The organism is Nostoc sp. TCL26-01, assembly GCF_013393945.1.
Lineage (GTDB): Bacteria > Cyanobacteriota > Cyanobacteriia > Cyanobacteriales > Nostocaceae > Trichormus.
Genome location: NZ_CP040300.1, coordinates 1 through 57,671, shown reverse-complemented (window position 1 = coordinate 57,671; position 57,671 = coordinate 1). Strand labels below are relative to the sequence as shown.

At 40.9% G+C, this 57,671-nt stretch carries 59 protein-coding genes and 1 pseudogene (1 of these 60 running past the window's edge); 27 read left to right on the top strand and 33 right to left on the bottom strand.

All coding sequences use genetic code 11. The features are described 5' to 3' along the window. Together FD725_RS32905 and FD725_RS32900 are read left to right on the top strand one after the other, a co-directional pair. Positions 1-567: the end of a Calx-beta domain-containing protein gene (locus FD725_RS32905; protein ID WP_256872037.1), read on the top strand. 13,233 nt of this gene lie to the left of the window's left edge; only the last 567 of its 13,800 coding nucleotides appear in the window; its start codon lies off the left edge, out of view; the stop codon is at positions 565-567. A 60-nt stretch (positions 568-627) separates the two neighbouring features. After that, complete coding sequence (locus FD725_RS32900; RefSeq protein ID WP_256872048.1) at positions 628-3,285, top strand: putative Ig domain-containing protein; 2,658 nt, start codon at positions 628-630, stop codon at positions 3,283-3,285. 117 nt (positions 3,286-3,402) lie between these two features. Here FD725_RS32900 and FD725_RS31080 read toward each other — a convergent pair whose 3' ends face one another. The 11 genes from FD725_RS31080 to FD725_RS31030 are packed head-to-tail and all read right to left on the bottom strand — an operon-like array spanning position 3,403 to position 5,668. Further along, positions 3,403-3,558 (bottom strand): hypothetical protein, encoded by a 156-nt coding sequence (locus tag FD725_RS31080; RefSeq protein ID WP_179052042.1) that lies wholly within the window; start codon positions 3,556-3,558, stop codon positions 3,403-3,405. Positions 3,559-3,613: 55 nt separating this feature from the next. Further along, entirely contained in the window at positions 3,614-3,769 is a 156-nt protein-coding gene (locus FD725_RS31075; protein WP_179052042.1) for a hypothetical protein, read from the bottom strand. 55 nt (positions 3,770-3,824) lie between these two features. Next, on the bottom strand, positions 3,825-3,980 hold the full coding sequence (locus FD725_RS31070; RefSeq protein WP_179052042.1) for a hypothetical protein: 156 nt from the start codon (positions 3,978-3,980) through the stop codon (positions 3,825-3,827). 55 nt (positions 3,981-4,035) lie between these two features. Then, entirely contained in the window at positions 4,036-4,191 is a 156-nt protein-coding gene (locus tag FD725_RS31065) for a hypothetical protein (RefSeq protein ID WP_179052042.1), read from the bottom strand. A gap of 55 nt (positions 4,192-4,246) precedes the next feature. Then, positions 4,247-4,402, bottom strand: coding sequence for a hypothetical protein (locus FD725_RS31060; RefSeq protein ID WP_179052042.1), 156 nt, complete (start codon positions 4,400-4,402; stop codon positions 4,247-4,249). A gap of 55 nt (positions 4,403-4,457) precedes the next feature. Further along, on the bottom strand, positions 4,458-4,613 hold the full coding sequence (locus FD725_RS31055; RefSeq protein WP_179052042.1) for a hypothetical protein: 156 nt from the start codon (positions 4,611-4,613) through the stop codon (positions 4,458-4,460). 55 nt (positions 4,614-4,668) lie between these two features. Further along, a complete protein-coding gene (locus FD725_RS31050; RefSeq protein ID WP_179052042.1) occupies positions 4,669-4,824 on the bottom strand; it encodes a hypothetical protein in 156 nt (51 codons plus the stop codon). A 55-nt stretch (positions 4,825-4,879) separates the two neighbouring features. Further along, complete coding sequence (locus FD725_RS31045) at positions 4,880-5,035, bottom strand: hypothetical protein (protein ID WP_179052041.1); 156 nt, start codon at positions 5,033-5,035, stop codon at positions 4,880-4,882. Positions 5,036-5,090: 55 nt separating this feature from the next. Next, positions 5,091-5,246, bottom strand: a complete 156-nt coding sequence (locus FD725_RS31040) for a hypothetical protein (RefSeq protein WP_179052041.1) — start codon at positions 5,244-5,246, stop codon at positions 5,091-5,093. 55 nt (positions 5,247-5,301) lie between these two features. Further along, entirely contained in the window at positions 5,302-5,457 is a 156-nt protein-coding gene (locus FD725_RS31035) for a hypothetical protein (protein WP_179052041.1), read from the bottom strand. A gap of 55 nt (positions 5,458-5,512) precedes the next feature. Further along, entirely contained in the window at positions 5,513-5,668 is a 156-nt protein-coding gene (locus FD725_RS31030) for a hypothetical protein (RefSeq protein ID WP_179052041.1), read from the bottom strand. 453 nt (positions 5,669-6,121) lie between these two features. Between FD725_RS31030 and FD725_RS31025 the strand changes: the two are divergent. Further along, positions 6,122-6,559, top strand: a pseudogene (locus FD725_RS31025) (helix-turn-helix domain-containing protein); the annotation flags it as partial. Positions 6,560-6,644: 85 nt separating this feature from the next. Here FD725_RS31025 and FD725_RS31020 read toward each other — a convergent pair. The 13 genes from FD725_RS31020 to FD725_RS30960 form a co-directional block, all read right to left on the bottom strand. Then, positions 6,645-7,577 carry a ParB/RepB/Spo0J family partition protein gene (locus FD725_RS31020; protein WP_179052040.1) on the bottom strand — a complete coding sequence of 311 codons (933 nt, stop codon included), beginning with the start codon at positions 7,575-7,577 and terminating at the stop codon, positions 6,645-6,647. Then, positions 7,570-8,214, bottom strand: coding sequence for an AAA family ATPase (locus tag FD725_RS31015; protein ID WP_179052039.1), 645 nt, complete (start codon positions 8,212-8,214; stop codon positions 7,570-7,572). Before FD725_RS31015 ends, FD725_RS31020 begins: the two co-directional genes overlap by 8 nt. 207 nt (positions 8,215-8,421) lie before the next feature. Further along, positions 8,422-8,805, bottom strand: coding sequence for an aspartyl protease (locus FD725_RS31010; protein WP_179052038.1), 384 nt, complete (start codon positions 8,803-8,805; stop codon positions 8,422-8,424). After that, positions 8,796-9,119 carry a hypothetical protein gene (locus FD725_RS31005; protein ID WP_179052037.1) on the bottom strand — a complete coding sequence of 108 codons (324 nt, stop codon included), beginning with the start codon at positions 9,117-9,119 and terminating at the stop codon, positions 8,796-8,798. The genes FD725_RS31010 and FD725_RS31005 overlap by 10 nt, the downstream gene beginning before the upstream one ends. Before the next feature lie 699 nt (positions 9,120-9,818). Beyond that, on the bottom strand, positions 9,819-11,720 hold the full coding sequence (locus FD725_RS31000; protein WP_256872046.1) for a hypothetical protein: 1,902 nt from the start codon (positions 11,718-11,720) through the stop codon (positions 9,819-9,821). Then, the gene (locus FD725_RS30995) at positions 11,720-12,286 is read right to left on the bottom strand and encodes a hypothetical protein (RefSeq protein ID WP_179052036.1); all 567 of its coding nucleotides are present in this window, start codon (positions 12,284-12,286) and stop codon (positions 11,720-11,722) included. Before FD725_RS30995 ends, FD725_RS31000 begins: the two co-directional genes overlap by 1 nt. Positions 12,287-12,800: 514 nt before the next feature. Further along, positions 12,801-13,406 carry a hypothetical protein gene (locus FD725_RS30990; protein ID WP_179052035.1) on the bottom strand — a complete coding sequence of 202 codons (606 nt, stop codon included), beginning with the start codon at positions 13,404-13,406 and terminating at the stop codon, positions 12,801-12,803. Beyond that, positions 13,403-13,651, bottom strand: a complete 249-nt coding sequence (locus tag FD725_RS30985; protein WP_179052034.1) for a hypothetical protein — start codon at positions 13,649-13,651, stop codon at positions 13,403-13,405. The genes FD725_RS30990 and FD725_RS30985 overlap by 4 nt, the downstream gene beginning before the upstream one ends. Beyond that, positions 13,639-14,283 carry a hypothetical protein gene (locus tag FD725_RS32890; protein ID WP_256872045.1) on the bottom strand — a complete coding sequence of 215 codons (645 nt, stop codon included), beginning with the start codon at positions 14,281-14,283 and terminating at the stop codon, positions 13,639-13,641. Before FD725_RS32890 ends, FD725_RS30985 begins: the two co-directional genes overlap by 13 nt. 7 nt (positions 14,284-14,290) lie before the next feature. Beyond that, the gene (locus FD725_RS30975; protein WP_179052033.1) at positions 14,291-14,557 is read right to left on the bottom strand and encodes a hypothetical protein; all 267 of its coding nucleotides are present in this window, start codon (positions 14,555-14,557) and stop codon (positions 14,291-14,293) included. Further along, positions 14,557-14,718, bottom strand: a complete 162-nt coding sequence (locus FD725_RS30970) for a hypothetical protein (protein WP_179052032.1) — start codon at positions 14,716-14,718, stop codon at positions 14,557-14,559. The genes FD725_RS30975 and FD725_RS30970 overlap by 1 nt, the downstream gene beginning before the upstream one ends. Continuing rightward, on the bottom strand, positions 14,715-15,125 hold the full coding sequence (locus FD725_RS30965) for a hypothetical protein (protein ID WP_179052031.1): 411 nt from the start codon (positions 15,123-15,125) through the stop codon (positions 14,715-14,717). Before FD725_RS30965 ends, FD725_RS30970 begins: the two co-directional genes overlap by 4 nt. A 1-nt stretch (position 15,126) precedes the next feature. Further along, the gene (locus FD725_RS30960) at positions 15,127-16,059 is read right to left on the bottom strand and encodes a ParM/StbA family protein (RefSeq protein ID WP_179052030.1); all 933 of its coding nucleotides are present in this window, start codon (positions 16,057-16,059) and stop codon (positions 15,127-15,129) included. A gap of 366 nt (positions 16,060-16,425) precedes the next feature. Between FD725_RS30960 and FD725_RS30955 the strand changes: the two genes are divergently transcribed. From FD725_RS30955 to FD725_RS30925, 7 genes are all read left to right on the top strand, one after another. Further along, the gene (locus tag FD725_RS30955) at positions 16,426-16,653 is read left to right on the top strand and encodes a helix-turn-helix transcriptional regulator (protein ID WP_179052029.1); all 228 of its coding nucleotides are present in this window, start codon (positions 16,426-16,428) and stop codon (positions 16,651-16,653) included. 71 nt (positions 16,654-16,724) lie between these two features. After that, positions 16,725-16,922 (top strand): hypothetical protein, encoded by a 198-nt coding sequence (locus FD725_RS30950; protein WP_179052028.1) that lies wholly within the window; start codon positions 16,725-16,727, stop codon positions 16,920-16,922. Further along, a complete protein-coding gene (locus tag FD725_RS30945) occupies positions 16,919-17,161 on the top strand; it encodes a hypothetical protein (RefSeq protein WP_179052027.1) in 243 nt (80 codons plus the stop codon). The genes FD725_RS30950 and FD725_RS30945 overlap by 4 nt, the downstream gene beginning before the upstream one ends. A gap of 1,086 nt (positions 17,162-18,247) precedes the next feature. Beyond that, entirely contained in the window at positions 18,248-18,472 is a 225-nt protein-coding gene (locus FD725_RS30940) for a hypothetical protein (protein WP_179052026.1), read from the top strand. Then, positions 18,430-20,574: a hypothetical protein gene (locus FD725_RS30935; RefSeq protein ID WP_179052025.1), complete on the top strand. Its 2,145-nt coding sequence runs from the start codon at positions 18,430-18,432 to the stop codon at positions 20,572-20,574. The genes FD725_RS30940 and FD725_RS30935 overlap by 43 nt, the downstream gene beginning before the upstream one ends. A gap of 242 nt (positions 20,575-20,816) precedes the next feature. Continuing rightward, positions 20,817-21,059, top strand: a complete 243-nt coding sequence (locus FD725_RS30930) for a hypothetical protein (RefSeq protein WP_179052024.1) — start codon at positions 20,817-20,819, stop codon at positions 21,057-21,059. After that, on the top strand, positions 21,056-21,445 hold the full coding sequence (locus tag FD725_RS30925; protein ID WP_179052023.1) for a type II toxin-antitoxin system VapC family toxin: 390 nt from the start codon (positions 21,056-21,058) through the stop codon (positions 21,443-21,445). The genes FD725_RS30930 and FD725_RS30925 overlap by 4 nt, the downstream gene beginning before the upstream one ends. A 40-nt stretch (positions 21,446-21,485) precedes the next feature. Here the strand turns inward: FD725_RS30925 and FD725_RS30920 are convergent, their stop codons facing one another. Further along, on the bottom strand, positions 21,486-21,641 hold the full coding sequence (locus FD725_RS30920; protein WP_179052022.1) for a hypothetical protein: 156 nt from the start codon (positions 21,639-21,641) through the stop codon (positions 21,486-21,488). Positions 21,642-21,661: 20 nt separating this feature from the next. On the opposite strand from FD725_RS30920, the gene FD725_RS30915 reads away from it, so the two are divergent. The 15 genes from FD725_RS30915 to FD725_RS30845 all read left to right on the top strand — a co-directional run bounded on the left by FD725_RS30915 (position 21,662) and on the right by FD725_RS30845 (position 39,188). Then, on the top strand, positions 21,662-21,892 hold the full coding sequence (locus FD725_RS30915) for a hypothetical protein (RefSeq protein WP_179052021.1): 231 nt from the start codon (positions 21,662-21,664) through the stop codon (positions 21,890-21,892). Between the two features lie 1,375 nt (positions 21,893-23,267). After that, complete coding sequence (locus tag FD725_RS30910; protein ID WP_179052020.1) at positions 23,268-23,756, top strand: hypothetical protein; 489 nt, start codon at positions 23,268-23,270, stop codon at positions 23,754-23,756. A 618-nt stretch (positions 23,757-24,374) separates the two neighbouring features. Beyond that, a complete protein-coding gene (locus FD725_RS30905) occupies positions 24,375-27,431 on the top strand; it encodes a helicase HerA domain-containing protein (RefSeq protein WP_179052019.1) in 3,057 nt (1,018 codons plus the stop codon). Beyond that, on the top strand, positions 27,428-27,985 hold the full coding sequence (locus FD725_RS30900; RefSeq protein ID WP_179052018.1) for a hypothetical protein: 558 nt from the start codon (positions 27,428-27,430) through the stop codon (positions 27,983-27,985). Before FD725_RS30905 ends, FD725_RS30900 begins: the two co-directional genes overlap by 4 nt. After that, positions 27,927-28,703 carry a hypothetical protein gene (locus tag FD725_RS30895; RefSeq protein WP_179052017.1) on the top strand — a complete coding sequence of 259 codons (777 nt, stop codon included), beginning with the start codon at positions 27,927-27,929 and terminating at the stop codon, positions 28,701-28,703. The genes FD725_RS30900 and FD725_RS30895 overlap by 59 nt, the downstream gene beginning before the upstream one ends. After that, entirely contained in the window at positions 28,693-29,745 is a 1,053-nt protein-coding gene (locus tag FD725_RS30890; protein WP_179052016.1) for a hypothetical protein, read from the top strand. Before FD725_RS30895 ends, FD725_RS30890 begins: the two co-directional genes overlap by 11 nt. Beyond that, positions 29,742-30,458: a hypothetical protein gene (locus FD725_RS30885; protein ID WP_179052015.1), complete on the top strand. Its 717-nt coding sequence runs from the start codon at positions 29,742-29,744 to the stop codon at positions 30,456-30,458. Before FD725_RS30890 ends, FD725_RS30885 begins: the two co-directional genes overlap by 4 nt. Positions 30,459-30,462: 4 nt before the next feature. Next, entirely contained in the window at positions 30,463-31,983 is a 1,521-nt protein-coding gene (locus tag FD725_RS30880; RefSeq protein ID WP_179052014.1) for a TrbI/VirB10 family protein, read from the top strand. Between the two features lie 39 nt (positions 31,984-32,022). Further along, positions 32,023-32,226, top strand: coding sequence for a hypothetical protein (locus FD725_RS30875; protein WP_179052013.1), 204 nt, complete (start codon positions 32,023-32,025; stop codon positions 32,224-32,226). 48 nt (positions 32,227-32,274) lie between these two features. Beyond that, on the top strand, positions 32,275-33,114 hold the full coding sequence (locus tag FD725_RS30870) for a hypothetical protein (RefSeq protein WP_179052012.1): 840 nt from the start codon (positions 32,275-32,277) through the stop codon (positions 33,112-33,114). Further along, complete coding sequence (locus tag FD725_RS30865; protein WP_256872044.1) at positions 33,111-34,385, top strand: hypothetical protein; 1,275 nt, start codon at positions 33,111-33,113, stop codon at positions 34,383-34,385. The genes FD725_RS30870 and FD725_RS30865 overlap by 4 nt, the downstream gene beginning before the upstream one ends. Positions 34,386-34,390: 5 nt before the next feature. Further along, positions 34,391-36,163, top strand: a complete 1,773-nt coding sequence (locus tag FD725_RS30860; protein ID WP_179052010.1) for a type IV secretory system conjugative DNA transfer family protein — start codon at positions 34,391-34,393, stop codon at positions 36,161-36,163. A 10-nt stretch (positions 36,164-36,173) separates the two neighbouring features. Continuing rightward, on the top strand, positions 36,174-36,575 hold the full coding sequence (locus tag FD725_RS30855) for a hypothetical protein (RefSeq protein ID WP_179052009.1): 402 nt from the start codon (positions 36,174-36,176) through the stop codon (positions 36,573-36,575). Then, positions 36,568-37,941: a hypothetical protein gene (locus FD725_RS30850; RefSeq protein WP_179052008.1), complete on the top strand. Its 1,374-nt coding sequence runs from the start codon at positions 36,568-36,570 to the stop codon at positions 37,939-37,941. The genes FD725_RS30855 and FD725_RS30850 overlap by 8 nt, the downstream gene beginning before the upstream one ends. A 608-nt stretch (positions 37,942-38,549) precedes the next feature. Next, on the top strand, positions 38,550-39,188 hold the full coding sequence (locus tag FD725_RS30845) for a PEP-CTERM sorting domain-containing protein (protein WP_256872043.1): 639 nt from the start codon (positions 38,550-38,552) through the stop codon (positions 39,186-39,188). 138 nt (positions 39,189-39,326) lie between these two features. Here the strand turns inward: FD725_RS30845 and FD725_RS30840 are convergent, their stop codons facing one another. Continuing rightward, the gene (locus FD725_RS30840) at positions 39,327-39,749 is read right to left on the bottom strand and encodes a type II toxin-antitoxin system VapC family toxin (RefSeq protein WP_179052006.1); all 423 of its coding nucleotides are present in this window, start codon (positions 39,747-39,749) and stop codon (positions 39,327-39,329) included. 27 nt (positions 39,750-39,776) lie between these two features. After that, a complete protein-coding gene (locus FD725_RS30835) occupies positions 39,777-40,151 on the bottom strand; it encodes a hypothetical protein (RefSeq protein ID WP_179052005.1) in 375 nt (124 codons plus the stop codon). A gap of 251 nt (positions 40,152-40,402) precedes the next feature. On the opposite strand from FD725_RS30835, the gene FD725_RS30830 reads away from it, so the two are divergent. Further along, positions 40,403-40,978 carry a zeta toxin family protein gene (locus FD725_RS30830; RefSeq protein WP_179052004.1) on the top strand — a complete coding sequence of 192 codons (576 nt, stop codon included), beginning with the start codon at positions 40,403-40,405 and terminating at the stop codon, positions 40,976-40,978. After that, entirely contained in the window at positions 40,971-41,168 is a 198-nt protein-coding gene (locus FD725_RS30825) for a hypothetical protein (protein WP_179052003.1), read from the top strand. Before FD725_RS30830 ends, FD725_RS30825 begins: the two co-directional genes overlap by 8 nt. Positions 41,169-42,124: 956 nt before the next feature. Here the strand turns inward: FD725_RS30825 and FD725_RS30820 are convergent. The 6 genes from FD725_RS30820 to FD725_RS32205 all read right to left on the bottom strand — a co-directional run bounded on the left by FD725_RS30820 (position 42,125) and on the right by FD725_RS32205 (position 57,671). Continuing rightward, positions 42,125-42,514 (bottom strand): type II toxin-antitoxin system VapC family toxin, encoded by a 390-nt coding sequence (locus tag FD725_RS30820; RefSeq protein ID WP_179052002.1) that lies wholly within the window; start codon positions 42,512-42,514, stop codon positions 42,125-42,127. Further along, positions 42,511-42,738, bottom strand: a complete 228-nt coding sequence (locus FD725_RS30815) for a hypothetical protein (protein WP_179052001.1) — start codon at positions 42,736-42,738, stop codon at positions 42,511-42,513. Before FD725_RS30815 ends, FD725_RS30820 begins: the two co-directional genes overlap by 4 nt. A gap of 454 nt (positions 42,739-43,192) precedes the next feature. Further along, positions 43,193-43,321 (bottom strand): hypothetical protein, encoded by a 129-nt coding sequence (locus tag FD725_RS32885; protein ID WP_256872042.1) that lies wholly within the window; start codon positions 43,319-43,321, stop codon positions 43,193-43,195. 182 nt (positions 43,322-43,503) lie between these two features. Next, complete coding sequence (locus tag FD725_RS30810) at positions 43,504-50,205, bottom strand: putative Ig domain-containing protein (RefSeq protein ID WP_256872041.1); 6,702 nt, start codon at positions 50,203-50,205, stop codon at positions 43,504-43,506. Between the two features lie 15 nt (positions 50,206-50,220). Then, a protein-coding gene (locus FD725_RS30805; RefSeq protein WP_179047673.1) for an ISKra4 family transposase occupies positions 50,221-51,290 on the bottom strand; the annotation gives its coding sequence in 2 pieces (ribosomal slippage) (positions 50,221-51,134 and positions 51,134-51,290; 1,071 coding nt in all). A gap of 30 nt (positions 51,291-51,320) precedes the next feature. Continuing rightward, positions 51,321-57,671 carry a putative Ig domain-containing protein gene (locus FD725_RS32205; RefSeq protein WP_218653202.1) on the bottom strand — a complete coding sequence of 2,117 codons (6,351 nt, stop codon included), beginning with the start codon at positions 57,669-57,671 and terminating at the stop codon, positions 51,321-51,323.

The window sequence follows — 57,671 nt, the reverse complement described above, 5'->3', positions numbered from 1 at the left end:
GAAGCACCGTCAAATGTTACCGTTACGCCTCCCCTCGAAACTCCTAGTACCACGATTACTAGTGCAGGCGACTCTCAAGCAATTTCCTTGATTAACCTGAATAACTTCTGGGCAGATAGTCGCTTTGCTAACATCAAAGGTAATGGTTTCACAAGCGTCATTATTGACACTGGGATTGACTTAAATCATCCCTTCTTTGGGGCTGATGCTGATAATAACGGCATTGCTGATAAAATCGTCTATCAATACGACTTTGCTGACAACGACGCAGACGCAAGCGATCAAAATAATCACGGTTCTCACATTGCCAGCATCTTTAGTAGTGTTGCCCCTAATTCTAATATCATCGCCTTAAAAGTCTTTAAAGATAACGGTGCTGGTAGTTTTGCCGACTTGGAAAAGGCTTTGCAATGGGTAGCAACTAATAGCAATACATATAATATTGCATCTGTCAACCTTTCTATCGGAGATAGTCAAAACTGGACTACAGCTACCTCTCGTTATGGTATTGGGGATGAATTAGCAGCGATCGCCTCCCAAAATATCATCATCAACGCCGCCGCTTAGAACAGTTTCTACCAATACAGCAGCAATTCCGGACTAGCTTACCCAGCCATCGATCCCAATGTGATCGCCGTCGGTGCAGTGTGGGCGGGTAACTTTGGCGGGCCGAAAAACTTTGTCGGTGGGGCAATAGATTATACAACTACGGCTGATCAAATCGCTAGTTTCTCCCAACGCGATCCTAATCTTTTAGATATCTTTGCTCCCGGTATCTTAATTACAGGTGCAAACGCCAACGGTGGGACAACTACCTTGGGTGGAACTAGCCAAGCCACCGCTTACATTACAGGTGTGGCAACCCTAGCACAACAGATAGCCCAAGAAAAACTCGGTCGTAAATTGACCGTCTCAGAGTTCCGTAATCTCCTGGATACCAACAGTGTCATTATCAACGATGGTGATAACGAAAATGATAACGTTACCAACACAGGAGAAAATTACCCCCGCGTAGATTTGTTGAAACTGGCGGCAGGTATTCTCAGCCTCAGTGGTACAAGTCCTAATCCTGATCCCGTTAACCCAGGTAACAACAATAACAATAACGGCACGACCACATCGGATAATACCATCAATCAAGTCCACACTATCAACCTAACAGCAGGTGAAGTACGCACAGGTATTGATTTCGGCAACCAACAAATCACAGGTAATCAAGCACCCACGGTTGCTAACCCCATCGCCGATCAAAGTGTTAATGAAGATACAAACTTTACCTTTGTCATCCCAGCAAACACTTTTGTTGATGCCGATGCTGGTAATGTTTTGACTTACACTACAACTTTACCAAGTTGGCTAACCTTTGCTGCCGCAACTCGGACTATTAGCGGTACACCTACTAACAGTGATGTGGGTACTATTAATATTAAAGTCACCGCTACTGATAATGCAGGGGCAAGCATTGATGATACCTTCACCCTGACAGTGACTAATACTAATGATGCACCAACTTTGGGGAGTGCGATCGCCAATCAAACCGCTACTGAAGATACCCTCTTCACCTTCCAAATTCCTGCCAACACTTTCAGCGACATCGATGCAGGCGACACACTCACCTACTCGGCAACTGCACCAAGCTGGCTGACTTTCAATGCCACAACTCGCACATTTAGCGGGACTCCTGGAAATAGTGATGTGGGTGCTGTTAATATCACAGTCACCGCCACTGATAGTGCAGGGGCAAGTGTTGATGATACCTTCACCCTGACAGTGGCTAATACTAATGATGCACCGATATTGGGGAATGCGATCGCCAATCAAACCGCTACTGAAGATACCCCCTTCACCTTGCAAATTCCTGCCAACACTTTCAGCGACATCGATGTCGGCGACACACTCACCTACTCGGCAACTACACCAAGCTGGCTGACTTTCAATGCCAGTACACCTACTAACAGTGATGTCGGTAGTGTCAACATCACACTCACCGCTACTGATAGTTCTGGGGCAAGTGTTGATGATATCTTCACCCTGACAGTGGCTAATACTAATGATGCCCCAACTTTGGGTCAGGCGATCGCTGACCAAACAGCTACAATCAGTAACAGCTTCAACTTTACCATTCCCCAAAACACTTTCTCTGATGTAGACGCTGGCGATACCCTCACTTACAGCGCCACCCTCGAAAATGGTGATCCTTTACCAAGCTGGTTGAGTTTTAATACTAATACTCGTACCTTTAGCGGCACTCCCGTCACTAGCAATGCGGGTATTGTGAATATCAAAATCACAGCCAGTGATACTCAAGGCGCTACCGCCTCAGACATTTTTGCTCTGAGAGTGACAGCCTCTAACGTCATTCCTGGCAATGATACGAACAATTCCCTCTCTGGCACTCCAGGTGCAGATATCATCAACGGCTTTGGTGGCGATGATTATATAGAAGGTTTAGCTGGTAACGACACTATCGATGGCGGGACTGGCAGATTTGATCGGATGTTTGGTGGTGATGGCGACGATACCATAACTGATCCTGATGGAATTTTAGGGGCGCACGGTGGTTTGGGTAACGACACAATCAACGTTACCTTTGCTGCCAACTGGGATAATGATAATAATCCCAACACTGCTCCACGTTCTGATGGCAAAATTACCGGCGGTTACGGCGACGACAACATTACAGTCACGATGAACAATAGTAAATTCTTCATCAACTTGAAGGGAGATGAACCAATTAACAACCCTCAAGGTGGTAATGATGTCATCACATTGTTAGGTAGTTATCAGAATGCAACTGTTGACCTCGGTAGTGGTAACGACACTTTCATCGGTGGTAATGGTGATGATGATGTTTCTGGTGGTGCTGGGAACGATACTATTTTTGGTTTGGGTGGTAACGATAAACTGACTGGGAATAATGGTGATGATATTCTTGTTGGTGGTGTTGGTAAGGATACTCTCACTGGTGGTACTGGAAAAGATATTTTTAGCTTCTCCTCACCAATTGGTCATGGCATTGACACCATCACAGACTTTAATTCTACCGATGATAAGATTCGTGTTGATGCTGCTGGTTTTGGTGGCGGACTTGTGACTGGTACTCTGTTTGAGACTCAGTTTGTTTTAGGAACAGTAGCCAAGGATGAGAGCGATCGCTTTATTTATAATCAATCTACTGGCGCACTTTTCTTTGATGTTGACGGCACAGGTTCTAGCCTTAAAGTTCAAATCGCCACTCTGTCAACTAAACCTGTGATTGATTCTACGAATATTGTGGTCATTTAACCAAATGGACAAAGTAACCTGCAAGGCTTAACCCATAAACGGATAAATTCTTTTCGAGAATAAGAGACTGATACGATAGTTTGAAGTTGGAGGAAAACGTTTTCCTCCAAATTTTTATCACGACTTTTTACAGGATGGCACGATGTAGCACAGAAGCAAGCTCAGTGTTTTATGATGCTGCTCACTTTCTACACAAGCGATCGCCCTAGCTTTGGTAAAGTCAACTTGACCTTCTCGTAGTGCGCTTATGATCTCAGCAGGCAGATTAGGCATTGGCGTTCTGGACTAATTCGGTAGTTGGAGGAAAACGTTTTCCTCCAAATTTTTATCACGACTTTTTACAGGATGGCACGATGTAGCACAGAAGCAAGCTCAGTGTTTTATGATGCTGCTCACTTTCTACACAAGCGATCGCCCTAGCTTTGGTAAAGTCAACTTGACCTTCTCGTAGTGCGCTTATGATCTCAGCAGGCAGATTAGGCATTGGCGTTCTGGACTAATTCGGTAGTTGGAGGAAAACGTTTTCCTCCAAATTTTTATCACGACTTTTTACAGGATGGCACGATGTAGCACAGAAGCAAGCTCAGTGTTTTATGATGCTGCTCACTTTCTACACAAGCGATCGCCCTAGCTTTGGTAAAGTCAACTTGACCTTCTCGTAGTGCGCTTATGATCTCAGCAGGCAGATTAGGCATTGGCGTTCTGGACTAATTCGGTAGTTGGAGGAAAACGTTTTCCTCCAAATTTTTATCACGACTTTTTACAGGATGGCACGATGTAGCACAGAAGCAAGCTCAGTGTTTTATGATGCTGCTCACTTTCTACACAAGCGATCGCCCTAGCTTTGGTAAAGTCAACTTGACCTTCTCGTAGTGCGCTTATGATCTCAGCAGGCAGATTAGGCATTGGCGTTCTGGACTAATTCGGTAGTTGGAGGAAAACGTTTTCCTCCAAATTTTTATCACGACTTTTTACAGGATGGCACGATGTAGCACAGAAGCAAGCTCAGTGTTTTATGATGCTGCTCACTTTCTACACAAGCGATCGCCCTAGCTTTGGTAAAGTCAACTTGACCTTCTCGTAGTGCGCTTATGATCTCAGCAGGCAGATTAGGCATTGGCGTTCTGGACTAATTCGGTAGTTGGAGGAAAACGTTTTCCTCCAAATTTTTATCACGACTTTTTACAGGATGGCACGATGTAGCACAGAAGCAAGCTCAGTGTTTTATGATGCTGCTCACTTTCTACACAAGCGATCGCCCTAGCTTTGGTAAAGTCAACTTGACCTTCTCGTAGTGCGCTTATGATCTCAGCAGGCAGATTAGGCATTGGCGTTCTGGACTAATTCGGTAGTTGGAGGAAAACGTTTTCCTCCAAATTTTTATCACGACTTTTTACAGGATGGCACGATGTAGCACAGAAGCAAGCTCAGTGTTTTATGATGCTGCTCACTTTCTACACAAGCGATCGCCCTAGCTTTGGTAAAGTCAACTTGACCTTCTCGTAGTGCGCTTATGATCTCAGCAGGCAGATTAGGCATTGGCGTTCTGGACTAATTCGGTAGTTGGAGGAAAACGTTTTCCTCCAAATTTTTATCACGACTTTTGATAGGATGGCACGATGTAACACAGAAGCAAGCTCAGTGTTTTATGATGCTGCTCACTTTCTACACAAGCGATCGCCCTAGCTTTGGTAAAGTCAACTTGACCTTCTCGTAGTGCGCTTATGATCTCAGCAGGCAGATTAGGCATTGGCGTTCTGGACTAATTCGGTAGTTGGAGGAAAACGTTTTCCTCCAAATTTTTATCACGACTTTTGATAGGATGGCACGATGTAACACAGAAGCAAGCTCAGTGTTTTATGATGCTGCTCACTTTCTACACAAGCGATCGCCCTAGCTTTGGTAAAGTCAACTTGACCTTCTCGTAGTGCGCTTATGATCTCAGCAGGCAGATTAGGCATTGGCGTTCTGGACTAATTCGGTAGTTGGAGGAAAACGTTTTCCTCCAAATTTTTATCACGACTTTTGATAGGATGGCACGATGTAACACAGAAGCAAGCTCAGTGTTTTATGATGCTGCTCACTTTCTACACAAGCGATCGCCCTAGCTTTGGTAAAGTCAACTTGACCTTCTCGTAGTGCGCTTATGATCTCAGCAGGCAGATTAGGCATTGGCGTTCTGGACTAATTCGGTAGTTGGAGGAAAACGTTTTCCTCCAAATTTTTATCACGACTTTTGATAGGATGGCACGATGTAACACAGAAGCAAGCTCAGTGTTTTATGATGCTGCTCACTTTCTACACAAGCGATCGCCCTAGCTTTGGTAAAGTCAACTTGACCTTCTCGTAGTGCGCTTATGATCTCAGCAGGCAGATTAGGCATTGGCGTTCTGGACTAATTCGGTAGTTGGAGGAAAACGTTTTCCTCCACTTTTTGACCGCGATTTTTGGCAGGGTTGGCACGATACAGCAGAAAATATTTTCTCTGTTTCATCAGACATTCGGGCAAATACAAGCGATTTTACTTACTTCGAGCCTGATGCGACTTTTATCATCTCTAATCTAATATTTGTTTTTGTCAGAGGTTTAATACCTTACTCATCAATCTTTTTAACTAAAATAATGGGTCTGAAGCCCCGTCCTTCTAGGACGGCTTTTTATTGATTTTCAACTTCCGAACTAATTCTCTAAGCACGTCAGACTTTGTTCTTTTGGTTGCTTGGCAGTACTCCTCAAGGTGTGTCAACTCCTCTTGCGTTAACCGAAAAAACACGCTTTTATCCATTGTCTTGTATATCGAAATGATATATAATCATAACAGATTTCAACAAAAGCAATGAAAGCCAGATATCAATTCCGCTTCTACCCAACAGACCAACAACAACAGCTTTTAGCTCAGTTGTTTGGATGCGTGCGTGTAGCCTGGAATGACGCACTGGCTATTTGCAAACAATCCGAAAAACTTCCCAAGAATAGCGAATTACAAAAGCTTGTAATTACACAATCCAAAAAGACTGATGAACGCTCATGGTTATCTGATGTTTCAGTAACTCCATTACAGCAGTCAGTAGCCGATCTAGGAGTTGCTTATAAGAACTTTTTTGATTCGCTCAAGGGGAAACGAAAAGGCAAAAAAGTAGGAACTCCGCGATTTAAGAGGAAGACAAGCAAGCAGTCTGCAAGATTCACTCTAAACAGTTTTTCAATCAAAGGAGATGAAATATATCTAGCCAAAATTGGTAATGTTAGACCTATTTGGTCAAGACAATTACCATTGCCACGACTCTAAACGGACACGGATCGATCATAAGACTACTTCGGTAGCAAGTTGAAATGATGTGTCAAGAATCCCCACGCCTTTAGGATGGGGAGTATGTCAATAAATCTTCTATCTGAGAAAGCAGATTATCTAACTTAGCTCGTTTATCTGGGTCATTCCAAATATCAGCTTTCTTTAATTGTTGACCAATTTGAGAATATCGCTGAACATAGCTACTGGGATTTTCCTTTTCAGTGACATTCAGTTCTTGGATCTTTTTCTTAATTTCGCTCAAACTCAAATTCTGAGATATTGCCAGCTTAAGTAAAGTCTTTCGCTGCTCCTCATTTTTCACACGAGCGATCGCCCTAGCTTTCGTAAACTCAATCTGACCTTCTCTCAGTGCGTTCATTATCTCAGTAGGCAGATTCAGCAATGGTAAACGACTGGTACGAAAGGATTCCACCGAAAACCGACCAATGCCAGCTAGGACTGATTCGATAGTTTGAAGTTGGAGGAAAACGTTTTCCTCCAATTCTTTACCACGGTTTTTTGCATGGTTAGCACGATGCAAGATAGAAGTAATCTCATCATTACTTGTATTGAGGGTAATCGAAAGCAAATCAAGGATTGCTTCGGTTTCCTCTATAGGGTTTAAATCCTCACGTTGCAGGTTTTCAATTAGAGCGACTTGCAGAGCCTGCTGATCATCAAGCTCCCTAATAACTACAGGAACATCAGGTAATTTAAGTTCTTGTGCTGCTCGATAGCGCCTTTCCCCCGCAACTAATTCATAATTCCCATTTGGCAATAGCCGAACCAGTAAAGGTTCTAAAATGCCATGCTCTTGAATTGATTTGACTAACTGAGCTTGCTTAGTGGGGTCAAAGTAGCGACGCGGTTGTTTAACTGGAAGTTGAATTTGTTCAATTGGTATCGTTTGCGAAGATTGAACACTTGCTGGATCTGTAATAAATTTTTGGGCAATAGAAGCAGCAAGCCCTTGACTGAGTGGTTGCCTTGCTTTAGGCATTCAGAACCTCCAAGGCATTCTTAAATAGTTGCTCAATTTCACGTCTAGCGATTCCTGCTGTAGAGCCAGATAAATCAAAGACTGTAGCGTTTTGTCCGTAGCAGTCAGCGATAACTTGTCGCTGATGAAGCACATTTTCTAGGACACTCACATTTGGCATGAGTCGTAGCACTTCGATCGCTTCATCCTTTAATTTAGTTCCTTTCACTGCCCGATTTACAAACATCACTGCCTTTGGCTCTCCACGTCGAATCCTTTGAGCTTGCTGAATCAGCCGTACAGTATCCGAAGCACTTTCCAAATCGACACCCGTAGGTTGGCAAGGAACAATCACTAAATCCGCAGTTAAAATCAATGCTCTAGTTGTTTCGGACAACGCAGCCGGCCCATCAGCAATGACCCAATTGTACTCATCTATCAACTTAGGTAACTCATCCAACAGTACATCAGGTGCTTGAAGAATCTGGCAAGGAACATCTTTTTCTAATCGCGCTAGCCACTTAGAAGATGAGCATTGAGCATCAGCATCTACAACCAGCACAGATTCACCTTTTTTTTGCAGCCAGCGTGCAAGATGTACGGCAACTGTTGACTTACCAGCTCCTCCTTTTTGATTGATAACGGCAATGATTGGCATGAGTTAGGCTCAAAAACACATAGTACAGTTTACGGTAAATCTTCTCTTCTAAAATTTGTATTGTACAAAGCTAGTCATGTTGAACTAGCTAAAATATCCAAAAATAAACAATACTGAACACTCCGATTGGTTAAGCAAAAAAAATCAAAGTATGCCAATCATATAGCGCCAAACCTTCTGCACTAGGCTGATCAGCCCAACCTGTTTTTAGTTTGTTTCTACCATTTCTAGGGTCAATATTCCTTGAGGTTTATTAACGACCAGTTGCATAATATCCAACCACGCAGAACCCATCAAGGTATCGGGAACATCATCCCCAACATGGACAGGAATAATAAACTCGTTAGCATCAATAATTATCCTGCCTTCATACAGATTGAACTGCCCTTCTCCCCGTGCTGTTCTCATGGAAATTTGGGCAGCAATTCTTAACCACTCCAAAGCTTCCAAGTCTTGGGTGTTAATAGCTAGCCACCCCGTAGTAAAACCAGTATCGAATAGAGCTTCGACAGAAAACACATCACCATTGGTAGCAATCAGCTGGATCTCAAACCATAGCTCCCCGTTATCACCGAAAGAACCTACACCCATAGTCTGCCACAGGTTCCAGTGTCATTCAGTCGAAAGATAGTCAGCTTGACATTGGTATCGCCATAAGAATGACGAATTTGTTGGGTTAGTCCTGGCAGGGTTGGATCAATCAGATAATTTTCACTATCAGGGTCGATAGCAATAAACCAGTTATAATGCGTCTCTATCAACTGTTCCCGCAAGCGATCGAACACAGCACGACATCGGACAGCCAGTATATTACTTTGTTCCCGGCGGTGATGAAGTTCTTCCGATGTTATGGTAGACGGTGGTAGGATACGGCTGCGACGACGGGGTGGGAAAACTTGTGTCATATCAACATTTAGGTGCTGGTGTGATTTTATTATGACGTTATTTCAAAGTGTAGATGTTAGGCAAGAGTTACAGAACCAGTTACATATAAATGCTGACAATCAGTTAAAGATACTTTTTGTACCATTGATGCTACCTTCGATACGGATAGTGTTACATATAAATGCTGACAATTAGTTACAGATACTTTTTATACCATTGGCGCTATCTTTGATACGGATAGTGTTACATATAAATGCTGACAATTAGTTACAGATACTTTTTATACCATTGTTGCTATCTTTGATACGGGTAGTATTACAGTTAAATGTTGACAATCAGTTACAGATACTTTGTTATGTAACTGATTGTTCTTGAGGTGTCGATTTTAAATTTTGAGCAAGGCTTTCAATCAGAGAAAAGTTATTTTGGCGGAATTTGGTAAAACCTATCATATTTCATGCCTTTTTTAATCGAGTTATTGAAGCATTTTTAGAAGTTAAATATAGCAATAGCCACAGAGATTAAGCTGCATGAATATAAATTTTTATCTAAAACTAATTAACGCTGGATATCTGCCGTAAGTTTCCAATGTGCCGTAACTATGCCGTAGGCTAAGATGCTTTCATCATCAAACTTGCCGTGATCAAGCAGTGTGCCGTACAAAAACAATAAACCACTTGGAGGCAGTCTCTAAAATTTACGATACTACGGCAGATACTTTACCAATCAGGTAAGAAATAACTATCATTTTGACCAGAATTGAGCTTCTCAACTTGAATTAATTCCTTTAAACCAGCAATTAATTCCTGTTCTGAGTAGCTGGTGAGTCTATCAGCTTTCTTTAAATCACGTAATGTCTTTGGGACTTTATTCCTCACATTTTGAAAGTATTCTAAAACTTTGTTGGCGACTTCACTTAATTGCTGTTGCGGTTTTGATTCTTGACTGCTATCACTCAATTTAAATTCCAAATCGAAAACTCTATCCAGATAAGTCTTTTCATCAGCAATAAAATTAGACTGTTTTGATAATTTAGGCATCAGTGCCACAACAAAACCACCCAGGGAAGCAATCAATATGGGACGTAAGTTTTTATAGGATATAGGTTTTATCTCAAGATATCTAGATTTAATTTCTTCCCTTTCTTGCTTGCCAGGGATAATGTCACCCCTATTTAAAATCAACTCCAGCACCCCATAGGATTCTTGTTCTCTACCATTTTTGATGTACCTGTTACCTAATAACAGTAAATTGAGGCAGAGACGAGTTTGAGAATCCATCTTTTCAATACCCAGTGCAGCCAGATTAAAAGACTGAAGGGAAGCAAAAAACTTGGTATTAAATTCTCTGCCAATTAGTAAGACATCTAACAATTTACTTCCATAATTCCAGTCGGAATAAGCTTTACTGAGTTGGTCAGCGATAACTAACCAATCATCCAAAATCAGAATTAGCGGTGGTAATGATTCCCGCTTATGTTCAGGTAACTGCTTACGTTGCTTGTAAGAGTTATAAAAGTGATCAATTGTACGTTTAGCTGATTCTGGTTGCTCCTGATCAAAGACAATAACTCTACCTTTGTCCCGTAAACCGCAAAAGCGATCATTTTTTGCACTGATTACCCAAATATCAGCACTATTATCATCATCCAGAATCCTTTGAATCAAGTAATCAAGGGTAACGGATTTCCCTGAGCCTGGGGCAGCAACTAAGGCAGTAGAACCATCAGAACGGGCTATGGTTTGCAGAGTAGTGAGTGCTTCCGTCTCTGATGAGTGAAGATAATCACCTGTTGACACTGGTTGAGGTGCAAATGTTGACTGTTGCACTTGTTCTTGCACAGTTCCGGGTGTGCCATGTGGTAATTGTGCGGCTGGCTGTTGCTGTGGCTCAAATTTCTCAAAGCTCTGCCCCCCATCTAACAAGTGACCAAACTCGTAATAATCATCAGCCGACATAGCCATGAGTAGGGCTGTCTGCTGTTGTGGGGTAATGCTGGCGATAAATTGCTGTCTGGCTTCTGCAATTTTGATGCCACGCAAGTATTTCAGCAGTTCGTTACCAGACAGGTCTAACAGTTGCTCACCAAGTTTTACACTGTAAGATGCTCTAATACCTTCAAACTGTTTGGTAGCTCGGTAATGAGGTCTGATATCTGCTAGATAATCCTGTGCCTTACTGGTGGCCCACAAACCTATCCCCCCGAATGCGATCGCTGCAATACCCAAATGAATCTTAAATGGGTTGTCGGCTGGCAGTTCACGGAAGACATACAAACTTTCATGCTGGAGGAATGCCCAAGGGTTATAGTTTGGGTTGCTGGTGCGGTACTGATTAGCCTTCAAATATGGTTCGGGAATTTGCGATCGCTGTTCGTACTTACAATATTTTTTACCCAGCAATAGTTCTTCTGGGCTGCCCTCACCTGCGAGTATGGGTGCATCGTGGATTCTGGCTGACTTCGGGTAAAAACAAATCTCTTTCTTAGCCATGCCGTCGCCAATATGACCAGCAATGGCACAAACCAAAGCACCTGCCACAGACAGTTTAACAATCAAACCTAAACGCAGTGGCAGGCTGTAGGTGCGTTGATTAAGTTCAGTTGGTTTAACATCTTTCATTATCTCTTTTTCCGTAAAAATAAAAACAGTGCTATGGCAGCACATACGGAAAAGCCCAACAAAAAGCCAAAATGATTTTGACTGGGTTGCTGAATGCCTTCAAACTCTCTCACCTGCTGGGTAAATACTTGGAAACTGCCACGGGCTACAAAGTCCATCTGTTGGGCATCCCCGGTTAGCTTACTCGAACTAGCAGCCAACATCGCGGTACGAGTCACACCAATAGCCAACTTTTGACGGTCGGTAATTTTGGGAATCAGACTATTTTCAAAGCGCAGGTAGCAGAGGGTAGCAGCCAAAGAAGCACCCACTGGTAAGCCTGCTACCACTGCCGGGAACATTCCTACACTGCCAGCCAGATACAAAGATTGCGTTGAGGTGAGTTGAAAACCTGCTAAAACTGCACCTTGGGCAATACCACGAAATATGGTGATAGAAGTGTCAGTGGAGGCGATCGCTTGTTGGACTTGTTCACTATCGTATTCATCCCCAGTTAAAGATATAGGCGAATCATCAACAATCTCAGCATCAAAATAAATAGGTGTTTTCTGATTTTTGGTTAGCATTGGCCAAACCTTGTAAAGAATTATCCCCAGGAGTGAACCCAATATCGTTCGGTTAAGACATCTCTTCGCTCTCGCCAGCAGAGGAGCGGGGGAGCAGAGGAGAACGAAGAGCTAGAGGGGCAGGGGGACAGAGCTTTCAAGGGTAGGGGTTTTAAAATCTCGAAAATAGTTGAGAAATTTCTCAACTGTTTAACGTGGTTTGGTCGTTTCAGGATTTAAGCATCGGCTAAAATAGTCAAAAAATGACCAAGTACAAAATCCGGCGTTGCACAAATGCGGGATGAATCGGCGCTCGAAATCATTGATAACTCGTTCCAAATTGGGCAACATCATCCCATGATTCAGCAACGCCCAAAATCCCTACCCTTGAAAGGGGGGGGGGTAGAGTAGGAGACTCAGTATAGGCTTGCTCCTCTGCTCCTCAGCCCCTCCGCTCCCCTACACCCCTGCTTGCCCTCATGAGCAAATTTCTTTCCTGAACGGTATTGAGGGTTGACCCCTGAGAATTTACTAGTTAGTCAATCAACCGTCTAAAGAAACCTTTGACACCGCGCATGGCGTTAGAACCGTGTCTGTGAATGTCCTTGAGTGTTTCTTTGGCTCGGTCTGCGGGTGAAAGACCTTGCTGTTTGTCCTTTACCTGCTGCCAAACCTGAGATTGTGCCTTGGTAGCATCAATCTCAATCACTCTGAGCGTTGCACGGTGCGATTCACCAAGCAGGTTAAGCGTCCGTCCGTGCCGAAACTGTTCTTGGGCTAACTGGTTATCAGATGCAATAACCTTTTGCTGAAGACCATAGCCCAAACGGGCATCGCTAACTCTGACCTTTGACCAACCATCAGCCATTTTGTTGATACTTGTACCTGCGGCTGTGAGAAACTGGGTTTCTTCTGCCATGACTGCCTCAGTTGCTTGTAAACCTTGGTTGAGGTTGCCAAATACTGCTTTAGCATTTTGGGCGCGTTGAGTTTGTCTAATTCGGAAATCAGCCACCTCTGCGGCAGCTGTCTCGTTGCCGTCGAGTGCTTGAAATATAGTTTCTTGGCTGATGTTGGTTAAGGACTTTAAAGCAGCATAGGTGACAGGTGCATCCAGCTTGAGTTTTACGGTTCGGTTCATGATTTACACTCCAAATTCATAGCAGTGCCATAGAGATACAAAGAATACCGTTCGTGGTCGTTGGCACTGAAAAAAGGAGTGTGAAGAGGGCAAGCCAGAGGAGAAGCGATGCCTAGTTGTGTGTACCCATCCCAAGACGGATCATCAATCTCAATCTTTGATGTGAGTTCAGGCAAATATCTACAAAAGCCGTTTGCTTCGTCACTAAGACAAATATAATTAATGACTACTTCTATGGTTCCCATGCTCCTAACTCCTTAAGTCTGTTAAAGATGTCACTAGCCTGCTGTTTAGTAGCACCATCAGCAATATCAGAGAGTGCTGTCTCATCTCCTTGTGCAAGCCTCCAAATAGTTTCGTCCGGTAGTTCTCCTCCAAAATTTCCTAAAAACTGCCCATGAGTTAAAGGGTTTGGCGTTTCGTCAATTGTTTGGAATTGGTCATAAATTCCTTCAGATTGCAGGTATGGTAGTGCTTCTTGAATAATCTGCTGCTGCTGGGGAGTTCTGCCTAAGTCTGGTTGAAATGGATCATCATTAGCCACAATAAATGCTGCTGACTGAGCCAGTTCTTCTGGGCATCCGTTATTAGTTAGCGCGTTCAAGGTTACAGAAAAGATGTTGTCGCTCATCTTGCTAAGATCCTTTATATTGATACCTGATGCTATAGAAAAGCGATTCGCATTACTGATTGGCTGTCTTTGGGTGCAATCGCCTTTAATTTGACATTCTGATTGCAAAGTATTGAAAAACTGACGAACATCGCCCAAAGTGACATCAGAATCAAATTGCAAAGCTTGGTATTGTGGATCTTGATGAATTTGTCTGAGCAATTGTTGGGCTTGTACAACCAATTCCGGTAGTGACTGCTGACTCATATTCACCTCACAATAAGGATAATTGCAGTGATTGTTGGTTGACTACATAACTATTTGTAGATAAACCTTCTACGGCATAACAACGAGTAGTTAAAGCTTTGTGATTCAGATGCAGGTCAGCCTTCTTTCGCTGTCCAGAAAGAGGACGGAAGATATACTGTGGAGCGTTAATTGTGCCTGTTTTGTACAGGTATCGGTATAAAGTTCGATCTATTTGATAAACGCCCGATTGAGTTAGTAATGTTGAATCATGAATGCGAGTGAGATTTTGCATTAGTTTTCACTCCCACTTTTTAACGAACGAACAAGAGTGTCACCGTAGTTCACCAACAGGATGGTAAATAGTTGTGAATATGTATTGATTCCTGTTTGCTCAATGATTTCCTTGGCTAATGGTATGTGTTTCTCGTCCAAGACTACACGGGTCTGATTCATAACTTAAGACTCCTAACTAATAGCTGACCTTTCGGTTTTTCGGTAGCTTGTTCTGGTTGAGATATTTGTGGAATTGATGCAAGATTTTCTGTTTCAATTTTTGGAGGCTGAGGCAAAACATTCATCGTATTGCCTGCTAGATATTCACTAATCAAGAGATTGGTGGCAGATGCAACGCTAATTCCTCTTTCGGTTGCATATTGGGATACCCAGACTGAATGACGTTTATCTAGTCTCACTTTGAAATTAACTGCCTCAGTTTGAGGCAAAGATGAAAGATTTAAATGCCATTGATGTCTGATTGCGTCCAATAGCAGATTTACAGTGTCACTCAATTTGGAATAGTTAAGTGAAAGACGGACTCCTTCAACTTTGTGAGCTACTTGAGCCGCTAAACGTACTTGCATTTTACATAGCCAACAATGCTTGAATGTTTGATAGTTGGGGATTGACAGGAATGTAAAATCCTTGCTTGGTACTCAGTTTTTGACGGACTAAATTAGCGCAGCCACCAATCAGCATCACGTTGGTAACATCGGCAAGATAATCATTAGCAGCTGTGGTGATGCTATCCATCAGATTGTTAAACCAGTTTTCTAACAACCCTGGAAAGACTGAGCTAAAGTCATATTTACGTCCGTAGGTGAAAGAGCCATCAGCAATAGCATCCATCATCTTCGCCACTTTAAAAGCAACGTTATCGCGCTTGGCGTAACTCTGCATCAAATCACTATTGATGATGTCGTTAGTCAAAGAGACACCACCCACTTTAGGAATTGAACGACGGGTGAGAATTTCCGAGGATGGGGTGATAACGACATAATTAGTTGTGCCACCGCCGATATCAATAGCGAGTGTGTCGCCATCCATGTCAAGTTTGCCGTTTCTGTAAGCATTAATTACAGCCACATCTGTCTCAAGGAAAAATTCAACGTTTTTGATTCGATGTCTGTAGTTTGTGCCGTTGACGTTAATTTGATGCTCTGCAACTAGAGTCCGTCTGATTGTGTCTTCATGCCATTGAGAATGTTCTGGGACGAGAAACCGAACAACACCATCAAAATCCTGCCGCAATCCAGCCAAAGTAAACGGTTTAAAGAATTCTGGCAGGTCTTTACCTCTTTCTGCTGCTGTTTGTGAATTTTTCTGCTTGGTGGCGCGGTCTCCGAGGACTAAAACCTTATCATCAAGTTTGACAGAGGGTGAATCGTCAGTGTCGTAATCTCTGGCGCTGGTATAAGTCACATCTTGGAAGACTGAGCGCATCACGCGAGGTTTTTCACCTTTGAGGGCGGTGATACTGCTGTAGTTTCCGATATCTGCACAGTAAATATTGATCACTTGCAATCTCCTATTAAAGCTAGTAGCAGCCAAACATTTATATTGATGTGGCTGTTGCTAACCGTCTTCAGATAGCTGAGTGCGATATTCACTCTTACTTTCCTGGTCTTGGATTTGCTAAAGTCCTAGTCACATTTACAGAAGTGCTTTACCACAGGAATACTTATTAAGTCATAGTTACTATGGTTTGGTTATAAATTATTCGTTAAACGTCTATTAACTACACGATAGCAGCTAGTTGCTTAGTGTACAAGTTGACTAGCTATTTAACTTACTTATCAATTAGAGCTGTAAAATAATTGTCAGCTTATAGTCTATACAACTAAGCAACTAGTTGATATATTGGTGCTTAAGAGAATCAGGTGTATGAAGTTGATTTGTAAACTTAAAGATTTAATGGAAGAGAGGCAGATTAGCCAATTAGCACTAGCAGAAGCTACGGGATTAGCCCCAGGCACAATTGGAAAACTTTATCGTAATCAGGTGACTAGAATTGATGAAAAAACTTTGAAACAATTGTGTAGATACTTTGAGCTAAAAAGTATCGCTGATATTTTTGAAATTCAATGGGAACAAGGAGATTACAAAGTGTGACTGAAACGCCAAACAATTATGACAGGCAACCATCAAGCAGACAAAGACAACAAAACTAGTGGTCGCCAAACGTGACGGAGGAAAATCAACCAAACAAACCAAACGATGATTTTGATCCAGTGTCAGACCCAAGGGACTGGTCAGCAGCCGAAACAGAATTAGCTTGTTTCGCTCTTGCCAGAAGCAAAGGTAAGCAGTTGGTTAAAATCATCAATACTAAAAAACCACCCATGCCATTTATTTGCATTTTTGAGGACTACCCTGAATGACACCTGTAGCTACCCAAATCCCCATCACTGCAATTATCCCCATACTGATTGCTATCGGCGATCGCCAATGGCAGCAGTTTAAAGATTTAGAAGCAGATTTTGTAACTCAAAATGGGGTAGAAGTCTGGCAAGAAGTGTTTAATTTCCGCGTTCTACCTGCGTTAGACAAGGATTCTCATCGTTGGTTGCTAGTTCATTGGTGTGGAGAAGGAATTAACTGGATTAAAAATGTGGCTTAGTGAGAAGCGCTCTCCAGGGCGTGCGCGGAACGCCATCGCTGACGATTAAGCGGGTATACAAAAAATGGGTTAATTGCGCATGAGTAAGACACTCTCAAAATTACTTAACATTTCAGGAGGGCTATTGAAAAAAGCGACCACTCCAGCTAAGGAGCGATCGCTGTTTGTATGTAATTGTTTAAATGTTCGCTTGAATGTTTTAAGCCTACAAGACCAGACAGACAAATCTGTTTTTATACGGTCGAGCCGCTTTTCATGTTACTCTAGCGAGAGTAAGTCTGCACGTAAAACTGCAATCAGTCTTTACAAGGGAGGTAGTAACGACAAAAACAGCATATTCAGATAGTCAGAATAAATGTGAGTCGTTTTAGAACAGTTTCGGTGACATAAAGACTGCCAGGTCAAAACACCAAATTGTTCCAGACAAGCGAGGACTCACCACTCGTAATTAACCTATCGTACCTGTACCTGTACCTGTACCTGTCTGTTGCCAATATTAGCACACAGGCGGGACACTTTATGCTTTTTTTTGGACAAATAGTAAAAAAAGCATCTACCGCTACAAATGATCCCCACTCTGAAGTCAAGCGGAGTATTGGCAAAAGCTATTGAGCCAGAAATAATTGAGGGATGATTTGACGGCTAGATGCCTCGCAGAAGAGGATAACGTCGTGAATAATAGATTTTTTCAATCAAAAACTGGAATTATTACCCTTAAAAAAACAAAGAGGGCTGGTTTCTGCTTGATTTACTACGCACCAGTTAGCGCCAAGGCTTACACCAGTCGCTCTTAAAGTTTTGTCAAGTAAGTAAAAAAAAGAAATCGGCTAGCTGCCCACACGCCAGACATACGTTTAGCGGTTAACGACTAACCGTCACAATTTTTAATAGCAATTTAAATGTAGCAATGTCTGGGTCATAAAAGCAAAATTAGTGCAACTTAAATCAGGTGCATCAACCCTCTAAAACTGACCATGAGATTATCAGACGAAGAATTTCCGCCATTTTCACAAGAAAATTAATTTTTGAGCGAACACGAAATTTTTTGTTTGTAGCCGTTGATGACATCTGAATAAAGCACCGCTAATGAAAGCTCCAAATGAGGGAGTAGGGTGTAATAAGCAAGAAGGGCTTAAGGTATTGAGTGTTTGGTGGAAGAAAAAATTCTCCACCCCATCCCGAAAATCCCAAACCCTCAAAGATACACCCCAAACCCAAAAAGTGTGTGTAGCTCCGATGAACCAATCATCAACATCGGAGAGAAAAAAATGGCAAAAGCCAAAGCAAACAAAGCATTACAACCTACCCTAGAGCCATTAGACCCAATAGGACAAAAATTTCTAGAATACTTCCATCACGGCTGGGGATTCATCTACGCCCCCACCCCAAAAAGTGGTGAACGCCCACATTGGCAAACAGAAAACCGCTACCCCATACAGCCGCGCAACCTGTGGCAACAATACTTAAACCCCGAAGTCCTACTAGGACTGCGGTTTACCAAAGAAACCAACTACCTACTAATAGACCTAGACAGAAAAAGCCAACTACACCCATCAAACAGCCGAATAAAATACCAGCAACTACTAGCCAGCTTAGAAGAAATCGGCCTATGCAGACCAATACCCATACAATCAAGCGATAGTGGCGGACTGCACATATATTATTTCCTAGAAGAAAAACAACATTCCTACACCCTAGCCTGTGCCATCCAGCAGACCCTAGAAGCAGCAGGATTCAAAATCAAAGGAGGAGAACTAGAAATATTCCCCAACTGCAAAGTGTACAGCAAAGGCAACCCCAGTAACTTCAACGCCCACCGCTTACCCTTACAGACAGGCTCCTATGTACTAGACGATTGCCTAGAACCGTGGTCAGACGACATAGGAGACTTCCTCAACGCCGCCGACTGGTCAGCAGCAGGGCAAGACTACGAAGCATTAGCCCAAGCACTAGCCCAAGCCAGCAGCAAAAAAATCATAAAATTCCCCTACCGTCAGCGCAGTGCAGCAGAGCAATGGAAGCAAGACCTAGAACAACGTATCTCCGAAGGATGGACAGGATACGGACAGACCAACGAACTGCTCAAAGACATAGCCTGTTACGGCATAGTATTTCGCCAATTAAGCGGACAGACACTAGTAGATCATATAGTAATCACAGCCTGCCAATCTCCTGGGTACGTAAACTGGTGTCGCCACCAACACGAAATCGAGCAAAGAGCCAGAGAATGGGCAAGATGCTGTGAAGGATTTTACACCCCCTACCCAGGCATACCGCAACGGGTAAACAGTTATAAAGAACAATTTGGCACAGTAGATGAGAACAAAGTCATCAACCTGCACCCCAACGAACAACGCCAGCAAGAGACGATAGAGCGGATAAGCTCGATAGTCGCACAGCTACAACAAACTCTAACATTTCCCGAAAGGACAAGCGATCGCGCACAAGCAATAATAGCCGCATCCAAAGCCCAGTATGGCAAAGGAGTAAGTCAAACAACCCTGCACAAACCAATATACCTACCCCTATGGCATCCCGACCACCAAGAAAACTCCACATCAAAACAGCCTGTAAATGAGTTTCTAGAAAGCAACACAGCGATTTTAAATCCAGAAAAATACCCCCAAATAGCAGATCCGTGGTTAGAAGAAGCACAGCCGGAAACCCAGACAGAACAAGCAACCCAGCCGGAAGTAGCCAAAATTTACACACTCCCCACACATATGAAGGTTTTGTACCTAAGTTCAGCTAAAGCGTTGCCACCAGCAACGCCTATAGCTGAACTTAATCAAATTCAAGAAACTTCTCCCAGTTCCAATTCTTTAGAAATTTCTAATCTTAGCAATCATAAGCAAAACCAATACCAGCTCTTCCCCAGCGAACCGTTCAATGACAATAAGCAAGACTTATCAAACGAGGAAACAATTGCTCCTTTAGGCATTTCCGACGTATTAACCACTGCCGATAGCCATGTTGATAGCGTCTGTAATAACACTTTACAGGGTGAATATACCTCAGAACCCGAAACCTCTATACCAGTTTCTATACCAACTACCACACACCCGAATTTAGGATGTAAAAATCCACTACCCATTCCTGTAGAAGCGGATTCACCACCTGAACAGCAAACCTTTACCCCAGAGGATTACCGTCAGGCAATCAGACTGAGACTTCAGGCGACAGCTCAAGCACGTCATTGGGTGAAATTATACTGCACCATAGAAAACTTAGCCTTAATGCCCCAAGAGCGAATCAAACTGGAACAGCTAGCCATACGCCTGCTGATGCTAGAATCGCCGTCGCAGATTTTACAACAGGAAGCCCAGCAATGGCTCTCCAGTAACCGCTCTGCTCTAGAGATGGCAGAGGGTTTGAAACAAAGGAAACAAGACTACAAGCTATGGGATTTGTGATTATGCAGGTTTTTGATTAAAAATGATGATTTAGCGGCAAAAGCTCAACAAAAACCCCGCAAATAAGTGGGGAAAACTAAGATAGGTTAGTGTGGCTTAACCCATGCTGTTAAAGATATATGATTGCTTTAGTTGAGGAGGAGCTAAAAACCTAATGTAATTTATTACATTATTACACTTGTCTTTATTTACATAATTACAACTGTAACGAAGACTGAAAACCCTGCTTACTGTGTTGAAATATGAATGCTCACAAGATAGAAGTCGTTTTAACTGAAGATGGAACTCTGATGCTACAGGGTTTGCCCTTTCATGCTGGGGATGCTGTGGAAGTGATTATTCTGGAAACTAAAACTCCACAGCAACAAGCCCAACAGTTACCCCAATCAGGTACAAATCCTTATCCTTTGCACAACACACAACCATACCGTTATGACGACCCCACAGAACCGGTCGCTTTAGAAGACTGGGAAGTTCTGCAATGATTGTACTTGACACTCATATTTGGGTTTGGTGGGTTCAAAACGATTCACGACTGACTAAACAACAGCGACAATGGTTACAAGATTACGAGTCTGACAGTTTAGGAATCAGCATTCTTTCATGCTGGGAAGTAGCTAAATTGGTCGAAAAAAAGAGACTAATTTTACCTTTGGCTATTGATGAATGGCTAGAAGCAGCTTTAGCTTACCCTGGTGTACAACTATTAAATTTGTCCCTGCCAATAGTAATTGATTCAACTCAATTAAGCGGCTTCCATAGCGACCCGTTTGACCAACTTATTGTAGCTACAGCCAGATTTTATGATTGTCCTTTGTTAACTGCGGATGCGAAAATTCTTAACTATGTTGATGTGCAAACTCTTAAGTAGGGGTATTCCCCTGAGATGGTAGACAGGTCAAGTGTCTTAATTAACTTTCTCGCCCAACAGAAGAGCGCGATCGCTCCGATGTCATCTTAATTGAAAATGTCGAACCCAGTTTGAGAAAATGGTCTTGTCCTATTCCCGGTAATGAAATGATGCGACTAGAGGTAATTTCATAAATCAGGATAGTGTCAGGCAACATCAGCCAACAGTACAAAACCTATGGATGAAGGGATCTGCCAACTTGATGCCACTCCAGAATGGCTAGCTAATGAGTCAATTGATTACATAGTTGACTGTCTGGAGTATTGCCACAACCCCCAGATGTTAGCTGACCTGCGGGCAATCTTCCCACGTCAAGCACTGCGAAGTGCCAGTATTAAGGTAAGTCCTGTCCAAAGGGAGCGTATCAAACTGTGGTTGCAACAGCTCAATGGCGAGATGGCAGCATGAGTGGGGTATTAGTACCATCAGAACAAAAAACTGGGATTGCCCAACGCTAAATAATAATACAAAAAGTATTAACAGGCTAAGACGCTTATCAGCCTTGTAGTTGGATGTCTGAGGCAAGAATTTAGTTCCTCCAATCAAGCAAGCACACACTTGACTTTTGGTTTAGAGACTTTTTCGAGAGAAAAATATTTTCTCAACGATAGGATGCGGCATTCAGACTTTGTAAACTTTGGAGAGTCTGACTGATTTTTTGGGAAATTTGTGAGTTGGTCTTTTTTATGGAGTTAATTGCGAATTTTCTTAATAGCTTGCGAAAAAGTAGTACAAATAAATTATTTTTCTGCTCAAACAATGAGCGCACCGACAGACTTGAAGCTTATACCAATTTAAAAAAAGAATGCGACAAATAAACCATCTGTATAAACGCGATTCATCGCGTCTCTATCCAAGGATGTGTTGCAATCATTAATTGAATTGGTATTACATACATCTAAATTTTTGTATCCATGAGTCATTCTTAATTTTTTATTAAGAATGAGAATTTGCCCCATTCTATAAAAGTGGGAGCCTAAAAGCGTTTGGACAGTTATAACAACGCAACCATAGGTACGCCATTGTAACTAATTCCAGGTTTTCTCGCATTTATGTCCCAAAAAAGATAATTATGTCCCAAAAATGGGCATGAAGACATCAAAAGCAGTTATTTTGATGCCAAAAATAGATATTAAACCCTCAAAAAACAATATTTATCCTCATTAAATGAGGACTAATAAAAATAGAGAAAGAAAGTTACAATAATATTTATTCGTGAGCAGATAAAAATAAAAATAGGGTAATTTTCATAAGTTAAACATTTTGTCAACTATTCACAGTAGTAAAAACTTGCTAAAAGCAGTTTAAATAGTAAAAAAATATAGAGAAATTTGAATTAAATTTACAAAAATGGTTTAGCTCTAGTCGATTGCACTAAAGTTTTTTTATTGTTCCTTTGCAAAAAAATTGGATTTAGCAGTAAATTAGATTTATTAAGACAGAATTCAGGAGACAGAATTCAGAATTTAGAATTGAATTGGAATCCGACTAGTGGATGAATAAATAGGTTTAAGAACCCCACTAAATTGTTCACATAGCATCTCCTAGAGAAGATTTAGTTGTCTACTCTTCTCCTGGCAAAGACGCTACGCGAACGGGAACGGCTACCACCGAAAAATTAGTTGTGAGTCTGTAGCTTGCTTTACTATGTAACGCAACGTAAATCCGCCGGATATCCCCTACTACTACTAATTGATTCTGACTCCTGAATTCTTCTTGAATCCTCGTAATCAAAGTGTGTTTCCTGGGCAAAGGACATTTAAGAAATTCCCTGGGTGTTATTATGAAAATGAAACACTTCCCTAAGACTTTGACTCGGCTTAAAGCATTTAGATCAGCAGATGAACGAACTGATATTAAACCGATAAAAAATCAAGCTGCAAAAAGCATATTTGAAATATTTTTCAAGGCACGCTGGCAGCTTGTTTCAGTCACCACAACGCTTTTAATTGGTTTACAAACTAGAGCAGCGAGAGCAGATTCCATATTTTCTAATGCACAAAAAGCAATGGAATGTATAATTACTAATGCGTCAGCAGGTGGAGCGATTAGTAATGCAGTCCTAACTAGTCTGCCAATGATTTTATTTACCGCCTTGACAATAGTTTTATTTGGTTACTTCTGCTTCTCTGTTTATCAAGGAGTAGCAGCGTATGGGCGCGGTGAAGAAGTGAGTAATGTCATTCAGCAGCCGATTTTTACATTCATATCCGTTATATTGATTGTAGTATTCCAATCACTGCTTTTTGGCAATAACGCAGCTTGTACCTAATTTCTCTGGAAGGATTCAGAAGTCAGAAGTCAGGAGTCAGAATCAATCAATGAAGGATACTCTATGGGAAGTAAACTACATTCACTAGTCGTACAGTATTCATGCGCTCATTCTGACTTCTGTTTAGATAACCTACGTTAAGCAAATTACAGAAATCAGAATCAATTAGTGAGGATATTCTTTGGCATTTCGCTCTTAAATCACTGTTAAACTAAAGAGCATTAAATCTTTGATTTGGTGAGGCAGTCTATTGGAGAATTAGCCTACAACAACTTCTACAAGAAAGTCCGAATTGTTGGCATAATTCCTACTTTGTAATAACGCTATTGATGAATTTGTAAGAACTGCCAAACCTTTAGGGAAGAGCTATTCCAGCCATTGATAATCTCACAGAGAAAAAAGATACATCATCAATGCTGACTCCTGAAAGGCATTTGACGATGATTGCTACAAGTAAAAAACCTTTCATCTATTCCTCTTTCTCATGCCATTTCACTAAATGAATGATACAAACAATTTCTCCTCTGATCCTCTGCTCCCCCGCTTGCCTAAATGTATCAACCTGAAAGTGAAACAGTATGACTCCTGACCCCTAATTTTACTAATTTCTAAAAGCTCATGAAACCAGAAATAATCACAGTAAATCAGAGCTTAGGTGAAAGTCCAAAATTCGGCCCATTCACAGGCAGACAGTTCGTAATTTTTGCTGGGGTATTTTGCGTAGTTTTCGGACTACTCTGCTTAATTCTTGGACTAGATATATTCTGGGGATTAGGCTTGGCATTTTGGGCTAGTCTATCAGTCGCATTCCTATCAGGAGATAAACCTTACCTATACTGGTCAAAGGTTTATCCCATCCTCCCCAGATGGACAAGAGGATATGCTAAATACACCTCACCACAACATAAGAAAAAAGTCGGTACTAGAAAAGTCAAACTCACTCGTTCATCCAAACCTAAAACACTTAATCCCTTTGAAGATTGGCTAGATTTAACAACCATAGTCAGACTCAAAAAAGATGCTTATATTGTCGGAGCTTACCTACTAAGTAAAAAAAATCTCACAGAAAGTAGTAACACCTTACAACTAATCTTCGGCTTTACTTGCACAGGTATTCATCCTTTATTCAATTCAGAACAAGAAATAGAAGCAGTAGCTCAAGCATTTGAAAACGGCTGTAAAGAAATTCCCCAAGGCGAAAAAATCACTTGTCGCTGGAGTTCATTCTGTGATGATAGCGATAATACAGATTATTTAATGCAACGGTTGAATAACCCAACTTCTCTAGAAAGTGAGTTTTTAGACTGGGGAAGGCTGGCAAGAACTCAAAAACTCACAAAAGAGAAAGCCCGTAAAGATATCAAATTAAATATTTATTGGTCATTTACAGTCACCTCAGAATCACTAGATACTTCAGACCCAGTAGATAAGTTCTTAGCAAAACTGACCAACTTCCTCCAAAGAAGATTTACAGATTCAGGAGTCAGTCAAATCACCAAAAAGCGATTCACGCAGATATTAACAAAAGCCCTAGAAGCCTCATTGAGATACCAGCAGATTCTCTCAGAAATGGGGTTAAATCCCCAACCCAAAACCGACAAAGATTTATGGAGAGAACTTTGTAAAAACATCGGAGCAAAGGAAGTAATCATCCCGCATACATTGGTATTTGATGAGCAAGAGTTGAAAGAAGAAATTGACGAAAAAGCCGCCTTCGATAAACCACTAGAAATCATCAATCAACCGCATCTCACCTCAATCATCCTCAATAATGGTGTGCCTTTCGCCGATAAGCGATGGATATGCTTACCAAACGGTGAAGATAAGAAGTTTGTCGGAGTAATGGTACTAACCCGGAAACCAGAAATCTTTGCCTCCACTAAACATCAAATTCGTTTCCTGTGGGACTTATTCTCACGCAACAACATTTTTGACGTAGAAATCATCACAGAATTCTCCCCGGCTGACAGAGGGATAACCCGTGCAGCCCAGCAGATGATTACCAAACGTTCCAGGGCATTAGATTTAAATGTACAGCAGAAAAAATCAATAGATGTATCTGCCCAAATCAACGTAGAACGCTCAGTAGAAGCACAACGGCAACTATATACAGGAGATGTACCACTAAATTTAAGCTTGGTAGTCCTAGTTTACAGAGATACAGCAGAACAAGTAGACGATGCCTGTAGACTAATTTCCGGCTATATCAACCAACCCACAGAACTCACCCATGAATATGAATATGCTTGGTTAATCTGGCTGCAAACATTGCTCATCAGACAAGAACCGATTCTCATGCGCCCATATAATCGACGGCAGACCTTCTTTGCCAGTGAAGTATTAGGATTAACTAATATAGTGCAGAATAGTCCCGCAGATTATCAAGGGTTTGAGTTAATCGCAGATGAGAGTGATTCACCCGTCAAAATTGACCTATCAAAAACCAAAAATATTTTAGTTCTCGGTACAACCGGCTCAGGTAAATCAGTTTTAGTAGCTTCCATCATCGCCGAGTGCCAAGCTCAAGACATGAGCATTTTAATGATAGACCTACCCAACGATGACGGCACAGGGACATTTGGAGACTACACACCCTACCACAACGGTTTTTACTTTGATATTTCCAAAGAATCCAATAATTTGGTGCAGCCATTAGACTTATCAAAAATCCCAGAAGAACAAAGAGAAGAACGAGCTAAAGCTCACAGAAACGATGTCAACTTGATTGTGCTTCAGTTAGTCTTGGGTTCGCAATCCTTTGATGGTTTCTTGTCCCAGACAATCGAATCCCTCATCCCACTGGGGACAAAAGCCTTTTACGATGACCCCGACATTCAACGACGCTTTGCTCTTGCCAAAAAAGGAGGTAATGGTTCTGCGGCTTGGGAGAACACCCCAACCCTTGCAGACATGGAGCATTTTTTCTCAACAGACCACATAAACTTGGGGTATGAAGATGAAAACGTAGATAGGGCATTGAACTATATCCGCCTACGCTTTCAGTATTGGAGAAACAGCAGTATTGGCAATGCCATCTGCCGTCCCTCCACCTTTGATACTGATGCCAAGCTGATTACCTTTGCTCTTACCAACCTGCAATCAAGTAAAGACGCTGAAGTTTTCGGAATGTCTGCATATATAGCAGCCTCCAGACAATCCCTATCAGCACCCAATAGCGTTTTCTTCATGGATGAATCCAGTGTATTGTTACGGTTTGCTGCTTTATCCCGCTTAGTAGGTCGTAAATGCGCGACTGCTCGAAAATCCGGCTGTCGGGTTATACTTGCAGGTCAAGATATTTTGTCAATTGCCAACTCAGAAGCGGGTGAACAAATCTTACAAAATATGCCCTGTCGGTTAATAGGGCGGATAGTACCAGGGGCGGCAAAAAGTTTTTCAGAGCATCTAGGCATACCCAAGCCAATTATTGATAAAAATGAAAGTTTTCGTCCCAATATCAAACAACTATATACGCTGTGGCTATTGGATTACAACAACAAATATATACGCTGCCGTTACTATCCTTCCTACCCAATGTTGGCGTTAGTTGCTAATAGCAGAGAAGAGCAAGCAGCACGCGACAGATTTAAAGCAATGTACTCAGATAAATTTCAGTGGGTGTCTGAATTTGCCAAATACTATGTTGGTTGCATTAAGCAGGGTAAGCCTTTATGAAAAAGTTAGAAATTGCTACGGGATTTGCACAATATAAAGTCTTGTTGGCTATTTTAGGAGTTTTATCATCATGGGCATCATTTGAACTGTGGAAGTGGCATCAGCAACAGCATGAGAAGTATATTCTTGAGAAACAGCAAGCTTGTCAACAACGTTTAGACTCTGCTAACCGATATGTACAAAGCGACCGATTTCTTAAAGCGGCATATTATGCAAGTAAAACTCAAGATAAACTTCAAATTCAATTAAATAAACCCGGAATAAATACTGATTTTAAACCAGAACAGAAATACATACTAATGTATGACAAACCAGTACCTTTAATCCCTAATAATCCTAGATATGAAGGTAATTTATTTGAAAGATTATCTAGGCAACCAGATAAATATCCACCAGAACCATTAATAGTAACTGGTAAGAAAATATTAGGAAATAAAGCAGAAGTAATATCTGCTTGCGCTCCCAAAGCTTTTACAGTCTCCTTGGAGAATCTATATGAAATTACTCAGCCAATTGACATTAGCCCCTATCTACCGCCGTTTAGCAGTTTTTAGTAGTTTAGTAATTCTATTCATTTTTTGTTCAGCTTTACCAGCCACAGCCAAATCTTCATTTCTAGAACAATTTCAGCAAGTCCTGACAAGCTTGCAGTCATACATTAAGGTGTATAGCGAAGAATTTAGCCAGGAATCAAAAGACTCGAACAAAGATGAAGATGAAGATAAAAACCTAGATATAGCCATCACTTCTACAAATGGAGTTATGGGTATACCTGACCCCTTAAAAGCAGGTAAAAATATCAAGGTAATTATTCAACAACAAGATACTGATTTAGTAGAGACTGATTCTCAAACCCAAGGTGAAAATGCTCAGAGACAATGGCATCAAGCTTATACTTATGGGTTATCTGGATCTGTTTTAGGCAGAGAAGGACAAAAAACTCAAGCTCAAGAAGCAGAAATCTCTAATTATGCTGTAGAAACTTCATCTAATACTGCTGATGAAGTCCAAAATGATGTCATCACTCAAGACATCTTGAAAAAGATGGCAGTACAGAATTTACAAACAACAGTTATTACTAAATCAATTCATAGTGAATCACAAAAACAAACTAGAGCTTTATCAGCAGCCAATATCAATTTGAGTGATATTTCCAGTAGGTTGGATGAACAAGCAAGAAAAGAGCAAGCTAATAACAATTCCAGTGCTAAACAAATTATAGGTGCGGCTGCTTTCGCTGATGCTTTTTGGGAACAAAGCAATGCTAAATAATTTAACTAACTTCTGGTATTTACTAGCAGTTACTGGAGATACAAACGCGGAAGATATAGTAGATGGTGCGATTAACGGCTCACGCATGGTTGTATCTTCATTTAACCAAGACTGGCAAGATTTAGCTAATGGGAACAGTGAAGTTTTTAAAGCAGTAGTTGCTGTTTCTGCTTTATGTGGAGTAGTTTTTGTTTCCTTCTGGTCTATTAGTTGGTATTCTAGGTTAACTCAGGAAGGATTTAGTCATGAAATTTTGAATGAGATGGTCTATCCATTATTAGTCTGTTTAATGTTGACAGTTAATAATGGACAGTTACTTGCTACCACATCGCTAATGTTTCGTAATGTAGCAGTCAATTTGAATGACAAAGTATTAAGTATTACGCGAAATGGCATCACTTTGAGAGATGCTATTCGTACTGCCAATATGGATCAAGCTTTTGCTCTTTCAGTGCAAGCACAATTACAAGAATGTGAAAAAGAACCTGAGAGTGGTGTAGATGACCAAGGACAAAAAATCAATCCTAGAGAAATATGTAGAGATGAAAAAATAAATCAAGCTAAAAATAACGCTCAAAAGTATAAAGAAAAGCACGGTTTATCCTCTTATTCAAATAGCTGGAATCCATTAGATATAGCTGGGCAAACTATTAATTCAATGGTGCAAGCCCTGTCATGGATTATATTCAGTGGACTGCAAGCAGGATTTCAATATGTCGTGCAAATAGCATTCTTATTAAATGCCTACATTGCACCTATCTTTTTAGTGATTTCACTTTTTCCCTTTGGAGCGAAACCCATCTATGCTTGGGTTGCAGGATGGTTAGCACTGACTTTAGTACTCATGTCCTACTCCATCATTTGTGGAATGGCGGCTAGTGCAATAGTCAATGCTAGTAACAACAATCCCTTATTCTTACAGCTAGTACAAGCAATTCTGTCTCCAATACTAGCGTTAGCAATGGGTGCAGGTGGAGGGATGACAGCCTTCTCATGTTTCTCTAGCAGTGGGAGGTTAATCTCAGGGAGGGTATTCAGATGAGATTACTTGATAAGAAAGAGATAAACTTTACCCCCTTAGTATCAATTGGGCAAGCTGTTATCTTACTCTTCTTGCTACTACTAAATCTGACTAATTCCAGTAAATTAAGTAAAATATCTAACCAGAAACCTACCTTAGTAGAACTACAAGATGGTACTTCCATTAGAGCGATTTCCGTAGGAGAAAAAGACCGTACTGACCAAGCAATTATGGACTTTGCAGGACGGACAATGATGAATTTGATGAGTTGGAATGCCGTTCCTAAGTCATCTGATAGTAACTTAGATCCAACCAAACTAAAACTTGACCCCGGTGTACAAGTATCTGATAAAAAACTGACTACAAATACCTGGAGTGCAGGATTTGCATTATCAGAAGATTTTCGTGCTAGTTTTCTGCGAGAAATTGCAGCTTTAACACCACCTGACGTGTTTAATGGTGATACTCAATCAGCTTTACTTGTACGTTATCTTTCACCTCCTCAAAAGATAGAAGAGGGTAAATGGCGATTAGAAATGGTTGCCAACTTAGTAATTTTTAAAGGTCAAGACCAATTAGGTAAGGCTATTGCCTTTAATAAAACTGTGTTTGTGAGGGCGATAGATACACCACCTTTACCAAATAATTCTTCAGTGCAGCAGCTAGCCGCTTATACAGCTAGAAAAGCCGGAATGGAAATTTATCGTATTCAAGATTTAGACTTAGGAAAGTAGCTGTATGTCAAATCAAAGTCAAGTTGTAAATACGAATTCTGAAGCTACTGATAATAGCAAAACTACCCATCGGAGCCAAGATTTTGCTCGAATGAATGGGGTAGAAATTCCCAATGGTTCAGAAACATCATCACCCGTGGATGAACCAAAAACTGAACCAGAAGAAATTGTCACTACTCGCCCTGTAGCCAATCACCCATTACTAAAAGGGCTAACAGTCTCCGGTGGGGTGCTATTAATAGTTGTCATATTTGCGACGATGATTAGCTCAATTAATGGGGCGTTGAATTCCCCCGGTGATAAGTCAGCCCAGCAAAATGCAAAAACTGCTCAGACAGATATTAAATCAGATAATGAAAATGAGGAAGGAGAATTAAAAACAGCGATCGCTCTCACATCCCAAAAAGGTGAGTTACAAGCTGTCACTAAACAAGATACTGAAACTACATCACCAACACCAACAGTCACCGCCACTGTCAAAACTCAGCCCACACCAACGCGACCAGTAACAATTCATTCAACACCACCCCCACCTATTGTTACTAGACCTAGTAGAAGCGATCTCAAGGCCGTTCAACCAGTAGTGAGACAATCTGCGCCTGCTCCTATACCCAAACCTGTAAAATCTCAAGTTGTCTCCAATCCGTTACCCGTTCGTACCACTCTTAAAGACCCCGTGCAGGAATGGTTAGCAGCAGCTAATGTCGGTAATTACTCCTCCACTGACTCTGGGAATGCAGACTTAAACCAACAGGAACCAGATTTAAATAATGCCCAAGTGGATGGAGGTATAGGGATAAAGTCATCTCGTCAACCAGAGAGCGATGGTCTCCGACCGACGGTCGGTCATCGCAATTCTTCACCACAGTCACCACCAACTAACTACGCTAGTAAGCAGGTTTTAGTCGGTACTCGTGCGGCGGGTGTGATGGAAACTCCTGTAGCTTGGGTGGGTAGTCGTGTGAGTAATCAGCAGCCGCAAAATAGCCTAATTCGTTTAACTCAACCCCTAAAAGCATTTGATGGGTCTGAAGTTTTACCTAAAGGTGCTTATGTTGTAGCCATGATCAATCCCACTAACTCAGAAATAGCTCAGATGACAGCTGTTTCTGCACTAATTAATAGTGGTGGAAGAACACAAGAAAAGCAACTGCCACCAAATTCTATTTTGATATTAGGTAAAAACGGTAATTTACTAAAAGCAGAATCTCGTAAAGGTGGCAGTAATTTAGGTTCTTCGCTCATGGCATCTTTGCTATCTGGCTTATCTAAAGTAGCTGAAATTCAAAATAGGGCTAATTCAGAGACGACAATTAGCTCATTAGGCACGACTACTACGACTACTAATAATAGTGAGAAAGATTTAGTAGCTGGCTTTGCCCAAGGTAGCATCAACGAAATTCTAGGGAGAATGAAAAACTCGAATGAACAGCAATTACAAAAGCTACAGCAGCAACAACAAGTCTTTGTAATTGAATCAGGTAAACAAGTACAAGTTTTTGTGAATCAGTCTATTTCAATATGAAATCAGAATTCAGGAGTCAGGAGTCAGGAGTCAGAATAAATGAAGCAAATAGCAAAAATCTTCCAAGACTTAATAGTTCGGCAAGCAGTACATTACAAAGAAGAACTCAGAAAAGTGGAGAAGCAAGTTACATCTGCTATTTGTACAAAATTAATACTGAATTCCAACTTCTGTAGCTTGCTTTCCTTTGCTACGCAACGCTACCGCGAACGGAACGCTACGCGAACCCGTAGGGTATTCTGAATTCTGAATGCTTATTAAAAAATTTCTTGCAGATAAATCTGTTGTGATATGAAACGTTTAGGTTTTTTACTGCTAATTACGTTAGTTATCAACGCTAATGCAGGCACAGCTTTAGCACTACCAGCCGCGAGAAATGTCTATTCACAAGATGCCCAAGGTAGTAATTCTCAAGGAATTGACTTAAAGATTTGGGCTGGTTACGGTTTGACTATCAATTTCATCCCCACAGGTGAAACTATCAAGCAAGTGTGGTTAGGAGACCCTTCTCGCTTTGCTTTAACTTCCAATGGCAACTTATGTCAGCGTGGTGCATCAGATGAAAATTGTGGTAGTGGAGGAGCTACAATTCTATTCCTTAGACAAATTAAACCAATTAGTTTTCCGGTTTTAACTTCCAGTCAAGATGGTAGTACTGTGATTACCGTGATTACTGCAAGTTCAGACGGTCAAAAACAATATCAATTTAAGTTAATTCCGGCTAGAGGTAAACCACAATATACCAGTCTTATTATTAAGCCAGACTCAGAGAAACCACAGCCTTTATTAATAGCTGAAAAACCCTCACTTAATCGAAATAATTTAAACAATCTCAATAACATCACCAATAACACCCCACCTCAAAATCTTGATAAAAAAACACGTTTAACAGTCAATACTTCTTCGCAAGCCAGCACTATTTCCCAAAGAAATGATGCTAATGCCGTAGCTTATGGTTTAGCGGTAGCTGTGGGTAATGGCGCAATCAAACCTAAATCTAGAGTCTGGCGACAAACACAAGATACCATCCGTTTATTGAGGAGAGGTAAAAGTAGAAATGAGGCTATTAAATTATCAGGTATTCCCCAAGAAATGTTCAATAAACTCATGCAATGGGGGCAAACTCAGTGATTAAGAATAAAGCTTTATTATCAATAGTTTCTCTTTCATTTGCTGCTACATCACTTTTAGAATTTCCCAGTGTAGCAAATGCAGAAATTCCAACAGTTACTTACACCTCCGGTAAATATCAATTAAAGTCTCCAAACTGGTCAAAAATCAATTGGAGCAGCTTAGATCCATTACAACAGCCCGGATATCTTGATATTTCCTCAGATATCGCTGCTAAACTTGGCTATAATCCCTCCCGTTCTTGGAGAGTCGGACAGAGTATTGATTCTGTAATTATGTTGGGGGATGTAGATGATGCTTTTCAAATGTCTGCCTTCAGCCTGAAAACTATCTCTGTCATCGTACCTCTGGGCCCCAAGCTGACACTCAAAGACTTGGGATTGATGCAGTGGCAAACTCCCAACACCCTAGTCAAAGCTATTCCCAGCTTGGGCAATCTTGATATTAATCAAGTTCCACCAATTTATGATTTATTCGCTCAATCTAGCTACGGTAGCATCACTCCTAATTTAATAGCCGCAGCTACTCCAAAGTCAAACAGACCTGACAAAAATTCGCTCAAAATTGGACTGAACGGGAAGATTTCAACTATTTTAAAATCTAATCCACAAACTGCTAATACCCCTTTAGGTAAAAAACTGGATCTAGGTCGATATCCCATCAACTCAATTCCTAGACTTAATCAGACGCAACTATCAAGATTTCCCGGCTGGCAGCAAAGCTACATTAATCAAGTACCAGGGTTAAATCAAGTGCCTTTTGACAAGATGCCACAGCCGATTAATTCCGGTTTGGATGTGGTGGGTATAGCTTCCGTTGTTTTGGGTAATTCGGAACGCGGTGATTCCAGAGCCAGAGAGAATTACTTTGTTTCTGGTAGGGTAAATCGTTCCAACAAAAATGTTGTTGTTGCCTGCGATGTGGGTAAAGAGTGTCCATTCCTAGAACTAGGAGATGTCGCAGGGCAAGCTGGCAACCTTTATGGTAAGCGATGGGCTTCTGGTTCTGCTCAGAAAGTAGACGGTGGTTTTGGCATCTTACAACGTGTCAACGGTGGCAAAGAACCAACAGGTAGGCTTGTCTACGGTTCTGGTTTCAAAGTTGTGCTAACTGGTGTAAATGAGTCTACTGGTACAGCTAATTTTGGGCTATTTTTTCGGTTCTGCATGAACTTCTTCTTGAGTGGAAAATCCTGTACTCCCTACTTTATTGGGCCAGTCCCTTGGGTTCCAGTTCAAGAGAATGATTTAGTCATTCTTGGTAGGGGGTGAGGAGCGTGGCAACATCTGCACTGAAGACAGCCCACCCTGCTAATAACATTGTTCCTCAAAACTTCTATGATGCCTTCTTCTCTCCAATGGGCTTGGCATTACTTGTAAGCGTTGGAGCGTTAATCTTAGCCAAAGCAATGGAGGGGCGAGGGATATCAAACAAAAACAAGCTAGCACGGGCGCGATGGGCGGGAAGTAGGGAGAAAACAGCAGCTCGTAACTTAGCCTGCAAACAGATTACTGAACGCAGGCATAACAGAGTAGCTTTATACATCGGTACACCTAAAGGTACTAAATTTCAGGTAGTAGATAACAAACGCATTACCAACATTCCCGAAGATAAAAGCAGACTTTATTTACCAGATGTACAGCGTGGGATTTTAGTTTGTGGCGGGGCTGGTTCTGGTAAAACCTTCTCCATGATTAACCCCCTGGTGCGTTCCGCTATCGACCAGGGATTACCAATTGTCCTGTATGATTTTAAGTATGCTCATCAAGAATCGGCTACAGCTTCCGCCAAAGGGCAAGCACCCAAACTAGCAGGATACGCCGCCATGCGCGGGTATGAGGTTTCTATCCTCTCCCCTGGTTTTCCTGAATCCTGTGTAGCTAATCCCCTAGATTTTCTAAGGAGTGAAACTGATGCAGAGATGGCGCGTCAGTTAGCGATCGTTCTCAATCGTAATTTTAAGCTAACAAGTGGTGATGCTTCAGATAGTGGTTTTTTTGCTAACGCCGGAGATCAGCTAGCACAAGCAATCTTCATGCTGGCGCGGGGTACTTGTTTTCCTGACATTATGATGTGCCACGCCATTCTCAGTCTGCCTAAATTAATTGACCGCATACAACAAGCCGATTTAAATCCTTGGGTAAAAGTTGCCTTTGACCAATTCCTATCTGTAGCTGGTTCTCCAGAAACCGCCGCCAGTATTGTCGGTACAACAAGCGGGTTATTTACTCGCTTTATGACCCCATCTACCCTTTCCGGCTTTTGTGGTCAAACAAATATCCCCTTGGATTTGAAAGGGCGGAAGATGGTGGTTTTTGGCATGGACAAGGAGAAACGAGATGTAATTGCTCCTCTGTTAGTTTCTATTTTGCACCTTTTATGTTCTCGTAATTTAGCAGGTAAACGCACAGAACCATTAGTTTTAGCACTGGATGAATTACCTACTTTATATCTACCAGCTTTAGTTGATTGGCTCAACCAAAACCGCGAGGATGGCTTGATTTGTTTACTGGGATTGCAAAATTTATCACAACTTGAGAAGGCTTATTCCAGAGAAACTACCAATTCTATATTTGGCGGCTGTGCTACAAAAGCTTTCTTTAATCCCCAAGATGATGTAGCGGCGGAACGTTTTAGTAACTTCTTAGGTGACGAGCAAATCAAGCACAGAGAACGTTCACGCAGTACTGGTGGTAAAGGTGGTGCAAGTACCTCAATTTCTGAGCAAAACAGTACCCGCAATTTATTTGAAGTGAACCAATTTAATACCTTACCGGAAGGCAGAGCCGTAATTGTTAGTCCTGGGTTTCGCTCTCTTCGAGATGTAAGTATTCCGCTATTAGAGCAAATTCGTATTCCCCAATCTGATATTAACTTGGAGGCAAAAAGTGTTGAGAAGTGGTATGAACTCCAGCAAAAATTTATTTCACAATCTACTCTGCGTGAACCATCCGGGGAAGAGTTAGAAATCCGGCATTTAGAGGCAGAAAAATTATTGCCTCTAGTTGATAAAAAGGCAGAAGCCAATAACAGATTAAAAAATCTTTAGGAGGTAATTGATGAATAACTTGTCTGAATATGAATTGCAATTATTAAGCAAACTGCCACTTGATATTGCATCGTTAGTTAACAGTTATCGGACTGATATTCTCAATGCGGCTGAATTTTGGGATGAACCACCATTCCCGGAAAATCATGTCCCAGAATTCATAGAAATTTACTATGGCGATGCGGACAGTCCTCACATTTTCATAGTGAATGGAGAACTCAAAGACTATAACGTGACCAACTTACCTGATAACACCAAGTCAATTTCCGTCTTAATTGATGACCAATGGGCTTATATCCAAATTGAAGAAAATGTAATCCTCAATCGTTTAGGAGGTGTGGTTTTACCAGAGGTATTAGTCAGCCCATCGAGTCTAATCAATTCACTTGTAGGAGTTACTAATCATGGATGAAATAAAATCTGAGGGTAAGCAAGTGCAACATGATTATTTAGAAATCCTTGATGACATTCTGCATAAGCTGTTAGAAAAGGGCAAATTTCAAGAGTTAGACACTACTAAAGACTTATCAATTTACGTTGGCAATCAAGCCAAGTATAAAGGTCATCCTGATGGCGAAGTTTCCGTAAATTTGATGACTCCAGAACTGGTGGATAAAATCAAGACGGCTATCAATGAACCGCAAAACTTGAAAGGTTCTATCCGCATCATGATTGGCAAGGATAAAGTTTATCATGTTAAGGATGGAGAGGTTTTAAGTGATAAACTGGGTTTAAATAGCCAGATTAGCCAGAATCAATCCCAGTCTCAACAACCAGCAAAACCAGCACAACAATCTTCGACCATTGAGGACTTACAAAAGCAGGTAGAAGCTTTACAGCAAAAGGTTCAAAACCAGCAAAGTTTGATTGATAGTTTTGCTACTCAAAAGCCATCAAGCGTTGAAGTTACCAAACAGTTATCAACTGACTTGATTAGTCTGAAACAAGCTTTTGATGCTCAACAACAAACCATCGAGCAATTGCAGAAAGGACTGGAGGCTATAAATAAACAAAATAATCCTGCCCTCAAGAATGCCACCTTAAACAAATGGCTAAATTCGATTGAAACTAAGGCTAAAAACACTGCCAAAAATCTCTATGAACAGGTCAAAACTATCCTCACCCCCAAAGTTGATAAAGTCAAAGCACAATTGGAGACTCAAATTGTCACTTTAAAAGAGCAGATGAATCAACAGATGGAATCTCTAAAAACAGAGATGAGGTCACAAATGGCATCTGTTAAAAGCGAATTTGAATCCCAGGTGGGTGTAGTTAAAGATGGTATTGGGGAAGTTAAGCAGCTAGTCAGTGATGAGATTCAGCATGGTATGGAGCGTCACCAATCAGCTATGGGTGCTATCCAAAGTAAGGTTTCAGAGGAAGTTAATACAGTCCACAAACAGATAACTAAAGCTGTTGGTGATATACATTCAGCAACTAATCATACAGTGAAGCAGAATGTAAAAAAAGTTACTAACAGCGTGATGGATATTAAAGGCAAAGCTCTTGCTAAGGGTGTTGATTCTATGCTGCGTCTTTTTGGTAATCAGCATAGAGATGGTTCACGCAGTTATGAGAGTAAGAATTACAACTTTTACCAAAATGGGGATAGTATTACTGTTACAGCTAAAGATGGTCGGGCTGTGATGGTAGATGGTGATTTGACTGCTAATGCTACAGAGAATGATGTTGAATCATTAGAGGAAGTGGGAGAGGTAGTTTCTGATTATTTAAAGCACAATAATACTCAATCACAGTCAACTAAACTCAAGCGGTAGTTTGCAGGTTGTGTTGCCAAAAACTCAGGAGTCAGCTTGGAAATTCACCTGGGAATTATTGACAATTCGATGTTTGGATGGTTTTTAAAGATTCTCATGACATCATATTTAAAGCACAATTCTCAGTAAATGAAGCTTGTTGAGAACAGCAGCTTTTGGCAACATAACCAGAGAATCAGGATTACATAAGACTTAAGTCATTAGGTGAAATCATATAAATTTCAGTCCAAGTAAAAAAAGACAATATCGAAAATTCTCTGAAGAAAGTTATTTATCTAGAAGGTATCAATACATATTCTTCATTAAAAATTTAGCTAAGTTTCTCAGTAAATTTACTATTATCTAAGTAAATCACTTGAGCAATAGGCTCTTGCTTTTTAGCTCATACTGATGAATTAAGCACTGGACTACAGACACTTGAATCACAGTAATACATAAAACATAAAAAAGAAAAAATGAGAAGCACAATAAAGTTTATTGGTGTATTATCCTGGAGTGGCTTACTAATTTCTAGTCCAGCACAAGCAGCAAATTTAGACTTTAATAATGGTACTTCTCCTTGGAGTACATTTGGCGATGTATACGTTGCTGACCCTAAAGAGGTACTTTTGTCAACTGATGCCATCCTAGATGATGATATTCAGTTGGGTGCAATCAGTGGACAATTTAACTTTTCTGGTCAGCCTGCGGGAGAGGTAGGGTTTGTTAGTCCAAACTTGGCTGAGTTTTTGGGAATAGATGTCAGTTTATTAGATATAAATGGGTTTGCTTATGAAGGGTCTGCTATCAAGCGAACCATTAATGTAAAAGCAGGCGACTCTTTGATTTTTCAAAGAAATTTTTTGACTAATGAAAATTCTGCTTTAGTCAGTGGAAGTTTTCGCGGTTCATTCAATGACTATAGTTTTTTATTGGTAAATGACCAAATTAAAAAACTAGCAGATATCAATGATGCAACACAATCATTACCTAATTTTGTTGTGGCGTTTGATAAGGAAACTGGAATCCAAACTTTCAAACATACTTTTAATCAAGCTGGAACATATACAATAGGTTTTGGTGTACTAGATATAGATGATTTCACAGTTTCATCTGCTCTTTCTATTCAGAATGTGACTTTAGAAAGTCGTTCAACTGGTGAAACTATACCTGAACCTACAACTATATTGGGAGCTTTGGTGACTATGGGGTTTGGTGTTTTTTCTAGAAAAAATCAGGGGATGAAAACAAATAAAAATCAAGTTTGATAACCTCTTGCTATCTTTGGCGATAGTTTCCGAACGACTGGAGGCTATCGCCTGATATTATTAAATAAGTGAAGGGTGATGCCTGTAAAAAATAGCGATTTATACAATTATCTCACCAACCTAATTAATTTACAAATTTTAAGGAACTGACCAATCCACAATTTTCAAATTAGGAATTTTTTGAAAATCTTTAAAGTTGCGCGTCACAATTGTAGCATTTAAAGAAAGAGCAATAGCTGCAATTCTTAAATCTTGTGTACCAACACGAATTTTTTGTTTTAATAATTCGTTACAAGTATCAAATGCAGCTCCATTGAAATCAAGAATATTAGCTTGACTTAACAGATTAAATGTTTCTTTTAATAAAGCATAAGCTGTAACTAATTCTTGTTTTGATTTTGCGCGGTTAATTACATCTAAACGCCCATACATTTGCTCAACAATAGTTATTACTGTGACTGCAATTTCCGCAGGATTGACAGCACTTACTTTACTAACCACTACTGGATGACCTCGTTGTATTAGTGAAACATGGTCAGTATCAAGTACCCATTTTGTCATCTAATTTTTACCTATGCAAGTATGCTCTTACTCTTGCGGAAAAGTATCTTCTGTAGATTTATCTACTTCTTGTCGATAGTTTTCTATGGCTGCAAGCATTTGCTCAAATTGTGGGTCATCTTTAAAAACTCCAGCCATTGCTAACCAGGGGTTTTTTTGTTCATGAGATGGCAATTTTACAGATAAAGAAACAATTTCTGCACCAGCTAGATGGCTTTCTAAGCGTTGCTGAATTTGAGCTAATGCTGTTGTGCGATCGCTTGCTTCTACTTGTAGTTCGGGTAATCCTGGTACAATAGCCATTGTTCTACCATCAGCTTGTTGCTTGACAATAACATTTACTAGGACTTCGTTATTCTCTTGGCTTCTGTTTGGTGATGTTGCAGATGAAAAGGAATTCATAACGTTTTTTTTGGTTTATGCTCTTTAATTGTAAATGAATCGGCAGAAGTACCGGATTGAAAGTGGCGTAGGCGCAGATCGCCGCAGGCATCGCCTACGGTAAGCTAACACTAACGCTCTTTCTAAACTCATATATCGCACAACCCACAGATAGAATTTAATTACCATAATTTAGGTAGCTTTGATGCGATCGCCTAGTATTTTTGGTGTTACTCTCAAGCAACTAGACAATTAGTATTACCATTATAATAATGCCCAATTTGTACATTATCGGTGGTGCAAACGGTTCTGGTAAAACTACCGCCGCTATGCAAATCCTTCCCTACTTTCTAGAAGTATTTGAATATGTCAATGCTGATGAAATAGCAGCCGGACTTTCTCCTTTTAACCCGGAATCTGTCGCTATTCAAGCCGGAAGATTAATGTTAGAAAGACTAGAAACTCTAGTGAATACTGAAGCTGATTTTGCTTTTGAAACCACATTAGCGGCTCGTAACTTCGCCCGATTCTTGAGAGAATGTCAAATCAAAGGTTATATTATCAATTTAATTTACTTTTGGTTACAAAGCCCTGAATTAGCCATCGCACGGGTAAAAAGACGTGTAGAAAGTGGCGGTCATAACATCCCTGAAGATACTATCCGCCGTCGCTACGAACGGGGAAGAAAGAACTTAATTGAATTATACTTACCATTGTGCGATCGCTGGATTGTTTACGATAACTCTCATCCGATTTTGCAGATAATAGCTGAACGCCCTTTAAATGAAGAACCGATAATTTATCAACCCCAACTATGGAGTCAAATCAATACTAATACCTATGAATAAGCCAATTCCCGCAAAATTATCTACACAAATCGACGCGGGTATTAAACTCGCTATTTCTCAAGCTATTGAAAGACACCGCCGTTTAGGAGAATCTATTAGCATTTGGGAGAATGGTCAAGTTGTTACTTTAACCGCCGAACAAATTCCTCCCCTTGATTCACCTAGTGCTAATGGCGAAGAAAAACTTTAAAAAAATTCCTGAAATTGGCGCAATCTTTAAGCAGTTGGCTATTGTTCATCCACAAGCTGATCATGGCTTAGGCGTAGTGTGATTTTACCCCCCGCATGACCAAATTTTGAACCATAGCGTGACCAAAAATTAACGTAATTTCAAGGTTTTGAGCCAATCACCAACCTAACTTTATGAATCAAATTATGTCCGCGTGTTTTAAATGTGAATCATAATACAACCAAAAGTTTGATTTTGGGATTTGGAAAAAACGCAGAGCAAGACACACTAATTTAACCCTTAAATTATGAACTTTCGGTCAAAACTTGGTTCAAAATACCCACAATATGGTTCAAAAATATGTTTAGCCAAAAATTGGGTGATAAAGTGATCGCCTGAAATCTGAATTTTTATTTCTCTCTCATCGCGGCACGGTACAAATGAACTATAAGACCATGTTTCTTGCTGTAATTAAGTTTTGAGTTTTTTTGAACTCCATTTATAGCTTTGAACTATATGTTGTCCTAGTACAGAGTGAAGTATTTCGTGACCGTTTGGCTAAATTATCGTTCAAATCACACGTAGCCTCCCGCAAGCATCGCCTACAATAAGCTAACATTAACGCACTTTTTGAATTAGTGTAGGGTGGATGAGCGATGCCTACGGCGGGGCATAGCCCAACGCTCCCATTCTCCATAACGTTAAGTAGTCATGCAAAATAAATTGCACATTTCATTTGCCTGTGTTCCTTATCCAGTAATGGATACAGAATTTCAACATAGGAAATTAATTTTGTACAGGTACTTATAATAGCTCCGGCGCAGCCCGCCACAGGCATCGCCTACGATAAGCTAACACTAACGCTCTTTCTAAATTGGTGTATTGCAGGTTACACCGATAAAATTCAGTGGAAACGTGTTTTATGGTGAATGATGAATTTTGGTTTTTTGTCAGAAATTATCGCTACTTAATGCACTCTATAAGATAGGGCGATTGTACTTATAGAAATTTAAACCTTTAATAAAGCGGAAATCTTTAATATTCAAGGTATACAAATCAATATTATGAATTAATGCTGTTGCAGCAATTAAAGCATCGGGAATACTTAATTTATGACTTAATGAGTAAGTTTCCATTAATTCAATGAATTTATTACATACAATGACATCTACAGCGAAAATATGTAGCAATTCTAAATGTTTCTTAATTTTTTGTAATTCGATTTTATTAATAGCACCATAATATAATTCAGCTTGAGTAATGGTACTAATGGCTAATTGATTAAGTCCAATACTACGAAGTTCAGCAATAATATTTGGATTATTCTTATAAAATTCTATGAGAATATTGGTATCACATAAAATCATTGAACATCTTCCATCCATGCTTGTTGACGAATAGACTCAGTAGTAATATCTCGATTTTCCCATAGTCCTGCTAAAGAGAAAAAATCTTGCTCATCATCAGATATAGTTGGCTTATGTTCCACTAGTTCTACAGAGTTGACAAAATCTAAAGATGTAAGAATCTTTGTCAACATCTCTGCTTTCTCTTTATCAGCCACTCGAACTATTAATTGTAATTGTTCCATAAATGTGTGCTTAGAAAGTATCATTACCTCAATTGTATAACTGTTTCATTAACGCAACCTACAAGCGTAGGCGCAGCCCGCCGCTCTCATCGCCTACACTAAGCTAACACTAACGCACTTTCCGAATTGGTGTAGGGTGAGCGATGTCTTCTCTTTCAGAGACGCTACCGCGAACGACAAGCCGCTAAGAGCGTCTACGCACAAACCACAGATAAAATTCAATTACCATTATTTAGGTATCTTTGATGCGATCGCCTAGTATTTTTAAAATTAAGTGAAGGGCGATCGCCTACGGTAAGTTAACACTAACATACTTGATTAATTGGTATGCGGTGAGTGAGCGATCGCACAAACCACAGATAAAATTCAATTACCATAATTTAGGTTTCTTTGATGCGATCGCCTGCTATTCTCTAAATTAAGTGAAGGGCGATCGCTCCCATTCTCCACAAAGTTATAATAGCGATCGCACTCTAGTTAAATACAGGCGATCGCATAAACCACCGATAATATTCAATAGACCTCTTGCAAAAGTCGTTATTTTCGCGTTCTTCTTTGCGTCTTTGCGACGGCAGTCGCTCATGGGGAAAACCCCCTTCGCGTCAGCGTCTCGAAGAGAAGACCGCGCTGCCTCGCCTTTGCGTGAGACAAGAAAACAATTATGCAAGAGGTTAATGTCAAGGTGCGTTACGGTGAATGAGGAATTTTGGCTTTTTCTCAGAGATTATCGCCACCTAACGCACCCTACAAGATCGAGCGATCGCACTACAGGCTGGAAAGTCCGCATCTCAGAGCTATACGAATAGGATTTTTAGGTTGAACATCAGGTGGTATGAGAGGTGGTAACTTGTTAGGAATAAACATCTTTGTTTTAACAAGAATTTTTGAAATAGCACCAAATGTAACAACAGGAAAAGCACCTAAAATAAATCCTTCTGCAAAAGCAATAATAACAGACTTTTTAGTAAAAGTTTCCAAGGAAAACTCATCTATAACAGCTTCACATATAACAGTTGGTGCTGCTGTTATAACACCAGAAATAGTACCACTCAATAAAGCGTATTCTAAGATTGAAAGTTCTCCACTCGGATCAATAAAATTGATAGGATTATCATTGCTGTATAAATAATCTTGCAAGCTTATTGGTGCAAAAAGAAAGCCCTCAAAAGGATCAGTCGAAACAAATCTTCCATTTATCTGATCATAATACCTAGCACGTAAATAATATCCATCTACTGTTTTATCAAACTGCTCACCTGCAAACAGATAGTTATTTGTGTCATTCTCAAATTTATGGATTAATTGTCCATAAGCATCATAGAAATATTCATTGGTAGTCACTCCATTAACGTCCGTTAATTGGCGCGTACTTCTCAACCCATCAACCTGATAGTAAATGCGCTCATTGCCTCGCTCTTGAGAAATCAAATCCCATCCATGTACATAAGACGCATCAACCGCGCCATTAGCTTTATATTCCTCAATTACCTGAGCATATTGCTGTTGATTATTATCAATTAAAAAGCGAGTTTCTTCACCATCAGTTTTAATCGCTACTCGAATACCTTCATGATCATATTCAAACTCTACTCGCCCCGTTACGCCATTCTCTGTAGTTTCAACAGCAACTAATTCCCCTTTGGCATTCCATTGATAAGTTGCTTTGGTGACTCCATTTTCAATCTTAGCTGTGAGATTACCCTGTTTATCATATTTGTAACCAGTAACATCACTGCCGAGGATTTCTTTGAACAGTCGGTCATTGGCATCATAATTATAAGTAGTTTTTCCTTCAACGGAATCGACTTTCTCTAAACGATTACCAACGGGGTCAAATTTGTATGTAACTGTCTTATTACCCGCAACTGCATCAGTGATTTTCTCTTGAGTTAAACGGTAGAGTTTATCATAGGCATATTCCACAATTCGCCCGTTATTTTCTTCTACTTTTGTCCGATTCCCCACTGCATCCAAGGTGTAGAGATAGCTGGAAATAACGCCTGTTTGATTGCGGTTTTCTAGATAGGTGAGACGGTTGAGAGTGTTATAGGTTTGGGTTTCAGTGACTCTGTTGGGGAATTCAGTTTTAATTAAATTACCCACAGCATCGTAAGTATAGCGAGTTACACCTTTATCAGGATCTATGACCGTGGCTAGGCGGTTTAGGGGGTCATAAGTGTAAGTGGTTGTACCAGAAGGCACAATTACAGAGGTAATGTTACTTGCTAAATCGTAGGTGTAGCTGATTTGGCGACTATCGGGTTCAGTGCGGGAGAGGAGGCGATCTCTTTGATCATAACTGTAACTTGTCACACCTCGATTATCGGTGACAGTAGCTAATTCTCCGGTGAGGGTGTAAGCGAAGGTTTCTGTAGGTGTTCCATCAGAGTAGGATCTCTGAATCAGGCGATTACGCGCATCATATCCATAGGTTGTGGTTGCACCATTAAAGTCGGTGGTGCGGATTAAGTTACCGATGGTGTTGTGAATTGTCTCATTGCGCTGTCCGTCAGGCAAAATCATTGCCTTGCGACGACGCAAGCTATCGTATTCAAACTTGGTAACGTGACCATTAGCGTCTTTCTGTTCTACTAAGTTACCAACAGCATCATATTTATATTCAGTGCGTTGATTTATTGCATCAATTACCGCCTTTAACCGTCCCAAGCCATCATATTCATAACTGGTAGTATTGCCAGCTTGATCGGTTTCAGCAATGACTCTACCTAGTGCATCATAAGTCGTGCTTTGCTTTGATCCATCAACATATTTAGTCTCTAACAGGCGACCAATGGCATCATAAGTATAGTCTGTCTCATGTCCAAAAGCATCGATCATCGAAATCTGCCGTCCCGCCGCATCATAGATATATTTGGTTTCGTAACGCAAAGCATTGCGAACAATGAGTTGGCGACCTGCTTTATCATATACAAACTCGGTACGGTTGCCTAATTCGTCAATTTCGGCAATCACACGCCCTGCTTTGTCGTATTCAGTCTTAGTTCTGGGGTTATTGCTTAAATCGTTGGGTGTAGCATCGGGATAAATTACTTCTATCCGTCGCCCCAGTTTATCGTAGACATAATGTGTTTTGCGTCCTGCTTCGTCGATGCTGGCAATTAAGCGGTCTGCTTTATCATACTCACTCTTGGTTCTGGGATTATCGCTTAAATCATTGGGTGTAGCATCGGGGAAGATAGTTTCTATCAGTAATCCCCGGTCATTATAACGGTATTCAGTACGATGTCCTAGTGCGTCAATTTCTGCGATTTTCTCACCCGCAGCATTGTATTCGGTTTTGGTAATACCCCGCGCACATCCACAACTGCTACCTTCAGGATCGGCTTTACCAATTAAGCGACCTTGATCATCATAGGTATAGTTTGTAATGTTTCCTAATGCGTCGGTGGTACTAGTAACTCTGCCGTTACCATCGTAGGTAAAGATAGTTTTAGCATCAGTCGGGTCAATTAATTGAGTCAGATTACCGTATTTGTTGTAAGCAAAGGTAGTCTGTTTACCAGTTGGGTCAATTACAGAGGTGAGATTACCTTGACCATCATACTTGTAAGTCGTAACCTTACCCAACCCATCCTTACGACTAAGCAGATTATCTCCCGTATCATAGGTGTAGGTGGTGGTATTGCCTAACGGGTCAGTTTCTGTAAGGAGTTTGTTATTAGCGTTGTAGGTATAGCGTTTAACATTACCTTCGCCATCAGTTTCCGTCAGTTTATTACCGCGACTGTCGTAAGTGTAAGCTTTGGTATGACCTTCGGGGTCAGTTTCACTCAAGACGTTGTTATTGTTGTCAAAGGTGCGTTTAGTAATCCCGCCTAGTGCATCAACTTCTTGAACAACATTACCCCGGACATCAAACACGCGAGTTAAACTATTGCCTAACGGGTCTTTAATAGTTTGAGAAGATGCACCATTTGCATAACTGAGATCCAAAGCATTACCTTCAGCATCAATTAGCCGAACCATCCGCCCTTGGCTATCATACTCAGTTCGAGTTCCTTTGCGTCCTAGAGGGTCTGTAATTTCTCGGAGATAGTGCGGTAGTTGAGTATCGTAAGTAAATAGAGTTGGGTTGTTGGTAAAGTCTGTAAACTTGATCAGGTCGCCTTTGGCATCATAGCCATATTTCACAGATTTACCAGTCGGATCGATAATCTCTGTAATCCGTCCTTGGGCATCCCGCTTGAAGGTGATAGATTGACCAGTGGAACTGAAAATTCCCGCATCAGTGTAAGTTAGCTTGTTACTATTGCGGTCAGTAACATCCAAAAGTCCCTTGTACTGGTCATAGTGGTAGGTAGTTCCATCTCTAGTAATGAGACGATACTGCGAGGGGTTGTAAGTAAAGCCAGAAAACAGATACAGTCCCGTAGAACCATTACTACGGACTGTTAAAGGTGTATAGTCTACTTCCAACTTGTCATAAACACCTGCATCTGGTGTAAAGTTGGGCTTGTAACGCACACCCAGTAACCCAGCAGCATCAGGTATGGGATTAAAGGTAAAACCAACACGACGACCATCAGGTGTAGTTAAAGTGACGCGAGTACCAACTGTAAAGGAGTTACCGCCGAAGAAATCATCGCGGCTTAAATCCACACCAGTCGAAGAAGCTTCTTGAATTTGGGCATCTTGGAAACCTAAACTCCAGCCGTAACCAAAGTCACCAGAGAATTTTGCATCTAGACTATCGTAACGACGCTGAATTTCAATCGGGATACCCGTTAATGGAATAGATAAATCTGTAAATGTTAAAGCAAAACGTCCAGGTTTATTTTCACTAGAAACACTCAGAACTACGCCTTGACTATTAATCAGTCCGTTGACATCTCGTGCAATGACTCGGAAAAAGTAACTGTCATTGCGGAGAACAGTCGGGTCAATTTGACCGAGAACTGCATTCACTTTATTGCTGTCACCTTGAGCAATGGTGATATAGTCAGGGTCAAAATCCCCAAGATTATTCAAGTCAATCAGACTAACTGGGGCATACTCTACCCGATAAAATTCCAAATTATCATCAGTGACAGTGCCGACAAGATCCGTCAAGCTGGTGATGAGTCCGCCAGTTGCCTGGAATCTAGCTGTATCAATAATGACGACTGGTGCTTGATTATCTGTGGGAGCAAATACACGCACTTGCAGAGATTTTGTGCCAATATTACCTGCTGCATCCTTCGCTTGTGCCAGGATGTCAAAGACACCAGATTGATTGAGTGTAACCGTAGCTGTTTGGATATTCCCCGCAATAAATTGACCGGGATTGAGTACCAAAGGCGAACTGTTGAAGGTGAGGTTGAGGGATTCCACACCCACATTATCAGTAGCACTTACCTGAAGTTTTAGGGTATCGCCAGGTTTAAATAAATTGCCGTTATTACCTAAATTAATTATTGGTGCTTGTGTGTCAGTGGTGACAGTTAAATCAAAAGCTTGAGTAGCAACACCACCGCGTCCGTCTTCAACTTTAATGGCAATGGGATACTTGCCTAAGTTATTCGGCTTCCAGTCGAGACGACCAAAGGTATCAAGAGTAATTCCCTGCGGCGCATTAACTAAGGTGTAGGTGAGGCGATCGCCATTAGCATCTGTGGCTTGGATATCATAGCGATAGTCTTGCCCTTGAGTAATATTTGTAACTGGCGTAGAGATAATGACTGGCGCATTATTGGCAGCAACTTGCACTTTAAAAGATTGAATTGCCCGTCCACCTGCTGCATCCGTTGCTACCACTATGACCGGGAATTCTCCTTGTAGGGCAGATGTAGTTTGCCACTTAATCAACCCCGTTTGTGAGTCAATGGTCATCCCTTCAGGTTTATTTTGTAGCGAATAGGCGATCGCTGTACCTTCCGGATCAGTCGCATCTACGTCATACTGGTACTCTACCCCTGGCGTAACTCCCACCACAGGTTTTGAGGTAATTGTCGGTAACAGATTCGGTGCTTTGTCTAATACCTGTAGCCTGAAAGTCTGAATATTAACTCCACCTTGACCATCATTGACCAAGATTTCAATTTTCTGTTCACCTAATTTGCTTGGTGTCCATTGAATTAATCCAGTCTTAGCATCAATAGTCATCCCCACAGGAGGATTATTAATTAGGCTGTAGGTGAGGGGGTCATTTTCTGGGTCGGTGGCTTTAACTTGATAGGTGTAAACCTTATTTAAAACCCCGATAGTTGGCGGAGTAGAAATAATTGTTGGTGGTAAGTTAGCACCTCTAACGGTAATGGTAAATTTCTGCTGAGTTAATCCACCTTGACCATCAAAAGCTTCAACAATCACCTCAGTGTTACCGATTTGGTCAACTCTCGGTGTCCAGCGTAATTTACCAGAGAGGGAGTCAATAGACATCCCTTGAGGTGCTTGGTTCAAATTGAGGACAACCGGATCGCCATCGGGGTCGCTGGTGACGATATTGTATTGATACTGCCGGTTAGCTGTGGCAACGAGAGGTGCTTTTGAGTCGATGCTAGGTGCTTGATTGCTGTTTTGGCTAGTAACGTTAATCGTGAATGTCTGCGTGACAGGAGTACCACGACCATCTGAGACTTTGAGGGTAACGGAATTAGCACCAAATTGGGCGGCGGTAGGTGTCCAACGGACTATCCCTTCCCTATCTACAGTCATGCCTGTGGGTGCATTGTCAAGGCTGAAGGTGATGGGGTCGCCATCTGGGTCAGTGACTTCGGCAATGTAGTAATAGTCACTGCCAAGGCGGATGCGATCGCGTGGGGTGGAGGTGATAATTGGTAAAGAATTTGATGAACTAGCACTTTTATCAATGATGTAGAGAGAGAAAAGAAATTCATCTTCAAGCTTGCCATCGCTGACAACAATTTGAAATTGCTGTTCTCCTAGTTGAGACTGATTAGGAGTCCAATTAAATAATCCTGTGTCTGGATTGAATGTGGCTTCTGCTGCTCCTGATTTTATCGTGTAGGAAAGGCGATCGCCTTCCGCATCTTGAGCTTTAAATCGGTATTGAAAAGGTGTTCCAACAACAACGGTATTAATGACAGGAGAGGCTGTTTTAACGGTTAAACCTGATAAGGCAATTCGCTGAAAACTCGTTGCACCATTATCATTGAGGCGAATGCGCTCAAGCTTTTCATCACGGAAGTCATCTGGTAGTAGAACAGTTTGTTTATCTAGACGATCTGGCGTATTATAGTCACCGATAGGAAGATTAACAACTTCTACAGTAGTCGTTCCATTAATGTTGTTTGTCCAAACCCACTGGTTATAGTCTCGAATATCAACATTGCCAATTAGGTTTTTCTGATAGTAAGCTCCATCTGAACCAAAGAACTCTAGGGAAGTATAACTATTCGGCCCTGATTGTCCCCAAAATGTATTTAGTAGGGTATGAAGTTCAGTAATCCCAAATAAATCGACATTAATATCTAAAGAACGTGGGTTAGTTCCAGTGGGAGCATCCACTTTTGGCAGAAAGACTCAAATAGCTAATAAACCATTGAGATAAGCACAACGAATAGAGAGGATGTGATTAACACTATCAACATTCCACTGTGCGCCAGAAATTTTAATCCTCGCACCAATTTGTTTAATAGCAGATTCAACTGCGCCAGAACCAATAGAACAAAGTTGTTCAGCCTGGTAATAGGCATAATTGACAAGACGAGAGCGATGTTTTTCAAGATAAGCAATGAAGTTCTTCGCTTGTTTACCTCGGCAATGAAGAAATAAAGCTTGAGTTTCTTCTATCTGACCTTGCCATAACAGCGTTTCAGCAGCTTTAAGCCGTTTTAAAGAACCACCAACTTTATAGAGATTTTCTTTGAGGTGATACCAATCCAAGATTTCCCAACGCTCAAAATTTTCTGTTTTACCAAACTCTTTGACTAGATTCCACACGCCATCATGACCATCCCCCAAGCACACTAACGGGTTAACCAGACGTTGGCTATTGACATAATCAACTAATGATTGGTTGTCATCAAAAAACGCACCATAGTAAATCCCTTGCAGACGAACGGTTTTATAGTCTCGCCAGTAACAGCCTGCTTTCGGTTTACCTCTGAGTCGGACTTTTCCTCCATCTACACTGACTTCTGAAACTGCTTGTTTTGCAAATGGTAGTTGAAAATCTTGTGACAGCACTAATTTTTGTTGCGTTGAGTGACCCACTTTGACTCCTGTCAATGCCTCAACTTCAATTTCTGCTTTTTGGTATGATTCGTTAGCTGACAGCCTTAAACAACACTTTTGAAGTAATGGACTTAACCGGGTTCTTGGCTTCAAACCCAGTTTCTGTAACTGTTTGGCTTTAAGAGTCAGTTCCCCCACTAAGCTTTTAATTTTCCTGGTTTTACCTACTTTTGTTCCAGTTTTTTGTTCGATAAAAAAAGGGCTATTTCTGGACTGACTAGTTCTAATATTTGACTCCGAACTGTTTTTTCTATACTTTCGAGGTCTGTCAGCTTACTTTTATCTGCTTCTTCATACAGTAGTGTTGACAATTCTTGTAAACAGGCTTTGATTCTTTCTTGTTTATCCTGGTTCATGGTAAGTCATCCACACTGTTTTATCTGTTGTTATATTCTCCCAGAACCTGTATATCTTCCAAAAGTGGATGCTCCCGTTCCAGTAGCATAAAAACTATGCCAAATATTGTTGCCATCTGTGGGAATATTGAAGGGAATGCCACCTAAAGTTAAATTATCTCCCTTGGGATATTGAGCATTAATCTGTTGTAAATTCCAGTTGTATTTAAAGCTGATCGGAAGATAATCTAAGCTAGAAGGTAAATTAACAAATACTGGAGCCGTGTTACTTGCAGCAACCGTTATTGGGAATGGTTGCAGAGCAATTCCTCCAAACCCATCTTGAACTCTCAATATGACATCGTAAGTTCCCGTCTGTTTGTTAGTGGGTTGCCAGATGAGAATTCCCGTAGTTGGATCTACTGCCATTCCTTCTGGTTTTACAGGTAGGTCGAAAGTGAGGCGATCGCCATCTGGATCTGTGGCTTTGACATCGTAGCGTAGGAGTTCTCCGACTGAGGCGATCGTTGGGGCTGCACTGGTAAATACTGGCGGTTTATTTGGTGTCGTTTCTCCAGTTTTTTGATTACCAAAATTGATGTTTTCAACGACTTCTCCTGCTTTTAAATTAACTGTATAAAAGTCAGGTTGTATGCCCACACCAGGAAAGGTCTGTTGATAACCACGGGGAATTACTTCTCTCACAATATAGTTTCCTGGGTTTAATCCAGTGAACTTGTATTGTCCTGTTTCATCGATATTTAAAGTATTCGGGTTATCAGATGTTGTTATTTGAGTTGGTTCATTTGAGTCTAAGAACTCATTATTATTTAAATCCAGATAAACATTGACACCTGCTAGTCCAGGTTCAATGAAATTATTTTTAGTACCAGTGATTCTGACATCATAGCCTGTACCACCTCCGTGATCTTCACGTAAAACTTGAATATAGTTTTTACCAGGAGCTAAATCACCTAAATCAAGCTGGTACTCACCAAGAATTGAAAAACCACTTGCTGTTGCACCTAATTTATATTGACCATTAACCCAAACAAAAATTCCATTGTCTACGCCAAAACTGGCTTTTACATCACTAATTCCTGCATTGCCACCATCAATTTCGTAGATAATAGCAGTTTCATCATTAACTGTCCAAGTTCCAGGGATTGATTGCAGACCACTCCAAGAACCATTACTAATAGCATTACCAGGGTTAGAGAGCCAACTCCCTAAGTTATTTACAGAACTAATATTTGGTGCTGTTGGAAAACTAAGTGTTGGGTCTCCTGTTGAGTTATTAGGCCCAGGAAAGTTAGCTGTCAAAGGATTATTAGGATTACCCGGATATAAATCACCTAACTTATTGTTATAGTAGCCTTGAGAAGAGTTATTAACTAGTTCTACAACAGGAGTGGTACTAACATCTCTAACTCCATTTCCATTAATATCATCCCATACAGTGCCAAGAATTTCATCCGCAGCAGTATTCAATGTTTCAACAAAAAAGTTTTGAGTATCAACCCCACCTCGTTTATCTTCTACTTGAACTGTAAATTCATACTTTCCAGGCTGTAACGATTGGGGATACCATAATAACTTGCCTGTTTGTTGATCAATCAGCGCACCTTCTGGGGCTTTTATTAGAGAATAATTTAAATAATCTTCATCAGGATCAACAGCTTTTACTTCATATTGATACGGAGATATACCTGTTGTTGCTAAAGGAAAGTTAAGTGTAAAAACTAGATCATTAAAATCTCTGTCGCCTCCATTAGCTAAATCTTCCCATGCAAATTGTGTCGTTCCTTTAACTCGGTCTATTATAGCGATTAAATGGTCAAATTTATTGTCTGGATTAGCTTGAGAAAAAGAGAAAAACGCTAATGGTTCTGTAGTAATTAGATTGTTGGGATTGAGAGAAACGAAGTTTGCAGTGGTATTATCTGCAATAATATAGAATCCATATAAACTACCAGCCTCTAAATTAATCTCTGTTTTCGCCCCAGCTTGCTGATTATTTCTAAATATAACCTGATAGTTATTTGAAGCTAGAGCTTTTTGTGAATATCCAGCATCATCAGGCAGTAAATTTCCTACCTGACCTTGAGCATTTAGTACCTTATAAATGCCAAATTCATTACGAAAACCGTCTCCGAAACCAAGTCCGCCAAAAATCCACTCAAAAGTTCCTTTGACTTGATTTCCAATCACGCCAGGAACTAAGAAAACTTGATCATTTTGAGAACCAGATACGGTTCCACTCAACAATAACTCTCTCGGAGGTTCACTGATAATTACAGGCGCATGATTTCCGTTTTCTGGTTGGGTCAAAATATTAAAAGTCTGTTCTGTTGAACCTCCTTTATCATCCTGAACCCTTAAAGTAACTTCTATTTCCCCGACTTGATTTGCAGGAGGTTTCCAAGTAATTAATCCCGTCTGTGTATCTATTAGCATTCCTTGGGGATTTTTTGCCAAAGAATAAGCCAAAGTATCACCATCTGGGTCAGTAGCAACTACCTGATACTTGTATTGCTGATTGACATTAGCATCAACAATAGGAGTAGATATAATCAGTGGTGAACGATTAGGTGGAGGTGTCATCACACCCAACACAAAATCCTGCTGGTCAACCCCACCCCTACCATCTGCAACTTGCACAGTTACGCTATAGTTCCCAACCGCACTAGCCGCAGGTGTCCAACTAATTTTACCTGTAGCTCTCTCAATTACCATCCCTTCAGGAGCTACTAACAATGAATAAGTTAGTATGTCCTTGTTGGCATCTTCCGCTTTAGCCTCATAAATATAAGGCTTACCGACCAGTGCTTCTACATCAGGGTCACTAACAAACTTAGGTGCGATATTTAACTGCCCTAAGAACACTAGTTCATAATCAAATTGCACCTGTTGGGGATGGAAGAAACTGATAGTCCGAGCTAGTGTCTGTTCGTTGGAGTCGAGGCTGCCATCAGCGACTAAATTGCTCAAATTGAAGAATGGCAACCCTTCAGGTGTGATTCCATCTGCTCCCACTACCTGCACAGATGGGTCACTCAAAGATTTTATGCCTACAACTAAGGGGGCATCAACTATATAAGTACCTACATTCTTAACTGCAATATCAGCATATAAAAGCTTAGTATCTTCATTAAATGATGTCCGCCGATATTCAGGGGTGAAACTACTGCTAACATCTGACAGTAGTTGAAAATTAATCTGTGAGTTAGCTGCTGCTATACTCACCTCTGGAGTGACGGCAACAGGTGTAATTCCTGCTGCTGGTGAGATTTGGATGTTACTTAAGCGGACTGTCGTATTTGTATCACTATCATTATTGACTAACCGGAAAATTACCTTTGCTGTTCCTGGTGCTAATCCTGCCAAATTCACCTTGACTGTCTGACCTTCTATAGTCGCGCCAGCAGCTAAAGCTACACCTTGACTCTCAGTGATATTCAAGAAAGCATCTCGATTAGCTTTAATGGTATGTACCAAAGAGTCACCCTGTGCATCCACTAAAGCAACTTCAAAAGCATCTTTGATACTATCTGGGTCTGTGGTATCAAAATTGAGGTCGCTATAAGTAAAGCTGAAAACTGATGTTGTCGCAGGGATAGTGATACTTTGCTCGTAATTCCTCAAGAAGAAGTTATCTTCTCGCAGCACAATTCCAGAGGAATTAACTGTCACATTTAAACTGTTAGTAGCAGTTAAAGCACCACCACTACCGCTATTACCCAAATCATTTACCGTGACGGTAATTGTATCGTTACCACTAAAACTGGGATTACCACGATAAATTAAACCCGTTAGTGCTTGGTTAATTGCAGTGAGAGTGCCAGTGAAAGTTAGACTACCGTCAGTATTACCATCGCCTGTGATAAAAGTAAGCTCAGTAGTTTGAACAAGAGTTAATACCCCCTGATTTGCAGCCACAGTTACCTGTAACTTTCCACTACCAGCATCGACATCGCTGATGCTGATGCCATTAATGATTAAATTGGTGTTCTCTGCAACGGATTGAGATTGAGGAAGAGCGATCGCCGGTGCTTCATTGACATTGGTAATATTAATATCAAAGGCTTTGTCAAAGAATAACCCACCAGCATCGGTGGTTCTCACACGAACACTATAAGCAGATTTAGCCTCAAAATTTGGAGATTGCTTAATTTGCAGTTTATTATTAGCGATCGCAAATGCAGCGTTATCTGCATCACCATTACCGGAAATTAAGCTGTAGCTATGAGTATCGCTTATATCTGGGTCTGTACTGCTGAATGTACCAATGATACTGTTAGCTAGGATATTTTCAGCGATCGCACTATTACTAATCTTCAAAGCAGTCGGTGCTTCGTTAACATTGGTAATGCTGATACTAAAAGCTTTATCAAAAAATAACCCACCAGCATCTTGAGTTCTTACCCGCACACTATATGCAGACTTAGTTTCAAAGTCTGGAGATTGTTTAATTCTCAGTTCATTACCAACGATCGCAAATGCAGCATTATCTGTATCGCCTGCACCAGTTACAAGGCTGTAAATATGAGTATCACCAACATCAGGATCAGTTGTGGTGAATGTCCCAATGAGACTATTCGCTAAAACATTCTCTGCACTACTTGCAGGATTCAGATTGAGATTTGTCGGTGCGGCGTTGACTGGTTGAATCAAGCGTTGGAATGTTTGACTAAACGTTCCTTGATTCCCTGCTAAATCTGTAGCTAATACAGTAAATAAATTACTTCCTGGAATCAGTGAGATATTAGCAAAAGTAAACTGTCCTAAATTATTGCTAGTGCTGCTAACTCCTATTTGTTGCAAGGACACAGCTAAATTCGCTTCTGTTGTCCCTAGCAAATTGACTTTCTCAAACTTCGTTTGCAAATCCCCTACTGGAGCAGAATCAAAGTTAGGGTCGAGTTGCAAGTTTAAAACTGGTGCAGTTGTGTCTAGAACAAAATTGAAGCTGTAGACACTAGAGATATTACCCTGATTATCTGTAGCTTGCAGTTTTAATGTGTATGCACCATCATTAAGAGTACCACCGTTAATTTGTCTTAACCGTGCAGAGGTCAAACTAAAACTGCCATCTGATTGTAGGGTATCGAAAATATTTGCTGTGACTGGCTGATTATTTAACCCAGCTTTTAAACTTACCAGACTGCTGGTTGTGGTGACTTTACCCTGAATTGTCGAGTCAAAGGTGAGGCGATCGCTTTCACTTACCCCTGTATCATTGACTAAACTAGCTTGGATTTGTGGTGGTTCTCCTGGGTTGGGAATGAAGTGATTGGGGTAGCTACTCAGGTCTGTTGGTGTGACTTTCTCTACATATATATATGGTCTAGCGGCTAGAGAACCTTTACCATCGCTATCTAAGAGAACGACTGTTCCACCTGTGTAATTACTGAATTGGATGTATCCATCAGCAATAGGATTAAATCCTTGATAGCCAAAACCACTCAATACTTGGCTGACATCAATAACATCCTGACGCAGTTCAAAATCTTTGATGGTATCGCCTGCATCCCTGATGTTTTGGTAAACGAATGTATCAGCACCCAATCCACCTGTAATTAAGTCTGCACCAGCACCAGCAATAATGCGATCGCTCAGTGCTGTACCTGTTAAAACATCACGTCCACTTGTACCAACAATTTCGTTAACCGATTGTTCTACCAGCAGGGTTTGACCATTAATTGTGACTATCTTGTGGTCATCTTCTGCTTTAATAGCTTGTAGTTGTGCTGGTGTTAATTCAATGCCATCAACTAGGGCTGCAAATAACTCTCCTTCATCTCCAGGAGTGTCAATGGGATTTAATTGTGAATCTAGATAATGTCCAATTTCTTCAGTCAGGACTTTAGCGATCACAGTTGTAGGATTCTGTGCTACAAATTCCTGTGCTAGATAAATTGTATTTGTCTGCTGACTAAAAGCACCTTGGGCTTGTAGTTCCTCACCTGTGACAACTTCTATGGCAGGTAAGTTGTGACCCTGAGCTAGATCAGTAATAATTGCGGTAGCTGTTTCTGCTTCCCACTCTGAGCCAAAGGCAAGTTGCAAGCTGTCAAGATAATTTGGCTGTTGCAGAAAATCACCAAAGGATTTACCCACTTGTAAAAGTGAGATATTGACAGCCTCTGCACTCACTACTGGTGATGCTCCCACCAGAGTATCTACTAGCGGATGTAACCCAGATAAAGGAGAGTTAACAGTGAAAGTCGATGATAGGGTGGTGGGCGCAAATATCGGAATATCGAGTTTTTCGACCCCCAGTAGACTAGAAGGCAGTCTTCCCAATTGCTCAGGTGACGGAAATAGATATTGATCCAAAAGTGGATATTGAGAATTGAGGTAGGAGTTACCTTGGTCAAAAATATTAAATCCGATATCCAT

Bases quoted from the DNA above. Each gene is read 5' to 3' on its own strand.
- FD725_RS31080 (WP_179052042.1), bottom strand. From the start codon at position 3,558: ATGCCTAATCTGCCTGCTGAGATCATAAGCGCACTACGAGAAGGTCAA.
- FD725_RS31075 (WP_179052042.1), bottom strand. From the start codon at position 3,769: ATGCCTAATCTGCCTGCTGAGATCATAAGCGCACTACGAGAAGGTCAA.
- FD725_RS31070 (WP_179052042.1), bottom strand. From the start codon at position 3,980: ATGCCTAATCTGCCTGCTGAGATCATAAGCGCACTACGAGAAGGTCAA.
- FD725_RS31065 (WP_179052042.1), bottom strand. From the start codon at position 4,191: ATGCCTAATCTGCCTGCTGAGATCATAAGCGCACTACGAGAAGGTCAA.
- FD725_RS31060 (WP_179052042.1), bottom strand. From the start codon at position 4,402: ATGCCTAATCTGCCTGCTGAGATCATAAGCGCACTACGAGAAGGTCAA.
- FD725_RS31055 (WP_179052042.1), bottom strand. From the start codon at position 4,613: ATGCCTAATCTGCCTGCTGAGATCATAAGCGCACTACGAGAAGGTCAA.
- FD725_RS31050 (WP_179052042.1), bottom strand. From the start codon at position 4,824: ATGCCTAATCTGCCTGCTGAGATCATAAGCGCACTACGAGAAGGTCAA.
- FD725_RS31045 (WP_179052041.1), bottom strand. From the start codon at position 5,035: ATGCCTAATCTGCCTGCTGAGATCATAAGCGCACTACGAGAAGGTCAA.
- FD725_RS31040 (WP_179052041.1), bottom strand. From the start codon at position 5,246: ATGCCTAATCTGCCTGCTGAGATCATAAGCGCACTACGAGAAGGTCAA.
- FD725_RS31035 (WP_179052041.1), bottom strand. From the start codon at position 5,457: ATGCCTAATCTGCCTGCTGAGATCATAAGCGCACTACGAGAAGGTCAA.
- FD725_RS31030 (WP_179052041.1), bottom strand. From the start codon at position 5,668: ATGCCTAATCTGCCTGCTGAGATCATAAGCGCACTACGAGAAGGTCAA.
- FD725_RS31020 (WP_179052040.1), bottom strand. From the start codon at position 7,577: ATGCCTAAAGCAAGGCAACCACTCAGTCAAGGGCTTGCTGCTTCTATT.
- FD725_RS31015 (WP_179052039.1), bottom strand. From the start codon at position 8,214: ATGCCAATCATTGCCGTTATCAATCAAAAAGGAGGAGCTGGTAAGTCA.
- FD725_RS31010 (WP_179052038.1), bottom strand. From the start codon at position 8,805: ATGGGTGTAGGTTCTTTCGGTGATAACGGGGAGCTATGGTTTGAGATC.
- FD725_RS31005 (WP_179052037.1), bottom strand. From the start codon at position 9,119: ATGACACAAGTTTTCCCACCCCGTCGTCGCAGCCGTATCCTACCACCG.
- FD725_RS31000 (WP_256872046.1), bottom strand. From the start codon at position 11,720: ATGAAAGATGTTAAACCAACTGAACTTAATCAACGCACCTACAGCCTG.
- FD725_RS30995 (WP_179052036.1), bottom strand. From the start codon at position 12,286: ATGCTAACCAAAAATCAGAAAACACCTATTTATTTTGATGCTGAGATT.
- FD725_RS30990 (WP_179052035.1), bottom strand. From the start codon at position 13,406: ATGAACCGAACCGTAAAACTCAAGCTGGATGCACCTGTCACCTATGCT.
- FD725_RS30985 (WP_179052034.1), bottom strand. From the start codon at position 13,651: ATGGGAACCATAGAAGTAGTCATTAATTATATTTGTCTTAGTGACGAA.
- FD725_RS32890 (WP_256872045.1), bottom strand. From the start codon at position 14,283: ATGAGTCAGCAGTCACTACCGGAATTGGTTGTACAAGCCCAACAATTG.
- FD725_RS30975 (WP_179052033.1), bottom strand. From the start codon at position 14,557: ATGCAAAATCTCACTCGCATTCATGATTCAACATTACTAACTCAATCG.
- FD725_RS30970 (WP_179052032.1), bottom strand. From the start codon at position 14,718: ATGAATCAGACCCGTGTAGTCTTGGACGAGAAACACATACCATTAGCC.
- FD725_RS30965 (WP_179052031.1), bottom strand. From the start codon at position 15,125: ATGCAAGTACGTTTAGCGGCTCAAGTAGCTCACAAAGTTGAAGGAGTC.
- FD725_RS30955 (WP_179052029.1), top strand. From the start codon at position 16,426: ATGAAGTTGATTTGTAAACTTAAAGATTTAATGGAAGAGAGGCAGATT.
- FD725_RS30945 (WP_179052027.1), top strand. From the start codon at position 16,919: ATGACACCTGTAGCTACCCAAATCCCCATCACTGCAATTATCCCCATA.
- FD725_RS30940 (WP_179052026.1), top strand. From the start codon at position 18,248: ATGAAAGCTCCAAATGAGGGAGTAGGGTGTAATAAGCAAGAAGGGCTT.
- FD725_RS30935 (WP_179052025.1), top strand. From the start codon at position 18,430: ATGGCAAAAGCCAAAGCAAACAAAGCATTACAACCTACCCTAGAGCCA.
- FD725_RS30930 (WP_179052024.1), top strand. From the start codon at position 20,817: ATGAATGCTCACAAGATAGAAGTCGTTTTAACTGAAGATGGAACTCTG.
- FD725_RS30925 (WP_179052023.1), top strand. From the start codon at position 21,056: ATGATTGTACTTGACACTCATATTTGGGTTTGGTGGGTTCAAAACGAT.
- FD725_RS30920 (WP_179052022.1), bottom strand. From the start codon at position 21,641: ATGTTGCCTGACACTATCCTGATTTATGAAATTACCTCTAGTCGCATC.
- FD725_RS30915 (WP_179052021.1), top strand. From the start codon at position 21,662: ATGGATGAAGGGATCTGCCAACTTGATGCCACTCCAGAATGGCTAGCT.
- FD725_RS30910 (WP_179052020.1), top strand. From the start codon at position 23,268: ATGAAAATGAAACACTTCCCTAAGACTTTGACTCGGCTTAAAGCATTT.
- FD725_RS30905 (WP_179052019.1), top strand. From the start codon at position 24,375: ATGAAACCAGAAATAATCACAGTAAATCAGAGCTTAGGTGAAAGTCCA.
- FD725_RS30900 (WP_179052018.1), top strand. From the start codon at position 27,428: ATGAAAAAGTTAGAAATTGCTACGGGATTTGCACAATATAAAGTCTTG.
- FD725_RS30895 (WP_179052017.1), top strand. From the start codon at position 27,927: ATGAAATTACTCAGCCAATTGACATTAGCCCCTATCTACCGCCGTTTA.
- FD725_RS30890 (WP_179052016.1), top strand. From the start codon at position 28,693: ATGCTAAATAATTTAACTAACTTCTGGTATTTACTAGCAGTTACTGGA.
- FD725_RS30885 (WP_179052015.1), top strand. From the start codon at position 29,742: ATGAGATTACTTGATAAGAAAGAGATAAACTTTACCCCCTTAGTATCA.
- FD725_RS30880 (WP_179052014.1), top strand. From the start codon at position 30,463: ATGTCAAATCAAAGTCAAGTTGTAAATACGAATTCTGAAGCTACTGAT.
- FD725_RS30875 (WP_179052013.1), top strand. From the start codon at position 32,023: ATGAAGCAAATAGCAAAAATCTTCCAAGACTTAATAGTTCGGCAAGCA.
- FD725_RS30870 (WP_179052012.1), top strand. From the start codon at position 32,275: ATGAAACGTTTAGGTTTTTTACTGCTAATTACGTTAGTTATCAACGCT.
- FD725_RS30855 (WP_179052009.1), top strand. From the start codon at position 36,174: ATGAATAACTTGTCTGAATATGAATTGCAATTATTAAGCAAACTGCCA.
- FD725_RS30850 (WP_179052008.1), top strand. From the start codon at position 36,568: ATGGATGAAATAAAATCTGAGGGTAAGCAAGTGCAACATGATTATTTA.
- FD725_RS30840 (WP_179052006.1), bottom strand. From the start codon at position 39,749: ATGACAAAATGGGTACTTGATACTGACCATGTTTCACTAATACAACGA.
- FD725_RS30835 (WP_179052005.1), bottom strand. From the start codon at position 40,151: ATGAATTCCTTTTCATCTGCAACATCACCAAACAGAAGCCAAGAGAAT.
- FD725_RS30830 (WP_179052004.1), top strand. From the start codon at position 40,403: ATGCCCAATTTGTACATTATCGGTGGTGCAAACGGTTCTGGTAAAACT.
- FD725_RS30825 (WP_179052003.1), top strand. From the start codon at position 40,971: ATGAATAAGCCAATTCCCGCAAAATTATCTACACAAATCGACGCGGGT.
- FD725_RS30820 (WP_179052002.1), bottom strand. From the start codon at position 42,514: ATGATTTTATGTGATACCAATATTCTCATAGAATTTTATAAGAATAAT.
- FD725_RS30815 (WP_179052001.1), bottom strand. From the start codon at position 42,738: ATGGAACAATTACAATTAATAGTTCGAGTGGCTGATAAAGAGAAAGCA.
- FD725_RS32885 (WP_256872042.1), bottom strand. From the start codon at position 43,321: ATGAGCGACTGCCGTCGCAAAGACGCAAAGAAGAACGCGAAAATAACG.
- FD725_RS32205 (WP_218653202.1), bottom strand. From the start codon at position 57,671: ATGGATATCGGATTTAATATTTTTGACCAAGGTAACTCCTACCTCAAT.